The organism is Duganella sp. CY15W (assembly GCF_009857555.1).
GTDB classification, from domain to species: domain Bacteria; phylum Pseudomonadota; class Gammaproteobacteria; order Burkholderiales; family Burkholderiaceae_D; genus Rugamonas; species Rugamonas sacchari.
The window spans coordinates 509881-564560 of sequence record NZ_WWCQ01000001.1; the positions used below are offsets into that span (position 1 = coordinate 509881).

The 54680-nt window shown below is 59.8% G+C and carries 61 protein-coding genes and 1 tRNA gene (2 of these 62 only partly in view); 40 read left to right on the top strand and 22 right to left on the bottom strand.

Annotated elements, in window-relative coordinates:
* The 6 genes in view from hscA to GTP58_RS02380 are tightly spaced (at most 19 nt apart) and all read left to right on the top strand, a layout consistent with a single transcriptional unit that may run on beyond the window.
* On the top strand, positions 1 to 520 hold the end of the coding sequence (gene hscA, locus GTP58_RS02355) for a Fe-S protein assembly chaperone HscA (protein WP_161076115.1). Its footprint begins 1361 nt before the window's first position; the window shows 520 of its 1881 coding nt (coding positions 1362-1881); its start codon lies beyond the left edge, outside the window; its stop codon occupies positions 518 to 520.
* Positions 521 to 539: 19 nt separating this feature from the next.
* Positions 540 to 881, top strand: a complete 342-nt coding sequence (fdx, locus tag GTP58_RS02360; protein ID WP_072780724.1) for an ISC system 2Fe-2S type ferredoxin — start codon at positions 540 to 542, stop codon at positions 879 to 881.
* Between the two features lies 1 nt (position 882).
* Positions 883 to 1077 carry a Fe-S cluster assembly protein IscX gene (iscX, locus tag GTP58_RS02365; RefSeq protein WP_161076116.1) on the top strand — a complete coding sequence of 65 codons (195 nt, stop codon included), beginning with the start codon at positions 883 to 885 and terminating at the stop codon, positions 1075 to 1077.
* Positions 1064 to 1963 (top strand): SAM-dependent methyltransferase, encoded by a 900-nt coding sequence (locus tag GTP58_RS02370; protein ID WP_161076117.1) that lies wholly within the window; start codon positions 1064 to 1066, stop codon positions 1961 to 1963. The genes iscX and GTP58_RS02370 overlap by 14 nt, the downstream gene beginning before the upstream one ends.
* Positions 1963 to 2973: a low-specificity L-threonine aldolase gene (ltaE, locus tag GTP58_RS02375; protein ID WP_161076118.1), complete on the top strand. Its 1011-nt coding sequence runs from the start codon at positions 1963 to 1965 to the stop codon at positions 2971 to 2973. Before GTP58_RS02370 ends, ltaE begins: the two co-directional genes overlap by 1 nt.
* Positions 2966 to 3637, top strand: coding sequence for an RNA pseudouridine synthase (locus GTP58_RS02380; RefSeq protein WP_161076119.1), 672 nt, complete (start codon positions 2966 to 2968; stop codon positions 3635 to 3637). Before ltaE ends, GTP58_RS02380 begins: the two co-directional genes overlap by 8 nt.
* On the opposite strand, the gene GTP58_RS02385 is transcribed toward GTP58_RS02380, so the two are convergent.
* Genes GTP58_RS02385 through GTP58_RS02405 form a run of 5 tightly spaced genes read right to left on the bottom strand, consistent with a single transcriptional unit; the run spans position 3638 to position 8042 of the window.
* A complete protein-coding gene (locus GTP58_RS02385; protein WP_161076120.1) occupies positions 3638 to 5770 on the bottom strand; it encodes a prolyl oligopeptidase family serine peptidase in 2133 nt (710 codons plus the stop codon). It abuts the gene before it with no gap.
* A gap of 51 nt (positions 5771 to 5821) precedes the next feature.
* The gene (locus GTP58_RS02390; protein ID WP_161076121.1) at positions 5822 to 6334 is read right to left on the bottom strand and encodes an RDD family protein; all 513 of its coding nucleotides are present in this window, start codon (positions 6332 to 6334) and stop codon (positions 5822 to 5824) included.
* On the bottom strand, positions 6324 to 7019 hold the full coding sequence (locus GTP58_RS02395) for a DUF3106 domain-containing protein (protein ID WP_373924682.1): 696 nt from the start codon (positions 7017 to 7019) through the stop codon (positions 6324 to 6326). Before GTP58_RS02395 ends, GTP58_RS02390 begins: the two co-directional genes overlap by 11 nt.
* A gap of 49 nt (positions 7020 to 7068) precedes the next feature.
* Complete coding sequence (locus tag GTP58_RS02400) at positions 7069 to 7482, bottom strand: DUF3619 family protein (RefSeq protein WP_072780712.1); 414 nt, start codon at positions 7480 to 7482, stop codon at positions 7069 to 7071.
* Positions 7479 to 8042: an RNA polymerase sigma factor gene (locus tag GTP58_RS02405; protein WP_072780710.1), complete on the bottom strand. Its 564-nt coding sequence runs from the start codon at positions 8040 to 8042 to the stop codon at positions 7479 to 7481. Before GTP58_RS02405 ends, GTP58_RS02400 begins: the two co-directional genes overlap by 4 nt.
* A 461-nt stretch (positions 8043 to 8503) precedes the next feature.
* Between GTP58_RS02405 and GTP58_RS02410 the strand changes: the two genes are divergently transcribed.
* From GTP58_RS02410 to ilvC, 3 genes are read left to right on the top strand one after another with little or no spacing between them, the layout of a single operon-like run.
* Positions 8504 to 10231: an acetolactate synthase 3 catalytic subunit gene (locus tag GTP58_RS02410; RefSeq protein ID WP_072780709.1), complete on the top strand. Its 1728-nt coding sequence runs from the start codon at positions 8504 to 8506 to the stop codon at positions 10229 to 10231.
* A 1-nt stretch (position 10232) separates the two neighbouring features.
* Positions 10233 to 10724, top strand: a complete 492-nt coding sequence (gene ilvN, locus GTP58_RS02415) for an acetolactate synthase small subunit (protein ID WP_072780707.1) — start codon at positions 10233 to 10235, stop codon at positions 10722 to 10724.
* A 59-nt stretch (positions 10725 to 10783) separates the two neighbouring features.
* Positions 10784 to 11800 carry a ketol-acid reductoisomerase gene (gene ilvC / locus GTP58_RS02420; RefSeq protein ID WP_072780706.1) on the top strand — a complete coding sequence of 339 codons (1017 nt, stop codon included), beginning with the start codon at positions 10784 to 10786 and terminating at the stop codon, positions 11798 to 11800.
* A gap of 43 nt (positions 11801 to 11843) precedes the next feature.
* Here the strand turns inward: ilvC and GTP58_RS02425 are convergent, their stop codons facing one another.
* The 3 genes from GTP58_RS02425 to GTP58_RS02435 all read right to left on the bottom strand — a co-directional run bounded on the left by GTP58_RS02425 (position 11844) and on the right by GTP58_RS02435 (position 13781).
* On the bottom strand, positions 11844 to 12095 hold the full coding sequence (locus GTP58_RS02425) for a hypothetical protein (protein ID WP_161076123.1): 252 nt from the start codon (positions 12093 to 12095) through the stop codon (positions 11844 to 11846).
* 55 nt (positions 12096 to 12150) lie between these two features.
* On the bottom strand, positions 12151 to 12885 hold the full coding sequence (locus GTP58_RS02430; protein WP_161076124.1) for a LamG-like jellyroll fold domain-containing protein: 735 nt from the start codon (positions 12883 to 12885) through the stop codon (positions 12151 to 12153).
* 107 nt (positions 12886 to 12992) lie between these two features.
* The gene (locus tag GTP58_RS02435) at positions 12993 to 13781 is read right to left on the bottom strand and encodes a hypothetical protein (protein WP_161076125.1); all 789 of its coding nucleotides are present in this window, start codon (positions 13779 to 13781) and stop codon (positions 12993 to 12995) included.
* A gap of 135 nt (positions 13782 to 13916) precedes the next feature.
* On the opposite strand from GTP58_RS02435, the gene GTP58_RS02440 reads away from it, so the two are divergent.
* The 4 genes from GTP58_RS02440 (at position 13917) to GTP58_RS02455 (ending at position 16380) form a co-directional block, all read left to right on the top strand.
* Complete coding sequence (locus tag GTP58_RS02440; RefSeq protein WP_161076126.1) at positions 13917 to 14309, top strand: hypothetical protein; 393 nt, start codon at positions 13917 to 13919, stop codon at positions 14307 to 14309.
* Entirely contained in the window at positions 14302 to 14709 is a 408-nt protein-coding gene (locus GTP58_RS02445) for a hypothetical protein (protein WP_161076127.1), read from the top strand. Before GTP58_RS02440 ends, GTP58_RS02445 begins: the two co-directional genes overlap by 8 nt.
* 88 nt (positions 14710 to 14797) lie before the next feature.
* Entirely contained in the window at positions 14798 to 15565 is a 768-nt protein-coding gene (locus GTP58_RS02450) for an SIMPL domain-containing protein (RefSeq protein WP_161076128.1), read from the top strand.
* 53 nt (positions 15566 to 15618) lie between these two features.
* Positions 15619 to 16380, top strand: coding sequence for an SIMPL domain-containing protein (locus tag GTP58_RS02455; protein WP_161076129.1), 762 nt, complete (start codon positions 15619 to 15621; stop codon positions 16378 to 16380).
* Between the two features lies 1 nt (position 16381).
* On the opposite strand, the gene GTP58_RS02460 is transcribed toward GTP58_RS02455, so the two are convergent.
* The 3 genes from GTP58_RS02460 to GTP58_RS02470 are packed head-to-tail and all read right to left on the bottom strand — an operon-like array spanning position 16382 to position 18110.
* Entirely contained in the window at positions 16382 to 16576 is a 195-nt protein-coding gene (locus GTP58_RS02460) for a hypothetical protein (protein ID WP_161076130.1), read from the bottom strand.
* Positions 16573 to 17142 (bottom strand): sigma-70 family RNA polymerase sigma factor, encoded by a 570-nt coding sequence (locus GTP58_RS02465; protein WP_161076131.1) that lies wholly within the window; start codon positions 17140 to 17142, stop codon positions 16573 to 16575. The genes GTP58_RS02460 and GTP58_RS02465 overlap by 4 nt, the downstream gene beginning before the upstream one ends.
* Positions 17139 to 18110: a catalase family peroxidase gene (locus tag GTP58_RS02470; protein ID WP_161076132.1), complete on the bottom strand. Its 972-nt coding sequence runs from the start codon at positions 18108 to 18110 to the stop codon at positions 17139 to 17141. Before GTP58_RS02470 ends, GTP58_RS02465 begins: the two co-directional genes overlap by 4 nt.
* A gap of 151 nt (positions 18111 to 18261) precedes the next feature.
* Between GTP58_RS02470 and pssA the strand changes: the two genes are divergently transcribed.
* From pssA to GTP58_RS02495, 5 genes are all read left to right on the top strand, one after another.
* Positions 18262 to 19131, top strand: coding sequence for a CDP-diacylglycerol--serine O-phosphatidyltransferase (pssA, locus tag GTP58_RS02475; RefSeq protein WP_161076133.1), 870 nt, complete (start codon positions 18262 to 18264; stop codon positions 19129 to 19131).
* A 55-nt stretch (positions 19132 to 19186) separates the two neighbouring features.
* The gene (locus tag GTP58_RS02480) at positions 19187 to 20734 is read left to right on the top strand and encodes a 2-isopropylmalate synthase (RefSeq protein ID WP_072780691.1); all 1548 of its coding nucleotides are present in this window, start codon (positions 19187 to 19189) and stop codon (positions 20732 to 20734) included.
* Positions 20735 to 20804: 70 nt separating this feature from the next.
* Positions 20805 to 21110, top strand: a complete 306-nt coding sequence (locus GTP58_RS02485; RefSeq protein WP_161076134.1) for an NIPSNAP family protein — start codon at positions 20805 to 20807, stop codon at positions 21108 to 21110.
* Positions 21107 to 21433, top strand: coding sequence for an antibiotic biosynthesis monooxygenase (locus GTP58_RS02490; RefSeq protein WP_161076135.1), 327 nt, complete (start codon positions 21107 to 21109; stop codon positions 21431 to 21433). The genes GTP58_RS02485 and GTP58_RS02490 overlap by 4 nt, the downstream gene beginning before the upstream one ends.
* Positions 21430 to 22125 (top strand): winged helix-turn-helix domain-containing protein, encoded by a 696-nt coding sequence (locus tag GTP58_RS02495; protein WP_161076136.1) that lies wholly within the window; start codon positions 21430 to 21432, stop codon positions 22123 to 22125. The genes GTP58_RS02490 and GTP58_RS02495 overlap by 4 nt, the downstream gene beginning before the upstream one ends.
* On the opposite strand, the gene GTP58_RS02500 is transcribed toward GTP58_RS02495, so the two are convergent.
* Both GTP58_RS02500 and bamE read right to left on the bottom strand, forming a co-directional pair.
* A complete protein-coding gene (locus tag GTP58_RS02500) occupies positions 22122 to 22934 on the bottom strand; it encodes a hypothetical protein (RefSeq protein ID WP_161076137.1) in 813 nt (270 codons plus the stop codon). The genes GTP58_RS02495 and GTP58_RS02500 overlap by 4 nt on opposite strands.
* 109 nt (positions 22935 to 23043) lie before the next feature.
* Entirely contained in the window at positions 23044 to 23529 is a 486-nt protein-coding gene (gene bamE / locus GTP58_RS02505) for an outer membrane protein assembly factor BamE (protein WP_161076138.1), read from the bottom strand.
* A 147-nt stretch (positions 23530 to 23676) separates the two neighbouring features.
* Here bamE and rpsO point away from each other — a divergent pair, with 147 nt between their 5' ends.
* The 20 genes from rpsO to GTP58_RS02605 all read left to right on the top strand — a co-directional run bounded on the left by rpsO (position 23677) and on the right by GTP58_RS02605 (position 41182).
* Positions 23677 to 23946 carry a 30S ribosomal protein S15 gene (gene rpsO / locus GTP58_RS02510; RefSeq protein ID WP_026637007.1) on the top strand — a complete coding sequence of 90 codons (270 nt, stop codon included), beginning with the start codon at positions 23677 to 23679 and terminating at the stop codon, positions 23944 to 23946.
* A gap of 179 nt (positions 23947 to 24125) precedes the next feature.
* Positions 24126 to 26255 (top strand): polyribonucleotide nucleotidyltransferase, encoded by a 2130-nt coding sequence (pnp, locus tag GTP58_RS02515; RefSeq protein WP_161076139.1) that lies wholly within the window; start codon positions 24126 to 24128, stop codon positions 26253 to 26255.
* Between the two features lie 373 nt (positions 26256 to 26628).
* Complete coding sequence (locus tag GTP58_RS02520; protein WP_161076140.1) at positions 26629 to 27105, top strand: hypothetical protein; 477 nt, start codon at positions 26629 to 26631, stop codon at positions 27103 to 27105.
* Between the two features lie 55 nt (positions 27106 to 27160).
* Positions 27161 to 27517 (top strand): hypothetical protein, encoded by a 357-nt coding sequence (locus GTP58_RS02525; protein ID WP_161076141.1) that lies wholly within the window; start codon positions 27161 to 27163, stop codon positions 27515 to 27517.
* 197 nt (positions 27518 to 27714) lie between these two features.
* The gene (locus GTP58_RS02530) at positions 27715 to 28509 is read left to right on the top strand and encodes a hypothetical protein (protein ID WP_161076142.1); all 795 of its coding nucleotides are present in this window, start codon (positions 27715 to 27717) and stop codon (positions 28507 to 28509) included.
* Between the two features lie 92 nt (positions 28510 to 28601).
* On the top strand, positions 28602 to 28994 hold the full coding sequence (locus GTP58_RS02535; protein ID WP_161076143.1) for a DUF5071 domain-containing protein: 393 nt from the start codon (positions 28602 to 28604) through the stop codon (positions 28992 to 28994).
* 170 nt (positions 28995 to 29164) lie between these two features.
* Positions 29165 to 29689 (top strand): nuclear transport factor 2 family protein, encoded by a 525-nt coding sequence (locus tag GTP58_RS02540; protein WP_072780678.1) that lies wholly within the window; start codon positions 29165 to 29167, stop codon positions 29687 to 29689.
* A gap of 84 nt (positions 29690 to 29773) precedes the next feature.
* Complete coding sequence (locus GTP58_RS02545) at positions 29774 to 30124, top strand: lysozyme inhibitor LprI family protein (RefSeq protein ID WP_161076144.1); 351 nt, start codon at positions 29774 to 29776, stop codon at positions 30122 to 30124.
* Between the two features lie 43 nt (positions 30125 to 30167).
* Positions 30168 to 30431, top strand: coding sequence for a hypothetical protein (locus GTP58_RS02550; RefSeq protein ID WP_161076145.1), 264 nt, complete (start codon positions 30168 to 30170; stop codon positions 30429 to 30431).
* Between the two features lie 616 nt (positions 30432 to 31047).
* Positions 31048 to 31359 (top strand): ABC transporter, encoded by a 312-nt coding sequence (locus GTP58_RS02555; protein WP_161076146.1) that lies wholly within the window; start codon positions 31048 to 31050, stop codon positions 31357 to 31359.
* A 74-nt stretch (positions 31360 to 31433) separates the two neighbouring features.
* A complete protein-coding gene (locus tag GTP58_RS02560; protein ID WP_161076147.1) occupies positions 31434 to 32012 on the top strand; it encodes a hypothetical protein in 579 nt (192 codons plus the stop codon).
* A gap of 229 nt (positions 32013 to 32241) precedes the next feature.
* Complete coding sequence (locus GTP58_RS02565) at positions 32242 to 32769, top strand: hypothetical protein (protein ID WP_161076148.1); 528 nt, start codon at positions 32242 to 32244, stop codon at positions 32767 to 32769.
* 248 nt (positions 32770 to 33017) lie between these two features.
* The gene (locus tag GTP58_RS02570) at positions 33018 to 34601 is read left to right on the top strand and encodes an AAA family ATPase (protein ID WP_161076149.1); all 1584 of its coding nucleotides are present in this window, start codon (positions 33018 to 33020) and stop codon (positions 34599 to 34601) included.
* Positions 34598 to 35584, top strand: coding sequence for a hypothetical protein (locus GTP58_RS02575; RefSeq protein WP_161076150.1), 987 nt, complete (start codon positions 34598 to 34600; stop codon positions 35582 to 35584). Before GTP58_RS02570 ends, GTP58_RS02575 begins: the two co-directional genes overlap by 4 nt.
* A complete protein-coding gene (locus tag GTP58_RS02580; protein ID WP_161076151.1) occupies positions 35581 to 37347 on the top strand; it encodes a VWA domain-containing protein in 1767 nt (588 codons plus the stop codon). Before GTP58_RS02575 ends, GTP58_RS02580 begins: the two co-directional genes overlap by 4 nt.
* Entirely contained in the window at positions 37344 to 37931 is a 588-nt protein-coding gene (locus tag GTP58_RS02585) for a hypothetical protein (RefSeq protein ID WP_161076152.1), read from the top strand. The genes GTP58_RS02580 and GTP58_RS02585 overlap by 4 nt, the downstream gene beginning before the upstream one ends.
* Positions 37928 to 39283: a capsule biosynthesis protein CapK gene (locus GTP58_RS02590; RefSeq protein ID WP_161076153.1), complete on the top strand. Its 1356-nt coding sequence runs from the start codon at positions 37928 to 37930 to the stop codon at positions 39281 to 39283. The genes GTP58_RS02585 and GTP58_RS02590 overlap by 4 nt, the downstream gene beginning before the upstream one ends.
* A complete protein-coding gene (locus tag GTP58_RS02595) occupies positions 39280 to 40272 on the top strand; it encodes an AAA family ATPase (protein WP_161076154.1) in 993 nt (330 codons plus the stop codon). Before GTP58_RS02590 ends, GTP58_RS02595 begins: the two co-directional genes overlap by 4 nt.
* Before the next feature lie 43 nt (positions 40273 to 40315).
* Positions 40316 to 40747: a DUF29 domain-containing protein gene (locus GTP58_RS02600; RefSeq protein WP_161076155.1), complete on the top strand. Its 432-nt coding sequence runs from the start codon at positions 40316 to 40318 to the stop codon at positions 40745 to 40747.
* Between the two features lie 3 nt (positions 40748 to 40750).
* A complete protein-coding gene (locus tag GTP58_RS02605) occupies positions 40751 to 41182 on the top strand; it encodes a DUF29 domain-containing protein (protein ID WP_161076156.1) in 432 nt (143 codons plus the stop codon).
* Here the strand turns inward: GTP58_RS02605 and GTP58_RS02610 are convergent, their stop codons facing one another.
* Positions 41183 to 42595 carry a c-type cytochrome gene (locus tag GTP58_RS02610; protein WP_161076157.1) on the bottom strand — a complete coding sequence of 471 codons (1413 nt, stop codon included), beginning with the start codon at positions 42593 to 42595 and terminating at the stop codon, positions 41183 to 41185. It lies immediately after the preceding gene.
* 73 nt (positions 42596 to 42668) lie between these two features.
* On the opposite strand from GTP58_RS02610, the gene bla reads away from it, so the two are divergent.
* Complete coding sequence (gene bla, locus GTP58_RS02615; RefSeq protein WP_161076158.1) at positions 42669 to 43505, top strand: subclass B3 metallo-beta-lactamase; 837 nt, start codon at positions 42669 to 42671, stop codon at positions 43503 to 43505.
* Between the two features lie 7 nt (positions 43506 to 43512).
* Here bla and GTP58_RS31700 read toward each other — a convergent pair whose 3' ends face one another.
* On the bottom strand, positions 43513 to 45168 hold the full coding sequence (locus GTP58_RS31700) for a methyl-accepting chemotaxis protein (protein ID WP_161076159.1): 1656 nt from the start codon (positions 45166 to 45168) through the stop codon (positions 43513 to 43515).
* A 142-nt stretch (positions 45169 to 45310) separates the two neighbouring features.
* Here GTP58_RS31700 and GTP58_RS02625 point away from each other — a divergent pair, with 142 nt between their 5' ends.
* Entirely contained in the window at positions 45311 to 46024 is a 714-nt protein-coding gene (locus GTP58_RS02625) for an alpha/beta fold hydrolase (RefSeq protein WP_161076160.1), read from the top strand.
* Here GTP58_RS02625 and GTP58_RS02630 read toward each other — a convergent pair.
* From GTP58_RS02630 to fdnG, 7 genes are all read right to left on the bottom strand, one after another.
* Positions 46009 to 46104 (bottom strand) — tRNA-Sec (locus tag GTP58_RS02630). The two genes, GTP58_RS02625 and GTP58_RS02630, sit on opposite strands and share 16 nt — an antisense overlap.
* 11 nt (positions 46105 to 46115) lie before the next feature.
* Positions 46116 to 48011, bottom strand: coding sequence for a selenocysteine-specific translation elongation factor (gene selB / locus GTP58_RS02635; protein ID WP_161076161.1), 1896 nt, complete (start codon positions 48009 to 48011; stop codon positions 46116 to 46118).
* Positions 48008 to 49432: an L-seryl-tRNA(Sec) selenium transferase gene (gene selA, locus GTP58_RS02640; RefSeq protein WP_161076162.1), complete on the bottom strand. Its 1425-nt coding sequence runs from the start codon at positions 49430 to 49432 to the stop codon at positions 48008 to 48010. The genes selB and selA overlap by 4 nt, the downstream gene beginning before the upstream one ends.
* A complete protein-coding gene (fdhE, locus tag GTP58_RS02645) occupies positions 49429 to 50430 on the bottom strand; it encodes a formate dehydrogenase accessory protein FdhE (protein ID WP_161076163.1) in 1002 nt (333 codons plus the stop codon). Before fdhE ends, selA begins: the two co-directional genes overlap by 4 nt.
* A gap of 83 nt (positions 50431 to 50513) precedes the next feature.
* On the bottom strand, positions 50514 to 51167 hold the full coding sequence (locus tag GTP58_RS02650) for a formate dehydrogenase subunit gamma (RefSeq protein ID WP_072780649.1): 654 nt from the start codon (positions 51165 to 51167) through the stop codon (positions 50514 to 50516).
* Entirely contained in the window at positions 51164 to 52078 is a 915-nt protein-coding gene (gene fdxH, locus GTP58_RS02655; protein ID WP_072780647.1) for a formate dehydrogenase subunit beta, read from the bottom strand. The genes GTP58_RS02650 and fdxH overlap by 4 nt, the downstream gene beginning before the upstream one ends.
* Positions 52079 to 52096: 18 nt before the next feature.
* Positions 52097 to 54680, bottom strand: partial view of a formate dehydrogenase-N subunit alpha gene (fdnG, locus tag GTP58_RS02660; protein WP_161076164.1) — the 3' portion only. It continues 488 nt past the right edge of the window; 2584 of the gene's 3072 nt are visible here — the last part of the coding sequence; its start codon lies off the right edge, out of view — the gene reads right to left on this strand; the stop codon is at positions 52097 to 52099.

The following is a 54680-nucleotide window of genomic DNA, read 5'->3' on the forward strand; positions in this document are numbered from 1 at the left end:
GCTGGCGCGCTTTGAACTGCGCGGTATCCCGTCGATGGCGGCTGGCGCTGCGCGTATCCGCATCACGTATCAGGTGGACGCGGACGGCCTGCTGTCGGTGTCGGCACGTGAACTGCGCTCGGGCGTGGAAGCGTCGATCACCGTCAAGCCTTCGTATGGCCTGGGTGACGATGACGTCGCGCGCATGCTGCAGGATTCGCACGCATCGGCCGAAGGCGACATGAAGGCGCGTGCGCTGCGGGAAGAACAGGTCGAGGCGGAGCGCATCCTGCTGGCGACGCAATCGGCGCTGGATGAAGATGGCGCGCTGCTGTCCGATGATGAGCGCGTGGCGGTCGATGTGCTGATGGCGCGTACCCGCGAGATCGTCGCCCAGTCGCTGACCGGTGCGGCGGATCACCAGGCGGTGAAGGCGGCGGTTGAGGCGCTGGCCCACGGTACCGAAGAATTTGCATCGCGCCGCATGGACCGTAGCGTGCGCAGCGCGCTGGCCGGCAAAGCGCTGGATCAAGTAGTCTGATATTTAGAAAAGAGTTCTCATGCCACAAATCGTATTCCTGCCCCACGCAAAACTGTGCCCAGATGGCGCGGTTGTTGAAGCCCCAGCCGGCAAAACCCTGTGCGACGTCATGCTGGAAAATGACATCCACATCGAGCACGCCTGCGAGAAGTCCTGCGCATGCACCACCTGCCACGTGCTGGTGCGTGAAGGCTTCGACTCGCTCAACGAAGCCAGCGAAACCGAAGAAGACCTGCTGGACAAGGCCTGGGGCCTGGAGGCCGTGTCGCGCCTGTCGTGCCAGGCCGTGGTGGCGGACGAAGACCTGGTAGTTGAAATTCCGAAGTACACCATCAATCACGCAAGCGAAGGCGGGCACTGATATGAAGTGGACTGACATCACCGCGATTGCGGAAGCGCTGTACGACAAGTATCCGGACGTCGATCCGGCCGCCATCCGCTTCACCGATCTGCACAACAAAATCATCGCGCTCGACGAGTTTGATGATGACACATCGCGCGGTGGTGAAAAGGTCCTCGAAGCAGTTCAGCAGGCGTGGATCGATGAAGCAGCCTAAGAACACCGTGGCAAAGATCGGCGCCACCGTCACCAGCGCCGACAACATGCCGGAAATCCGTGAAGGCCAGACCGTGGCGCTGCTGCAGGAACTGCACATCCTCACGCGTGATGGCAAGATGAACCAGGACAGCCGCCGCAAGCTGAAGCAGGTCTATCACCTGTACCAGTTCATCGAGCCGCTGCTCAAGGAAGTGCTGGCCGAGAAGGACAGCGTGTCGCTGGTCGACCACGGTGCGGGCAAGTCCTACCTGGGCTTCATCATCTACGACCTGTTCTTCAAGGCGCTGCAGGGAGACGCACATCGCGGCTCGCACATCTACGGCATCGAGACGCGCGAAGAGCTGGTGGCGCGTTCGCAGGAACTGGCCAAACAATTCAACTTCCCCGGCATGTCGTTCCTGCCGCTGTCGGTGGCCGAGTCCACCGAGTCCAAGCTGCTGCCGGAACAGATCGACGTCATCACCGCGCTCCACGCCTGCAATACGGCGACCGATGACGCCATCCAGTTTGCGTTGAAGAAGAAGGCCAGGCACATCGTTCTGGTGCCGTGCTGCCAGGCCGAAGTGGCTTCGGTCCTCAAGAAGAACAAGGGCCAGTCGCTGGGCAAATCCGCGCTGACCGAAATCTGGCGCCACCCGATTCACACCCGTGAATTCGGCAGCCAGATCACCAACGTGCTGCGCTGCCTGCAACTGGAGGCGCACGGCTACAGCGTTACCGTGACGGAGCTGGTGGGTTGGGAGCACTCGATGAAGAATGAACTCATCATCGCGACCTACAAAAACCTGCCGCGCAAGCGCCCGGCGGAACGCCTGAAAGAAGTGCTGGAGACTGTCGGTCTTCAGGAAATGGGCAACCGGTTCTTTACCGAAGAGGCAGCGTAATGGAGCAATGGCTGGATCTGCGCAGCGACACTGTGACCCAACCAGGTGCCGCGATGCGCGCGGCCATGAACGTTGCGCCGGTTGGTGATGACGTCTACGGCGACGACCCGACCGTCAATCGCCTGCAGGAATATGCTGCCGATTTGTTCGGTTTTGAAGATGCGCTGTTTGCGCCATCCGGCACGCAGAGCAATCTGCTGGCGCTGCTGGCCCACTGCGGCCGTGGCGACGAATACCTGGTTGGCCAGGAAGCGCATACCTACCGCTACGAAGGCGGCGGCGCTGCGGTGCTGGGCAGCATCCAGCCGCAGCCCATCATCAATCAGCCTGACGGCAGCATCGCGCTGGCCGACATCGAGTCTTACATCAAGCCGGACGATTTCCATTTTGCGCGCACCAAACTGCTGGCGCTGGAAAACACCATCAACGGCCGCGTGCTGCCGATGGAATACGTGCAGCAGGCGACCGCGCTGGCGCATGGTAAAGGCCTGTCCACGCACCTCGACGGCGCGCGCGTGTGCAATGCAGCGGTCAAGCTGGGTGTGAGCCCGCGCGGCATCGCCCAAGGCTTCGACTCCGTCTCGGTGTGCCTGTCCAAAGGTCTGGGCGCGCCGGTCGGTTCGGTGCTGCTGGGCAGCCGTCCGTTCATCAAGGAAGCCAGGCGCTGGCGCAAGATGCTGGGCGGCGGCATGCGCCAGGCCGGCATCCTGGCGGCCGGCGGCCTGTACGCGCTGGAACACAACATCCAGCGCCTGGCCGAAGACCATGACAACGCCACCTACTTCGCTGCCGAACTGGCGAAGATGAAGAACATCAAGGTCAGCACGCCGCAGACCAATATTTTCTACGTCGATGTGCCGTCGTTTGTCTGCAAGGGCCTCAACGATGTACTTGAGCTGACGCGCATCCGTGTGTCGATGTCGCCGCGTTTGCGCATCGTCACTCACATGGACACCAGGCGCGAAGACATCGAGCGCGCCATCACCGTATTTGGAGACTTCTTTGGATAACAGCGTACGCCTCTCCAAACGTGTGGCGGAAGACCGCCCATGCTCACGCCGCGAAGCGGAAATTTATATCGAAGGCGGTTTCGTCAGCATTGATGGCGTCGTCGTCGAAGAACCGGGCGCGCGCGTCAGGCCCGAGCAGGAAGTCACCGTTGCCGAAGACGCGACGCTGCTGGAGATCGTGCCCGTCACACTGCTGCTGCATAAACCGGCGGACGCCGCGCAGCCGCAGCACCTGCTGCGTGCCGATACGTTGACCCGCACCGCGCCGGGCCAACGCTTCCTCAAGCGCCATGTGGCGAACCTGACCGAACACCTGCCGCTGGACGCCAAGGCCAGCGGCCTGACCGTGTTCACGCAAGACTTCCGCGTCAACCGCAAATTCAGCGACGACATGGTGGAGCAGGAGATCATCGTTGAAGTTGCAGGCACCATCATCGAGGGCGGTTTGCAGCAGCTGAACCAGATCAACGGCAAAGTGAGCTGGCAGAACGAGACGCGCATGCGCTGGGCCGTCAAAGGCCTCAAGCTCGGCACCATCGAAAAGCTGTGCAAGGAAGTCGGCCTGAAGGTCGTGGCCATGAAGCGCATCCGCATCGGACGCATCTCCATGGCCAGCCTGCCGGCAGGTGAGTGGCGCTACCTGCAGGAATACGAAAGGTTCTGATTACCGCGCGGCGGCGCCCACAGTCTGCGACAGGATGAAGGCGTAAGTATCTGCCGCCTCCGCATCCTGTTGCGCACGCGTCGAGCCCATGCCGTGGCCGGCGTCAAAATCCACACGCAACAGCACCGGCTTGCCGCTGGCGGTCGCGGTTTGCAGGCGCGCTGCCATCTTCGCCGGATGGAACGGCGCGACGCGCGGATCGGTGACGCCAGTGGTCAGCAGGATCGCAGGATACCTGGCGCCATCCACCACCTGCTGGTAGCTGTCGATGCTCTTCAATGCCTTGAAGCCGGCAGCATCGGCAATCGCACCCCATTCAGGTTCTTCACCATAGCCGTTTTGCTCCGCCACGTAGCGCAGTGGGTTGTGCCAGCCCACGCCGGACACCACGGCCGCAAAAAGGTCTGGACGTTCTTCCAGCGCGCGGCCCATGGTGATGCCACCCGCTGAACGTCCGCCGATCGCCTGATACGCTGGCGAAGTGTAGCCCTTGGCCTGCATGTCTTCGCACACGGCGATCAGGTCGCGCCAGGTGTTCGGCTTGTTTTCCAGTTGTCCTGCACGATGCCATTCGCGGCCAAACTCGCCGCCGCCGCGGACGTTGGCGTAGCCGACAACTGCTCCCTGATCGACCAAGGCCAGCGTGCGCCCAGCAAAGGCGGGCGAATACGCGGCCGCGCCGTAGCTGCCGTAAGCGGAGATGAAGGCAGGATTTTTACCGTCCAGCTTCAGGCCTTTTTTGTAGATCACACTGTACGGTATCTGCGTGCCGTCTTTGGCGGTCGCGAAACGGCGCTCGGTGGTATAGGCGCTGACGTCGATGGCTGGTTTGGGCGTGATGCCGGTATCGGCCAGTTTGCCATCCGCATTGACGGACCAGATGCCGGTCGGCTGCAACCAGCCGGACAGAATTGCCAGTGCGCCCGGTGCATCCTGATCGGCGTCGATGGCGCCCAGCGTGCCGTCGAAGGGCAGGGCGATGCTGGTGACTTTGCCGTCGTTGTTCAGGCGTTGCAGGCGTCCCAGGCCGCCATCGATGGAGCGGATGTACAAGCCTTCCCTGGCGCGCGCCATGCTTTGCAATACCAGCGTGGATTCCGGCACCACTTCGGTGGCGGAGGCAAATGATGGCGCTTTGGCGGACGTCTTCACGATGCGTCCGCGCGGATGGCTGCGCGTGGACAGCAGGTACAGATTGTCGCCAGTCAGATCGAACTCGCTGACTTCATCGGCAAAGTCGGCGGCCAGCTGCCATTTGGCCTTGCGGGCCAGGACGTCTTTCAGCGGTGCGGTGTAGATGCGCTTTTCCTGGCGTACGTCGGCCAGCATCAGGATCGCGGTGGCCGAGTGCGACGAGGCGAAGATCAGCGGCATCTGGATGTTTTCGTACTGGACGGCTGGATCCAGGCCGCGCTTCATCAGGATCGGATCTTTGCCCGCGTCGCTGCCGACTTTGTGGAAGCGTACTTGCGAGTCGAGGAAGCGTTCCGGCGTGTTGACCTTGCCGGTCAGCTGGTTGTAGAAGAAGCCTGAGCTGTCGGCCAGCCAGCTAGGGCTGGCGCCTTGCGTGTCGGCGATGCGCTCTTTCAGTATGGTGCCGCTGCGGACGTCCATGATGTGCAGCACCGAGTCTTCGCTGCCGTCTTTCGACAAGCCGTAAGCCAGCTTGCTGCCGTCCGGCGAGGCTTGCCACCAGTCCAGCGAGATGTGGCTGTCTTTGGTATCGAGCTTGGTTGGATCGACCAGCACACGGTCCTTGCCGTTCTCGCGCACGAACAGTTTGAAGTTGTTGGAGCCGGCCGGGCGCTGCTGGTAGAACAGGCGCGCGGCGGTCTTCTGCATATGCGCGGGCGCGGCGATGTCGCCGGACAGCTGCTGGATGCGCTTGAGCAGTTCATCGCGCCGGGGCAGCGTGTCGAGGATGGCGCGGGTGTGGGCGTTTTGCTGTTTGAGGAAGGGCAGCCACTCGGGATCTTTGTCGTTCTCCATCCAGCGGTAGCGGTCGACGATGGCTTCGCCGAAGTAGGTATCGCTGACGGGCTCCACGCGCGCGACGGGGGCGGGTGGAATGTCGGCGGCAGTGGCTGCGGATGCCGCCAGGGCGAGCAGCGCAGCGTAGATGGCAGGTTTCATTTCGGTCCTCAGTGGCAGAAAAGCTTATTCTGCCACGAAAGATTGCGAAAATTACACGGCGGCTGCGGTCTTCTTTTTCTTTTCCAGCGGCGGCAGCTGGACCAGGCGGGTGCCGGCCAGTTTATCGTGCAGGAATTGACGGTCTTTGTCGAGGAAGGCCGTGAGCGACCACAGCAGGATACCGGCCAGGACGGCGCCCAGGGCCTGCCAGCGATGCAGGTCCAGTGCCAACGCGGCGATCAGTGCGGGCAGTACCCACATCCAGCTCAGCAGGTAGCGCACGGCGGCCACGCGCGGCGACACGAGGCCGCCGTCGGCGCCGACCAGCTTCATGCGCCAGGTCTTCATGGCCAGCGTCTGGCCGTCGCGATGCCATTGGTGGATGAAGTAGAAACCCAGCACGATAAAGGCCAGGGCCTGGCGCATGTGTTCGATCAGCGGTGCGTGGCTGGCCTGGGTGATGACCTCAAAAATCAGGAAAGGCAGGAACAGCACGGCAAAGCCGAGCAGGGATTCGTACACCATCGAAATCAGACGGCGTTTGACGGTCGGATTATTTGACATCGGCAGGGGCAGGGGCAGGTTGGGGCGTGGGGGCGGCTGGCGCCGGGCCGGTCGGCACCGGTGTCACATTGGATGCGTTGGGCAACGGAGCGCTCGCGTCGGCTGGCGGCACCACAGGCGGCACCACAGGCGGCACCACTGGCGTGGCCACGCCCGGCGAAGCGCTCGGCGTGGCAGGCTTGATCGGCGCCACCGTGTGCGCCTTGGCTTGCGTTGGCGTTGGCAGGTTGGCGACCTGCTTCTTGGTCGCCGCTTTGGCCGCCAGTTCTTTCTTTTGTTCGTCCGTCAGCTGCTGATAGGATTCCCACGACGTCGATTTCTGCGTCGGGTTCAGCTTTTGCGCGCGCGCGTAATTCTGGCGCACCTGGCGCCGTTCTTCCGGCGTCATGCGAACCCACTCGCGCATGCGCTCCTGTACGCGCACCTGCTCGTCCGGCTTCATCTTGGCGTAGCGGTTGGCGATGCCCAGCCACTTCTGCTTGCGCACGGCGTCCATCTGGTCCCACTCGCCCGCGAGCGGCTCCAGCGCCTGCTGCTGGGCAGGCGAGAGATTTTTCCACAGGATTTTTTCCGGCGCATTGGCGGCGTTCTTGCCCTGGATGGCGGCCACTGGCGCCTTCACCAACTCCGGCGCGTCAGGCTGATTGCCGACCCAGACCGCGCCCGCTGCTGCTACCGCTAACACCGCTACTGTTCCTGCGCCCCATTTGGCGCGACCGCTCCATGCCATCCCGTTACTCGCTTTGCGATAGATAAGCGTTAAAGCCGTGGTCCAGGTAGGCGTTCAGCGGCAGCTCGTCCGACAGCACGGCCGCATCGATTTCCGCCAGGTCGGCGATGCGTTCCTGCTGCTCGTACTGGTAGATGCCCACCATGCCGATCACCAGAGCCAGCGCCGGCACCACCATGCTTACGCGGCCCAGCCAGCTGAATTGCGAGAAGAAACCGCTGATGCCGCCGCCGGCGGCAGCCAGTTCGGTTTTAGCAACACGCACGGAAAGCGGCACTTCCACGTGGGCTTTCTTGCGCGCGAGCGCCATCTTGCGCGCCTGCGCCAGGCGGTCTGTGGTCGAAGCAGGCAGCTCGTCCAGCTTGTCATTGAGCGCGTGGCGCACCTTGTAAGCGAAGTTCAGATCGTCGGTGTTCATAATTTAATTCCCTTGGCTGCCAGCGCCTCGGCGAGCGCGTGTGTTGCACGTGAGCAATGCGTTTTGACGCTGCCTTCCGAGCAGCCCATGGCTGCGGCGGTTTCGGCGACGTCCATATCCTGCCAATAACGCATCAGGAAGGCTTCGCGTTGACGTGCCGGAAGTTTTTGTACCTCGGCATCGATGATGGCCAGCGTTTGCTGGCGTTCGACCTGGTCGGCACTCGATTCGCCGCCGCCATCCTCGCCGGCATACGATTCGAGTATATCAAAGTCCTCATGCTCGTCGCCCGCGGGAGCCATGCCGGAAAACAGGCTGACCCACGAGTTGCGGACTTTCTCGCGCCGGAAGTAGTCGAGGATAGTTGTTTGTAAGATACGTTGAAACAGCATCGGCAGCTCGGCTGCCGGCTTGTCACCGTATTTTTCGGCAAGCTTGATCATCGCGTCCTGGACAATGTCCAGCGCGGATTCGTCCTTGCGTACTGCGTAGACGGCTTGCTTGAAGGCCCGGCGTTCGACGTTTTCGAGGAAGTCGGATAATTCTTTGTCTGTGGCCATGCGTCGGGAAAGGGGGCTGCCGGGTGTTTTGAACTGAGGCGCATGCTAGCAAAAAACGTCAGGTTTTGCATGGTTTTGCGTCAAATACAATCAATTTCCGAATTAGCTCTTGCTCAAAGCCGATATGCGGTGGTACCGTATGGGACGCTTTGAACAACCCCGAAGCTCTATGGTCTGGTCGCAGCAGGCACACAACGCCGCAAACGACACGACGCGCTTTCATTTAGTAGGCAGTTTGCTCTCGCCCACGCCACAAGCGTGAGAGGTACGCAACACCAACTACAGAAAACCCGGCCAAACGAGAGTTTGCGCTAGCACCGCTTTGCACGCCACTACGGTTGGCGGAAGAGGCAGTGCGACCGCATAAATAAAGGGAAGCAGGGCAGAGCTGTAGCGGTGGGCATACTTCGTTAGGACAGAGCATCCAATCAATCTCCTATGGACCTTGAAAGGAATGTTTCATGAATACCGAAGCATCATCACAATTCACAGGCGCAGAAATACTGGTGCGCTGTCTGGCAGAAGAAGGCGTTGAACACGTCTTTGGCTACCCAGGCGGAGCCGTACTGTATATCTACGACGCCATCTTCAAGCAAGACAAATTCCAACACGTTCTGGTACGCCATGAGCAGGCTGCGATCCACGCTGCCGATGCCTATTCGCGCTCGTCGAACAAGGTTGGCGTTGCGCTGGTGACGTCGGGTCCGGGTGTGACCAATGCCGTGACCGGCCTCTCTACCGCCTACATGGACTCCATCCCCATGGTCGTGATCTCGGGCCAGGTGCCCAGCCACGCCATCGGCCAGGATGCGTTCCAGGAATGCGACACCGTCGGGATTACCCGTCCGGTGGTCAAGCACAATTTCCTCGTCAAAGACGTCAAGGATTTGGCGGAAACCGTCAAGAAAGCCTTCTTCATCGCCCGCACCGGCCGTCCTGGCCCTGTGCTGGTCGATATTCCGAAGGATATCTCGATGCACAAAACCAGCTTCTCGTACCCGAAAGAGGTCGAGATGCGCTCGTACAAACCGGTGGACAAAGGCCACTCCGGCCAGATCCGCAAGGCAGTCCAGCTGCTGCTGCAAGCTGAACGCCCGATGATTTACACGGGCGGCGGCGTGATCCTGGCCAATGCCTCGCCGGAACTGAACAAGCTGGTCGACAAGCTCGGCTTCCCGGTCACCAACACGCTGATGGGCCTGGGCGCCTACCCGGCCAGCAACGAGAAATTCGTTGGCATGCCGGGCATGCACGGCACCTACGAAGCCAATATGGCGATGCAGAACTGCGACGTGCTGATCGCGATTGGCGCGCGCTTCGATGACCGCGTGATCGGCAATCCAAAGCACTTTGCTTCCAACCCGCGCAAGATCATCCACGTGGACATCGATCCATCGTCGATCTCCAAGCGCGTCAAGGTCGACATTCCGATCGTCGGCAACGTCAAGGACGTGCTGATCGAGTTCCTGGCCCAGCTCGATGCCAGCGATGCCAAGCCCAACCAGCCGGCACTCAAGGACTGGTGGAAGCAGATCACCGAATGGCGCGGCCGCGACTGCCTGAAATATCCAAGCTCGGACCTGGTCATCAAGCCGCAAGCCGTGGTGCAAAGCCTGTGGGAAGTGACCAAAGGCGACGCCTTCATCACCTCCGACGTCGGCCAGCACCAGATGTGGGCCGCGCAGTACTACGGCTTCGACAAGCCTAAGCGCTGGGTCAATTCCGGCGGCCTGGGCACCATGGGTGTGGGCCTGCCGTACGCCATGGGCGTGCAGATGGCCAATCCGGGCGCCACCGTGGCCTGCGTCACGGGCGAAGGCTCGATCCAGATGTGCATTCAGGAGCTGGCGACCTGCAAGCAGTACCACCTGACGCCCAAGATCATCATGCTGAACAACCGCTTCCTCGGCATGGTCCGTCAGTGGCAGCAGATTGATTACGGTTCGCGCTATTCCGAGTCCTACATGGATTCGCTGCCGAACTTCGAGAAGCTGGCAGAGGCCTATGGCCACGTCGGCATGCGCATTGAAAAACCGGGTGATGTGGATGGCGCGCTGCGTGACGCCTTCGCCATGAAGGACAAGCTGGTCTTCATGAACTTCATTACGGATCAAGGAGAAAACGTCTGGCCAATGGTGAAAGCCGGCAAAGGTCTCTCTGAAATGCTGCTGGGCTCGGAGGACCTCTAATATGCGACACATTATTTCTGTTTTGCTGGAAAACGAAGCCGGCGCGCTGTCCCGCGTGGTGGGCCTGTTCTCGGCACGCGGCTACAACATCGAAACGCTGACCGTGGCGCCGACCGAAGATCCAACCTTGTCGCGCATGACCATCGTGACCACCGGTTCGGATGACATCATCGAGCAGATCACCAAGCACCTGAACCGCCTGATCGAGGTGGTGAAGGTGGTGGACCTGACCGAAGGCCAGCACATCGAACGCGAACTGATGCTGATTAAAGTGCGCGCCGTGGGCAAGGAACGCGAAGAGATGAAACGCACGGCGGACATCTTCCGCGGCCGCATCATCGACGTCACCGAGAAGAGCTACACGATTGAACTGACCGGCGCCAAGACCAAGCTCGACGCGTTCATCGATTCGATCGACCGCGCTTCGATCCTGGAAACGGTACGTACCGGCGGCTCCGGCATCGGACGCGGCGAACGCATCCTCAAAGTTTAAGCACAGCCTACCCGGCTTCATGCACTAGCACCTCACACTCAAAATACATAGGAATGAACATGAAAGTTTTCTACGACAAAGACGCTGACCTCTCCCTGATCAAAGGCAAAAACGTCGCCATCATCGGCTACGGTTCGCAAGGCCATGCACACGCACAAAACCTGAGCGACTCCGGCGTCAACGTGACCGTTGGCCTGCGCAAAGGCGGCGCTTCGTGGCAGAAGGTGGAGAAGGCCGGCCTGAAGGTCGCTGAAGTGAACGAAGCAGTCAAAGCTGCCGACGTCATCATGATCCTGCTGCCGGACGAGAACATCGCCCAGGTCTACAACGAAAACGTCGCACCGAACGCCAAGCAAGGCGCGGTACTGGCCTTCGCCCACGGCTTCAACGTGCACTACGGCCAGGTTGTGCCACGTGCCGACCTGGACGTGATCATGGTGGCGCCGAAAGCCCCAGGCCACACCGTGCGCGCGACCTACACCCAGGGCGGCGGCGTGCCACACCTGATCGCTGTGTACCAGGACAAGTCCGGCGTCGCCCGTGACATCGCGCTGTCGTACGCATCGGCCAACGGCGGCGGCAAGGCCGGCATCATCGAAACCAACTTCCGCGAAGAGACCGAGACCGACCTGTTCGGCGAACAGGCCGTGCTGTGCGGTGGTGCGGTTGAACTGATCAAGGCTGGCTTTGAGACCCTGACCGAAGCGGGCTACGCGCCGGAAATGGCTTACTTCGAGTGCCTGCACGAACTGAAACTGATCGTTGACCTGATCTATGAAGGCGGCATCGCCAACATGAACTACTCGATCTCGAACAACGCGGAGTACGGCGAGTACGTGACCGGTCCTAAGGTCGTGACCTCGGCCACCAAGGACGCGATGCGCCAGTGCCTGAAAGACATCCAGACCGGTGAATACGCCAAGTCCTTCATCCTGGAAAACAAGGCCGGCGCACCAACCCTGATCTCGCGCCGCCGCCTGACTGCTGAGCACCAGATCGAAGAAGTCGGCGCCAAGCTGCGCGCCATGATGCCTTGGATCGCCAAGAACAAGATGGTTGACCAGTCGAAGAACTAAGCAGTTCCTCCTCACGCAAAAGCCGGCTTCGCGCCGGCTTTTTTTATTTGCTCATGTAGTGATAGAGGATGGCCAGTAGGATCAGAAAGGCCAGGCCGATGAGGGATGTGGCCGGTTCGGAAAAGCTGACTTTACCGTCACGACGCGAGTAAACAAACGTGCGGTCGTAGAATACTTCCCTGACGTTTTCTGCACGGGCGTGGCCCAGCGACAGCACGGGAATGATGACGCGCCCGATGCTATAAAGCACGACGTTGAATAGCAGCGATATCAGACACTCTGCGATGAAAGCCATGGCGATCCCCTTGATGAAATCGCATCATAGCAAACGTCATGCGGCGACCGATTAGTCAGGGCTTAAGCTGCATGCGCCGCCGCCACGCGCGGGCGCCGACCAGGACGAGTCCGGCGGCGAACATCGCATAGCTTGCCGGCTCCGGAACCGGGTTGGCCAGCAGTGCAACTTCGTTGCCACTCAGGGCGCCGCTGTAGATGCGGACATCGTCGATGGTGCCGTTGAAGTATTCGCCGTAGGGGGCGAACTGGGCGCCGAAGCGGGTGGCGGTGCCGCTTGTGCCGCTGCCATAGGCATAGCCAACCGAAGCGGCCAGCGTGCCGTTCACATACAGGCTGGAGGTGTTGCTGCCGGCATCAACTGTGAGTGCATAGTGCGTCATTACGCCAGGCGCGGCGAAGGCGACACCGGTCGACCCCCAGGCATCGCTGGCGCGCATATTGCCGCCCGGGTCGGTGCCGATGTAGAAACCGCCGCCGCTGTAGGCTTGTGAAATCACTTCGGTGTAACTGCCCTGGCTGACAGCGCGCGTGGCGAAAAAGCTGACGGAGTAGCTGCCGCTGGTCGGCACCAGGAACGAGGAAAACTGCACGTAGTCACCATCGCCATCGAGCGTCAGGACGCCGCCTGAAGTGCTGGCATCGCCGACCAGCGTACCGTTCGCGCTACCTGCGCTGTCGGTGACGCCCGAGCTGAAGTCATAGTGGTGAATCAAGGTTGCCGCCTGAGCGAGTGGTGCGCCAGTCAGCATACAGAATGCAACCACGGAAAGCGCTTTGTTAGCGTTCATTTTTTGTCTCCTCGCGGCGGGTGTGCATTTTATGATAGTACTCATCCCCGCAGCCTTCCAGCTACTTCTGCGAATTTGTTCGCGTTAAACCACACAAGTTTCTGAGATCAAACTTTGCTGGCCGCCAGCGTTTTGGACATGGACAGCATTTTCTTCATGCCCAGCTGGACCAGCAGTGCGCAGATGAAGGCGCAACTGAAGGCAACCACTGGCGGCTGCTGGCGCAGCAGCATGGACAGGCTGACACAGAATACCGCGAAGGCGTAATAACCCAGCATCATGCCACGCAGCAGCGCGACGGCGAACGCGCGGCCTGAGCGCACATGGGAAAATCCCACCAGTACCGTGCTCATCACCGGGAACATGGCAAAGAAGCCGCTCAGGCGCGGACCGATGGTGGCGGCGATCAGGCTGACGGTCAGCACCAGCACGGCGCCGGCCAGCATGCGCCATGGCAGGTCGCTCGCGCCGGTGGGCTTGCCAGTGGATACGGCTTCCGCAGCCGGAAACAGCCTGGGCGATATCCATAGCGCAGCGATCACGCAGACGAAGCTTAGGCCCAGCGGCAACTGCTTGGCCTGCAAGCCTGCTACTGCCAGCGCGTAGGCGGCCAGGGCGCAGAGCATGGCGCCGGCCATGGCATAGCGTTGCGCCGCCCATGCGTAGGCAACGCTGAATACGAGGATGGCAACCACCGCCAGCAAGGTGCCTTCCGCTGCGGTCGCTGCAAATGCCGGTCCTTGCTCCAGCGTGATGGTGAGCAGGATGGGACCGGAAACAATGGGAAATGCCGATAGCCAGCCCGCGACCCCCGGCCCCCATTTGCGGCCCACCAGCGTAACGGAGTAGATCAGACACGGCACCAGAAACAGTTTGAGCAGCAGTATGGAAAACATCGTTCGCACGTGGCCAGTGAAAGATGGCGCATCCTAGCAGAGTTTTCGGACGATTCCACAATGTGAGAATGTGCGTATATTGCAATGTTTCAACAAGGTATGATGGCCGGTCTCATCAACTTTCTGTTTGCGATCATGAAGCGACCTACCTCTGTCAGCGTTATTGCCTGGATTATCCTGGCCACCTCGGTGTTTTCGCTGGTGGTCAATTACAAGAATATGGACAATCCGTTGGTGGTGGAGTTGATGGCCAAGAGTCTGCTGCCGATGTCGCTGCAATACGCCATGATGTACCTGGGTCTGGTGATTGCCGGCGTGGCCGCAGTAGCGATGCTGAAAGGCCTGGACTGGGGCCGCAAGCTGTATTTCGGCTGGAGTATCTTTGGCATGATCGTCGCCCTGGCGACTTCGCCGCTGAAAGTGGCGTTGATCCCGGGCGCAGTGGTGCTGGCGATCATGGCTTATTTCCTGTATCGCCCGAAAGCCAATGCCTATTTCGTCCCGCAAGGCGCCACGGGCAATGCGTAAGGTCCTGAGCGTTATTTTCCTGAGTCTGTCCGGCCTGCAGTTTTTTATCGTGAACGTGCTGGCCTTCCTTTCTGGCTTGCCGCTTGTCGGCAAGCTGAGTTCCCTGGCGATCTTCACGGGCGCGGCGCTGGTTCCGCATCTGATTGGTCTGGCGTTTGGCGGCTTTCGTTACTGGAAGCGGGATACCGGCTTGGTGTTGTTGTCGGTGGCGGGCGTGACGGCGTTTATGATGCTGAGCATCGTCTGCCTGTTCAAGAGCGAGGAGTTTGTCCACTTGACGGGCGAGAATGCCTTCAACGCGTTCTCCAGCTTCTACGCGGGTGGCGCATTGCTGGCATTGAATGCAGGCCTGGGCTGGCTGCTGGTGAAGACCGGGCCAAGGCGCGTGGCAATTGAGTAAATGTTACAAACAGTCACTATGTCTTACAGGTTTCGTTTGTAAATTCATGTAAAGTGCGGCTTGTCGTAACCTTAACTATGGAGCCTGTATGACCATCATGAAAAACTTCTCCGCCGTCGCTGCAATCACTACCATCGCGCTGGCTGCGCATGCCGCTCCTACGGATTCCGTGCCAACCGCAGGCACGCTGGTCGTGGTGCCAGCCTTTGGTGAAGTCAAGCACGTCAACGACCAGGTGGTCGTGACGCTGGCGATTGAAGAGCAGGACAAGGACAAGGCTGCTGCCGCTTCGCGCGTCAATACCAAGATGAAGCAGGGCCTGGAGATCGTCAAGAAAGAAGATCCGCAAGCCAGCCTGAAAACGCAGGGCTATTACACCTACCCGGTGTATCCGGAAGAGCGCATGCTGCCGAACGGCCAGCCGGTCAAGCAGCGCATGCCGACCGCATGGCGCGTGGGCCAGTATCTGGAAGTGACCACCACCAATCTGGATAAACTGCCCAAGACGGTCGCCGCTGCGCAAAAAATCCTGACCCTGAACAGCATCAACTTCGGCCTGACGCCGGAGACCACCAAAAAGCTGGACGATCAGCGCATTGCCGCCACCTACAAGAACCTCAACGAGCGTATCACCTCGATCGCCAACGCCATGGGCCGCAAGGTCGGCGATGCTGTGCTGGATACCGTGGACTTCGAAGGCTCAGGCAATTACGCCCAGCGTGAGCAAGCCTACGCACCAGCACCGATGGCGATGCGTATGAAAGCTGCCGACGCGGTGGAAGTGGCCGAGCCGAGCTTCGAGCCAGGTGAAACCACGCTGCAGATGCAGCTGGTGGGCAAGGTCCGCTTCAAATAAGGCATAGACGGCGACAGCGTTCGCAGTACTTTTTTTAACACTGGGAGTTTGCAATGAAATATATCGCTGCCGCCGCCATGATGGCGTGCGCCTTGTCCGCGCATGCCGCGCCGCTGGAACCTTTGCCGACCAGCGGCGCGCTGATTGTCGTCCCCGCGTTTGGTGAAGTCAAACACGTCAATGATCAAGCCACCATCACGCTGTCGGTGGAGGAGGTGGACAAGGACAAGGCGCTGGCCGCCTCGCGCGTCAATCAGAAGATGAAGCAGGGGCTGGAGATCGTCAAGAAGGCTGACCCGCAGGCGAGCCTGAAGACGCAAGGCTATTACACCTATCCCGTTTATCCGGAAGAAGTGGCGCCGCCACCAGGCCAGCCGCGCAAGCCGCGCGTGCCGACCTCCTGGCGTGTTGGCCAGTCGCTGCAGGTGGTGACCGCGAATCTCGACTCGCTGCCGAAAACCGTCGCCGCAGCGCAGGGCATACTCAGTCTGAACAATCTGTATTTCAGCCTGAAGCCAGAAACCACGCGTGAGATGGAAGACCAGCGTATCGCCGCTACCTATCTGAATCTGAATGAGCGCGTCAACTCCATCGCCAAGGCCATGGGCCGCAAGGTCAGCGACGTGGTGGTCGACACGGTGGACTTTGAAGGTTCCGGCAATTACGGCGACCGCGTGGCAGCCGCCGGCTCGCGTGCGATGCCGATGATGGCAGCGCCCGCAATGGCGGCGGCGCCAGTGGTGGCCGAGCCTAGCTTTGAGCCGGGTGAAACCACGCTGACCATGCGCCTGGTCGGCAAGCTGCGCTTCAAATAATCTATGGCTGGACGCCGCGCGCGAGCAGGGCGTCCAGTTGCGCGTACAGCGCACCAAACTGCGCATTGGCGACCCGGCAGTAGCTGCAGGTTTGCAGGTGCGCGTTGAGTGCGTCCAGCTGCTCGCGTTTCAAAGCTTCGTCACGCGCGCTGATGACCAGGTAGGTCGTCTCGCGGCAAGTCAGTGGCTTGTTCATTCCAGTTCTCCCCAGCCTCGCACGGCGCATTCACGCAAGCGCATGCGCGCGCGGTACAGCACCACGCGCAGATTGCCCGCACTCACGGTGCAGCTGTCTTCAATTTCCTTGAGCTCCATGCCGAGGTATTCCCGCATCAGGAATAGCCGCGCAGTCTCCTGCGGCAAACGGTTCATGCAGATTTCGATGATGTCGAGCAGCTGCCTCTCCGCCGTCCTGGTGGCGCCGCAGACGGTATCGATAAACACTTCCGGATGCCAGGCATCGTCACTTGTGAACAGCGCGTCGAATTCGCGCAGGTCGGCATCGATGCCCTCCGGTGAAGGCGGGGCAAAGCGGCGCGCGCGGATCGCATCGATGATTTTGTGGCGCAGGATGGCGGTCAGCCAGCTGCGCAGACTGGCGCGTGCCTGGTAACTGTCCCAGGCCTTGATGGCGCCCAGCAGCGCTTCCTGCACCGCGTCTTCCGCGTCGGCGGACGAGGCAAGCTGCAGGCGCGCCAGGCGCAGCAGAAAGGGGCGCTCCAGTGCCAGCAGCTGCCACGGGTCTGTCAACTGCTTGCTCATTGGCTGCGGCGGCCCAGTGAAATCGCATACGCGGGCGCGCGGGCGCGCAGGATGGGATCATCCGACGGCGTGACGGCGGCAGGCAGCGTGACGGGCATGAAGACGATGCCATCGCAGGCGTCGGCGCCGGCCAGGCTGGTCACGCGCAGTGTGCCCAGTGTCACGCGGTCAGTGCCTTGCCAATGCTGGGACGAATCGTTCAGCGCGTCGCCTGGCGCCGGCAGCTGCGCGTAAAAAGTGAATTCCACCGGCTTGGCGGCGAGCCGCTGCGCCAGTTCCTGTTCGAGGAAAGTGTCGGACATGGTCTGCTCTTCTTCGTCGGTCAGATAGTGTGTGCCGGCGGCCGGTTCGGCCACGATGCGCGCGTGCTGTCTGGCGCCGCTGGCGTTTTCAAACACGAAAGCGTTGGTGGAGAAATAGGGCGTGGACGCGTAGGAAGCCGGAGCGGCGTGTGCTGCCAGCAGAGCTGGCTGGTTTTTGCCGTCCGGGTAGCGCGCATTGTGGGCGGCGATTTTGGCCGGATCGGGTTTTTTGGTGATGGGGTCGGACACACGCGCTTCCAGAAAACTTACAAAGGATGCGGGTGTGGCGGCAAAGAACACCGGCTCGGAAATCAGCAGCAGGTCGTAAGTCTCGCCGCCGCCCGTCAGGCGCATCGACAGTCCACGCACGGAGCGGCTTTTGTCGGAGACGCCGGGATTGCCGCCGCCGATGGAAAAGCGCAGCAGCGCGTCCACTTTGGACTGCGCGAAAAAGGGGCTGTGGGCGAATTGTGCAGCCTTGGCGGCCGGGATGAAATCGCCGCGTGCGCAGAAGCCTTTGGCGTGCGAGGCGCGCTTGCCCGCATGCTTGCCGAACGTGCCGTTGAGCGCATCGACCAGTGCGGCGGGGCCGGGGGCATCGGTCTGGGCGACGGCGGGCAGTTGGTTCAGCATCAGGGTGCAGGCGGCGAGGACGGCTGGTTTCACGTTGTTCTCCAAAAGGGTTCAGATAACGTTAAGTCGCAGCATCCGGCGGTTTGTTACAGCTATTTTCGATGACCCATGGTAACAGATCCATTTTTATGGTCGCCTCCTCTATAATGACGGAGCAACCTTAATAAAGAGAAAACGGACTCCTATGCCCAACTTCCCCCGCCGCCGCGCCAAATCCGCGGCCCAGGCCAAGCTGCCTAAAACGTCACGCTTCAGCCGTTTTGCGCGCCGCGCCCGCGGAGAGGATCTCGACCGGCCGCGCCACCGTGGCATCTATCTGTTGCCAAATGCATTCACGACGGCCGCGCTGTTCTGCGGTTTCTATGCCATCGTGATGGCGATGAACCAGAAGTTCGAGCATGCCGCGTGGGCCATTTTCATCGCCATGGTGCTTGACGGGCTGGATGGCCGCGTCGCGCGCCTGACCAATACGCAGAGCGAATTTGGCGCGCAGTATGACTCGCTGTCGGACATGGTGTCGTTTGGCGCGGCGCCGGCGCTGGTGGTGTACGAATGGTCGCTGCGTGGCCTGGGCAAGCTGGGTTGGATCGCGGCCTTTGTCTACTGCGCCGGCGCGGCGCTGCGGCTGGCGCGCTTCAATACCAATATCGAAGTGGTGGACAAGCGCTACTTCCAGGGCATGCCGTCGCCATCGGCGGCTGCGCTCATGGCCGGCATCGTGCTGATGATGGTAGAGCTGGAGGTGTCCGGCCTGGAAATGGCATGGGCCTCGTGGGGCATCGCGGTGTTTGCGGGCCTGACCATGGTCAGCAACGTGCCGTTCTACAGCTTCAAGGACATCAACTTCCGCAAGTCGGTGCCGTTTATTGCGGTGTTCCTGATTGCGCTGGCCCTGGCGCTGATCGCGATCAAGCCGGCGGTGACGCTGTTCCCGCTGTTTGCGGTGTACGGCCTGTCCGGCTACGTGGTAGCCGCCTGGCGCGCCGCCAAGGGCAAGAAGGTGAGCCTGATCCAGACCGATATGGACAGCGACGATCCGAGCGAACGGCGCTAAACCCGGGCGGTAGGCCCTGAGATTCAAGCAACGCAGCATCAGCCACGGAGCTATCATGAGCAACTCATCCAACCGCCTGATTATTTTCGACACCACGCTGCGCGACGGCGAGCAATCGCCGGGCGCGTCGATGACCCGCGACGAGAAGGTCCGCATCGCCAGGCAGCTCGAGCGCTTGCGCGTGGATGTCATCGAGGCTGGCTTTGCGGCGGCATCGCCCGGCGACTTCGAATCCATCAAGGCCATCGCCACGGCGGTGCGCGAATCCACCATCTGCTCGCTGTCGCGCGCCAATGACCGCGACATTGCCCGCGCCGCCGAAGCGCTGGCGCCCGCCGAGCGCAAACGCATCCACACATTCATCGCCACCTCCAAACTGCACATGGAGGCCAAGCTGCGCATGCTGCCGGAACAGGTGCTGGTACAGGCGCGCAATGCGGTGCGTTTCGCGCGCCAGCATACGGACGACGTTGAGTTCAGTCCGGAAGACGGCAGCCGTTCGGACGAGGACTTCCTGTGCCGCGTGCTGGAAGGCGTGATCGAGGAGGGCGCGACCACCATCAACTTCCCGGACACCGTGGGCTATGCCGTGCCGGAGCTGTTTGGCGAAACTATCCGCCGCCTGCGCGAGCGCATTCCCAATTCCGACAAGGCCGTATGGTCGGTGCACTGCCATAACGACCTGGGACTGGCGGTGGCCAATTCGCTGGCCGGCGTGATGATCGGCGGCGCGCGGCAGATCGAGTGCACCATCAATGGCCTCGGCGAGCGGGCCGGCAATACAGCGCTGGAAGAAGTGGTGATGGCGCTGCGTACGCGCGGCGGCTACTACAACCTGGAGTGCGGCATCGATACCACGCAGATCGTGGCGGCCTCCAAGATGGTGTCGCAGATTACCGGCTTTGCGGTGCAGCCGAATAAGGCGGTGGTGGGCGCGAACGCGTTTGCCCATGCTTCCGGCATCCACCAGGACGGCATGCTGAAATCGCGCGAGACCTACGAGATCATGCGCGCGGAAGATGTGGGCTGGACCGCGACCAAGATCGTGCTGGGCAAGCTGTCGGGCCGCAACGCCTTCAAGCAGCGCTTGCAGGAGCTGGGCATCGACCTGGCGTCCGAGGCCGAGGTCAATGCGGCGTTTGCGCGCTTCAAGGAGCTGGCGGACCGCAAGGCTGACATCTTTGACGAGGATATCCTGGCGCTGGTGTCGGACGAACAGCAATCGCAGGAGCGCGAGTTTTATCGCTTTGTCGCGCTGGAGCAGCGTTCTGCCAGCGGCGAGATGCCGACCGCCAAAGTAGTGTTCAGCATCGACGGCGAGGAGCATGTGAGCGAAGGCCGCGGCGACGGGCCGGTGGACGCGACGGTGAATGCCATCGAGGGCGAAGTGGGCAGCGGCGCTGAGCTGGTGCTGTTCTCGGTGAATGCGATCAGCACCGGCACCCAGTCGCAGGGCGAGGTGACGATGCGCCTGTCCAGGGATGGCCGCATCGTCAACGGCGTCGGCGCAGACCCGGACATTATCGTGGCGTCGGCCAAGGCCTACCTGTCGGCGCTGAACAAGCTGCATTCGAAGATAGAGCGTGTCAATCCGCAGCCATGAATACTTCGTTCCAGGCCTAAGCATTGGCGGTTTTCAAAAGCTATTCTGGTGTTTTCAACAGGAGGCTTAGATGGCTATCACTTGCTTTATCCGTTACGAAATCGATCCATTCCAGCGCGAGGCGTTCCGCCGCTATGCGGAGAATTGGGGCCGCATCATCCCGCGCCTGGGCGGCCAGTTGATCGGCTACTTCCTGCCGCACGAAGGCGCCAGCTACGAAGCGTGGGGGCTGGTGGGCTTTGCCTCGCTGGCTGACTACGAAGCCTATCGCGCGCGGCTGCGCGCCGATGCGGAGGCCAAGGATAATTTTGCGTTCGCCCAGCAGCAGCGCTTCATCCTGCGCGAAGAGCGTACTTTTACGGAGGCCGTGTCATGATTGCCGTGATCTTTGAGGTGCAGCCCAGCGGCGATGGACGGGCAGAATATCTGCAGCGCGCCGCGCAACTGGGGACTATGCTGGCCCATGTCGATGGCTTTATTTCGGTGGAGCGCTTCACCAGCATCATCACGCCAGGCAAGTTGCTGTCCCTGTCGTTCTGGCGCGATGAAGCATCGGTCAGATCCTGGCGTGAGATGGAGGAGCATCGCGCAGCGCAGCGGGCAGGGCGCGGCGGTTTGTTTGAAGACTACCGCCTGCGCGTGGCTTCGGTAACCCGCGACTACGGCATGAACGACCGCGTGCAGGTACCCGCATCGTGAGCACCACCGCGCAACCACGTTTTGCGCGGGTGGCCGCCGCCATCGGCGACCCGACGCGCGCGCTGATGCTATCGCGCCTGCTGGATGGCCGCTTCTACACCGCCACCGATCTTGCGCAGCATGCGGGCGTATCGGCGCCGACGGCGTCGCAGCATCTCAAGCTGCTGGTGGAAGAAGGGCTGGCGCGCGTACGGGCGCAGGGGCGGCATCGTTACTACATGCTTGCAGATGGCAATGTCGCGCATGCGCTGGAGGAGCTGCTGCGCGTGGCGGATGGCTCCCTGCCGGAGACCACGCGCTGGCAGGCGCCGGCCATGCGCAAGCTGCGGCATGCGCGCAGCTGTTACGGCCATCTGGCGGGCGTGCTCGGTGTGGACCTGTGCCGCTGTTTCATCGACAAGGGCTGGGTACACGCAGGCGAGGGCGACGGCCATGTTTATCCGCTGACGGCGGTGGGCGCGGCGCAATTGCGCGAGCTGGGCATCGTGGTCAACGAAGGCCCACGCCAGCTATACGGCTGCGTCGACTGGTCGGAGCGGCGCGACCACTTTGCCGGGCCATTGGCCGTGGCGCTGCTGGATAACTTCGTCGAACGCGGCTGGCTGCGGCGCAGCGACGATAGCCGCGCGCTCGACGTGACAGCGCCAGGCCGCAAGGCACTGGCGCACTGGCTGGACGTGCCGCTCGCTTAGAAGCGGAACTTGACGTAAGCTGCCGGGCCGTTCAGGCGGACATTGAGGTCGGCGCCGTCGCGGTTGCGGTTCAGGCTGATCTTGCTGGCGCTGTATTCCGCCACCACGCCAATCGCCTTGGTCGGATACCATTCAACGCCAAGGGCGCCGCCGTAGATGTGGCCGCGGATGTTGCCGCCGTTTTTCTTGATGCCGGAAGCGTCCGCGTACACGCGCACGTTTTCCGACACGGCGTGGCGCCAGCCCAGTTCCAGCAGCGGCGCGTAAGCGTGCTCGCTTTCTTCATACGAGGAGTTGCCGGATACGCCGTTCAGCACGCCGCTGGCCGTGCCTTTCAGGCTGGCGCTGTAGTAGGCCGCGCCCACGCCGATGCCAAACACGTCATTGCCGCTGCCCAGCCACCATTTGTAGGCGACGTTGGCCAGGTCCAGCTTGAGCTTGGCGTCGAGCTTGCCGTTGCCGTTCAGTGGCAGGCCGTTGTAGTTGGTGCTGCCGCTCAGGGTCGGGCTATAGGTTTTGTCGTAGCGGTAGTAATCGAAGTCCAGGCCCTGCGAGTCGCCCAGCAGCAGCTGCGCTTTTACGCGCGGCAGCGTGACGTGGTCGGTTTTGTAGGTGCCAGTGTCGATGCGGCCATAGTTGGTGTCGCCTTCGTAGTTGATGCGCGGCTCGGTGTAGAAAGCGCCGACCGACACGCTGGCGCGGTCCAGCGCCGGCGAAGGATCGGCCCAGGCGATGGCGCTGACAGTGCTGAGTGCCAGCAAGGTCGCGGTGTAGATGGCGTGGCGGGCTGGGGGCGTGCGTAAGGACATGAGAACTCCGTTTGGTTGCAATGTTAATGAAATAATCATAGCAACCGCGCGCGCCAATTTGCGTCGGCGCACGTCCATAGTGCACGTGGGAATCATCCTACCCGCAGAGCTAACGCCGCCGTACTTCGCGTTCCTCGTCGGGGCCGTTGACCATGGCTTGCACGATGCCGGCGCGGTTGAATTCCACCGACATCATGGAATTCCACACATCCTGCTCCTTGTAGCGGTATAGCCAGACGTCGCCGTCCACGCTGGCGTAGTGCGTCACCTGGGTTGGACGGCCCAGGATGCGCAGGATGGTGTCCTTGTTGTCCTTGCCCGGTTTGATGGTGGCGAATTTGGCGCTGGTCAGCACCTGTTCGTAGGAAACCAGGCGGCCGTCGGGGCCGAGGCGCGCCATCCAGGTGTACTGGCCCCACGGTCCCCAGGCGTATTCCAGCAAGGTGTCGGCGCCGTCGGCGTAGGTATTGGTGGGGCGGCCAAGGCGGGCACGCACGGCGTCGGCGCTGTCGCCGGGCTGGGGCGGCGGTGCGAATAAATGGGCGCAGCCCGCCAATGCGGTGGAAAAAATGGTTAAAACAATCAGTTTTTTCATGAAGCTCCCCTGAAAAGCGCGGAAAACAGATACACGCGCAGGTTTTTCCGCTATACTTCCGGGTCTGGTCTTTTCAGACCGGGTTTTATTGTAAATCACGGTGGGCAGGGTTACGACTCCGCGCACCGCATGTTAAAGGTAAATATCATGACCGTAGAAAACATCAACAAAGCAGCGATCATCGCTGACAACGCACGTGGCCAAAAAGACACCGGCTCGCCAGAAGTTCAAGTTGCTCTGCTGACCGCACGCATCAACGAACTGAACGGCCACTTCAAAGCCCACAGCAAAGATCACCACTCGCGTCGTGGTCTGATTATGATGGTTAACCGTCGTAAGAGCCTGCTGTCCTACCTGAAGAACAAGGATGCAACCCGTTACCGCGATCTGATCGCCAAACTGGGTCTGCGTAAGTAATTTTTGCGCCGTCCGGCTTAAAACGAAATGCCTGCGCCAGTTTGCTGTCGCGGGCATTTTGTCTTTATGCGCATTTAAAAAATGCTAAGTGGCATGTAGTAAAGGTGGCTTCCGGGCTGCCTGTGGTGAGGTGAACGACAGCCCCTGAAAATCTGTCGGCAAATAGAAAGGGATTACCCATGTTTAATAAAGTTACGAAAACCTTCCAGTACGGTCAACACACTGTCACCCTGGAAACTGGCGAAATCGCTCGCCAGGCCTCCGGCGCAGTGATGGTGTCGATTGAAGACACCGTCATTCTGGCCACCGTGGTCGCGCGCAAAGACGCCAAGCCAGGCCAGGACTTCTTCCCACTGACCGTGGACTACCTGGAGAAAACCTATGCTGCGGGTAAAATCCCTGGCGGTTTCTTCAAACGTGAAGGTCGCCCTTCGGAAAAAGAAACGCTGACTTCCCGCCTGATCGACCGTCCTATCCGTCCTCTGTTCCCAGAGGGCTACCTGAATGAAGTGCAAGTCGTCATTCACGTGCTGTCGGTCAACCCGGAAATCGATCCAGACATCGCTTCGATGATCGGTGCTTCGGCTGCGCTGTGCATCTCCGGCGTGCCATTCAACGGTCCGATCGGCGCCGCCCGCGTGGGTTACGCCAACGGCCAGTACATCCTGAATCCTACCGTTGAACAACTGAAAACCTCGCAGATGGATCTGGTGGTTGCCGGTACCGAAACCGCCGTGCTGATGGTGGAATCGGAAGCGCAGCAACTGTCGGAAGAAATCATGCTGGGCGCCGTGGTCTTCGGCCACACCGAAATGAAAGCCGTCATCGACGCCATCCACGATCTGGTACGCGACGGCGGCAAGCCTGAGCAAGTCTGGACCGCACCGGCCAAGGACGAAGCACTGATCGGCCGCGTGGCCCATTTCGCCGAAGCGAAAATCCGCGATGCCTACCAGACCCGCGACAAGCAAGCCCGTACCGACAAGCTGCGCGCAATGTCGGCTGAAGTTATCGCCGACCTGGGCGCCGAAGCTGCTGCCGCTGGCGCCGCTGCCCCGGACAGCGTTGACGTTGGCAACATCCTGTTCGAAATGGAATCGAAAGTCGTCCGTTCGCAGATCCTCGAAGGCGAGCCACGTATCGACGGCCGCGACACCCGCACCGTGCGTCCAATCTCGATCCGTACCTCGGTGCTGCCACGTACTCACGGCTCGGCACTGTTCACCCGTGGCGAAACCCAGGCACTGGTCGTTGCAACCCTGGGCACCGCCCGTGATTCGCAGAAGATCGACGCGCTGATGGGCGAGTTCACCGACCCGTTCATGCTGCACTACAACATGCCACCGTTCGCCACCGGCGAAACCGGCCGCGTTGGTACGCCTAAGCGCCGCGAAATCGGCCACGGCCGTCTGGCCAAGCGCGCGCTGATCGCTGCACTGCCTTCGCAGGAAGAGTTCAGCTACTCGGTGCGTCTGGTATCGGAAATCACCGAATCGAACGGTTCGTCGTCGATGGCTTCGGTCTGCGGCGGCTGCCTGGCGCTGATGGATGCCGGCGTGCCAATGAAAGAGCACGTGGCGGGTATCGCCATGGGCCTGATCAAGGAAGGCGGCAAGTTCGCCGTGCTGTCCGACATTCTGGGTGACGAAGACCACCTGGGCGACATGGACTTCAAAGTAGCCGGCACCCGCAACGGTATCACCGCGCTGCAGATGGACATCAAGATCCAGGGCATCACCAAGGAAATCATGCAAGTGGCGCTGGCGCAAGCCAAAGAAGGCCGCGAGCACATCCTGGGCGAAATGCAAAAGGCCGTGCCAACCGTGAAGACCGAACTGTCGGACTTCGCACCACGCCTGATCACCATCAAGATCAACCCAGAGAAGATCCGTGACGTGATCGGCAAGGGCGGCGCCGTGATCCGCGCGCTGACCGAAGAGACCGGCACTCAGATCGACATCAGCGACGAAGGCGTGGTCACCATCGCTTCGGTGGACGCTGCTGCGGGTCAGGAAGCCAAACGCCGCATCGAAGAGCTGACCGCATCGGTTGAAGTAGGCAAGTCCTACGACGGCGTTGTGCTGAAGCTGCTGGACTTCGGCGCCATCGTTCAGGTCATGCCAGGCAAAGACGGCCTGCTGCACATCTCGCAGATCGCCAACGAGCGTGTGAACGCCGTGGCCGACTATCTGAAAGAAGGCCAGCAGGTACGCGTCAAGGTTCTGGAAACCGACGACCGCGGCCGCCTGAAACTGTCGATGAAAGCTGCTGCAGAAGAAGCTGCCGCTGCTGCTGCCAACGCACAGTAATCGCTGAGTAGTCCGCAAGAAGCCGCCGGCGCGCAAGCCCGGCGGCTTTTTTTGGGTCATCGCGGAAGTCCGGGATGACCTGCAGTCAACGCAAGAGAGCAGTAAGGAAGAGTTATTGCGTTTGTGCGACCAAACATAGCATTCGGTAGAGTATCCGACCAATGGCGCCCTATTATGGATGAGTGGACGCTACATGGCGGTGAATGAAATCAGTAGCGAAGTTTCTGGTCTCTAGCAGTTGCCGTACAGTAGCATTGCCGAAATCTAGTCGTGACAATATGTGAGTTTTCTAAAAGAGCAAGATGCTATCTTGTCTCATTGGTCGAGATCGGCCAATACCAGTCATCCAACATGGCGCTCGAGAGGCGCGCTTTTGAATATGAATGTTGAACAATCGGACGCGACGCTATTCAGCTTCAAGGCAAGAGACGGAGTTGCCATGTTCTGGATTTTCTTTATCGTTTTTATCCCAGGGGGAGCGACGCTTGGACCTCCGTTTATGAGTGTCGACGCATTTTTGATCTGTACGGCTGCCTATGCAGTCTTGGCATATGGACTCGACTGCAAAATTACAGTAACGTCAGATAGAGTTCGATTTGTGCGGAGACTCTATTGGATACCCTTCTATGCTCGAAGCGGACGGGTAATTACCTCCATATCTTATGACAGCGATTGGGATGATGAGGAATCTGCGTCCGGCGTGGTCGTTGAAATTGATGGAAGAGAGACCCACATCGGCGCAGGAAAACGCAAGGCAGAGCTCTATATGGGCTTATTTCGAAACTCTGAGACCTACCGTAGTATGCAAGCTGAGCAGGGATTCAAGCCGACACCTGACGGCGCAACTTAAAGCGGGCAGAAACCGGCCAAGACCGGACATGCACATTTAGAATCGATAAAATTTAATGATGACGTCTGAAGAATCGCTATTACTTAAAAACCGACAAAATGAATTCTCTGCCTTCTATGCTGATCTCTTACCGAGTCTTGTTGACTTCATCGGTAGGATAGGAATTCAACCAGCGCACGAAGTATTGAAAACCGCCGTCCAGTTCAAAGCTTTGGTATCGCAGGCAACAGAGAGTTTTTCCATTGACAGCGAAGAAGACAGAATTTGGCTCGTGACGCGCCTGGGCTATTACATTGGCGAATATTTCGTGCAAAAGCACTCAGGTTGCTGGTATGTTAACGAAATCCTAATTCCCGCTACTTTGCTAGATTTGTTGTTGGACGATTCAATATTTCCAGTCAACGGGCGTTGATGCTGGATCCATTCGAAGTAGCAGCCGTATACGTTTCTCAGCCACAGCCCCGTTCTCTTGCGAGTTTGTTGGCAGAAGTAGAAACAGAAATCCTTGAGCTGCGATAGCATTCTGCTTCCGGCCAAGAGCGGACTCTGGAGTCGTTCTCCTGTATAACCGACGGCAATAGAATTAAATCTAGGTGAGGACTTAATCGAATGGAAGAACTCAACGATCTCATATCGATCCAACTTAAACGCGATTTGATTCGCGATAAAGCATTACCGTTCGAGAGGGAATTTTGCCGAACGACGAACCTGGAGCGATCGATTCTCGACCAGTTCGGTCGAGCTGGAGCCGAGTTTATTATTCGCCAACATAACCTTGTCCCGTCTTTCGATTCCACATGTCCGTGGCAGATTGAAGGACTGGAGGCCATCGATGCCGTAGAAAAGGTGCTATCACCACTTCGTAGGGTGCTTCCAGAGTTTATGGCCGTGCTTGCAGAACGAATTCGATGGGTCGTGCCGGTCCGCAGTGAGGGCGATTGGAAGCTTGTTTATCTTGTTGACCGGGCACTTTACGATGGCAGGCCATACTACGAGTTGATAGTAGGGGGCACCCCAAATTCTTCACCGCGACTCTCGGATCGAGCGCAGTCCTTGGGCTGGGGTGTACCGAAGTCAATGAATAAACTTTGCTTGGTGCATGACGGTTTCGGCGCGCTTGATAGCGGCATACTTACTAGCCGGTATTTAGTGGATCTGGGTGAGCTGATGGACCCGATTGCGAAGGAGCAGGGATTCGTTTCTGATGATTACGAATTTCAAGATCTGCTTGAGTTCAGTTCGGACGGGGCGGGGAATTGCCAAGCGTTCCACCGCCGGAGTCGCGATGATTTGGATCCTCTTACGGTTGACTGGGATCACGAGACTCGTGAGATCTCTGGCGAGACGCCTTTTTTTGAATTTGCCGATGAAATGCTGTTGACGCAAATCCTTGATGAAGAGTGACCCGCAGGTTCATTTTTAGCTATCGTGCACAATGAGGGCTGGCTGAAGACGGCCACAACCAGACCTTCGTTGCGAGCATTTTTAAGCAATAAATGACTGAAGATTTTGCTCTTTTACTGCCGCGTGATAAACACGATACTGAAAGCGCCGCGGCGCTAACAGCGCTCGGCTTGGAAAGAGTCTTGCCTGCAATACCTGAGATTTTGAAATGGATGCAGGACCTTAACTGGCCTGTGGCAATGGTTTTCCAACTATTCTTAGTTGACGCTGGTGCATCGCTGGCCGTCTTTGTAAAGCCTCTACTTTCGGAGGACAATGTGTGGAAGTACAACCTCCTGGTCAGCATTGTGAGCCGCTCCCCGGCACTCGCAGCGGCATTGCAGACTGAATTAATGCACCTGGCCAGTACTCCGACTCTGGAAGAGCAAGTCGAAGGTGTAACCGATGAAGCAAGGACAATTTTGTCAAATATGGGTAGGGGCTGACTTGAGCCTCGACGATGCGAGCAAGCAGATCACGGATAAGTACGGATCGAATGTAAAAAGTAGTATTTGGGAATGAAGAGGACGCTGCAAAGCCGCGTTGATTCAAGATGTTACCTTGACCGCTGCTGGCTGCGATCGGCCAAAAACCGATGCTTTTTTTAGGATAACTGATGAGAAAAATATTTTCACTTATTGTCCAATGTATTGGACTGTTCATTCTCACGCACCACATGGCTTTCGCAGAAGACATTTCAACTAGCAAGAAAATGGTTGAGAAAATTGTCGACCAGTTTCAAACTGCGATAAAAAATAAAGATGTCGACGGCTTCATGCAGCTTTTTGTTCATGAGGGCATTACATGGACTGCGGTGTACACGGATTCAAGCGTTGAGCGGTATAACGTTGAGCAAAGGGCTGCGCAGGAGCCTTTAGCAAAAAGAGTTCAAACGGGTGGAACTCCCCGGAAATTCATTGAGGGCATAGTAAAGGCTAAGACCCAGCAGTCTGAGTTGTTTTCTAATGTTCGTATTGATACTGACGGTGACATCGCACAGGTATGGTTTGACTACATCTTCATCGTTGGGGAATATAAAAGTGCTTGGGGAAAGGAGAGCTGGCAGCTCGCTCGAACCGAGAACGGATGGAAGATTGCATCGGTCGTTTGGTCAGCCGAGGAGAATACTTCGCAGCATTGACTATCTGACTTACTGTATGAATTTAGCGGGATTCGGCCAACAGCAGACTCTCGAAATCACCCCGCAATTATTTTATCGAAAAAAATGCTACGTATCGTTTCTTTTTTCGCCATCACAACTGCTGCTTTGATGACCACTTTTCCTGCGCAAGCAGTGTTTGGAGATACTCGCCCGGCTGAGCTAGCTACAGCAGACAAAGAACTAAATGCTACATATGCAGATCTAATGAAACAGCTGCGAAAGGAAGAACAGGAAAAGCTCAAAAAGGCTCAGCGGATTTGGATTTCGCTTCGCGAGGCGGACTGTAAATGGGCCAGCGCGGTGGAACCACTCGACTGCATGATAGATAGAACTTTACATCGAACAGAAGAGCTAAAGGGCAGCATGTTTTGGGCACCGAATGGCGAATACACTAGTCTTGACTTGCAAAAATGACAGACTCTAACCGGCAAATATCGGACATTGAAATTGAGATGACATGACGGCAAGTTTTAAAAAATCGGCGTATGTTCTCGCGATGCTCATCAGCTCCTCTGTACTATCGTTCTACGCTCTCACGCATGTGCTACAAACTCGATTACTATTCGGGATTCTGTTAATTGCTTTTGCCTTTGTTGGCGGCGGCGTATGGCTCTATTTACCTTGGTCCAGAGGCCCGGTAGCGCATGCATTTTCGACGGGCATTGGTATCGGCCTCTTTGCAGCAACGGCCGCGTTTTTTGTATCTATGCATGCGGGTTAGAGCGTACTAGCCTGCATCCGGCCACAAGCGGCCAGTTGCGGTCGTTCACTCATTAATAAAACTTTAGTTTGATATTGTAAGAACCGTGAAAATAATTTCGCACAAACAGGCAACTATCATCAAGTCGAGTTGGAGAAAGCTGCTATGGCTAAACTTACTTCTTGGGGCAATGTTGGCACTGGCGATCACGGCTATCCCTAGTGTTTGGGGCTGGATAGGCGCCATTCTGCTTGGGCCGCTCTTTCTTGTTGCTTTATATATTTACCGACCGAGTGCTACGTATCTTCGGCTGCATTCCAAAGGAGTCGATATTTCGACCGCTAGAAGGAAGCACACCATCAATTGGTCTGACGTGGTTGGATTCCATATCGGTGATATTCGGGGCGATAAGAGGATTGGCATCTTGTACACGCAGGAATATCTCTCGCGAATACGCAGCGACTCCTTGATCGAACCGGATGCAGATGGTGACTGGATTCGAGACCTTTACGTCCTGCCGCTGGGGAAACTGTGCGAAACTCTGAATAGCTGGGTTGCGAAAGTTGACTCCTAACGGCCAGATGCGGTCGTTCGAACTGGTATCCGCTATCACGATGTATCGTTTTCATGGGAAGTTATGAACTATCAGTTGGTCTTACAAGTACGCGGCGAGTCGCTGTCGGACTTTGATGCGATGATGGATTTGGAACAGGAACTGGCTGTTAAGCTGGGCGATATTGCCGAGGTTGATGGCCATGATATGGGCTGTGGTGAAATAAATATCTTCATATTGACTTCAAATCCAGAAGCAGCCTTCGAGAAAAGCAAACCGTGCTTGATTAAACATAAATTTTTGAACCGTATAAAATCCGGATTCAGGGCGCTTTCCGAGGATACCTTTACAACTATCTGGCCTGAGAATTTGGCCGATGAGTTTATAGTTGCATAGGTGGCCGAAGTCGGCCAGAAGGCGACGGTCACAAATCCAAAGAGGAATTTTCCTTTGACTGTAGGATTATCTATATGAGTTCGATTGATCAGCCCTCTGCGATCCTCAGCCCTGAGGCTCAGAAAACTGTTCTGGATCTATTTGCGCCAATAATGGACGAGTTGACCAAGGAGGCGCAGGCCGAGGTTGATCGCTTCAACGCAATATTTTCGGCTGATCACAATGCCATTGGTAGAGTGCTTAAAGTTCATCTCGTCATTGAGCAGTATCTAAATGAACACATTATTACCAAGTACAAAATCGAAAACTTAGCGGAGCTACGACTATCGTTCAGCCAGAAGACAAAGCTCTTGAAGGATGATCTATCACCAGCGGCGTGGGTGAAGAGCGCCATTCAGAACGTCAATAGTGTTCGAAATAAATTTAGTCATACCTTAACTCCAAAAATAGAATGGGGTGAGATAAACAATGTAGCAGAGGTTTTAAAGATTGCGCGCAACGGCGTATCCTATGCGGAACCAATTGATGCAATTGAGGCATTTGCACCTGTTGCATGTGCATTCCTGATTGATGCACCCAGCAGCAGACGGACTCAACTTGAGCAACTACTCAAAAGTGGAAAAATGAAGTTTGCCGTCGGCGAGATTTTTTGATGCTTTTCGTGAAAAGTGCCTATGCGCCGACGACGGCCGGCAGCAGACGGTGAGCTACTTAGGTTTTTAGACACGCGAAATGGACAGAATTCCTCGTGAGTGGTTGAAGCTCACTTATTACCGACCTCGACTAATACTTGACGGATTGCGACGCATCCAGCGTAGCGGCTTGTTAAATGATCTTCCATATAGGGTTGCAGCGCTTCGTACTCACAAACTGAAGCCATATTTGGAAGGCCGTCAAGCAGCTCTTTTTTGCCACGGCATTAGTACAAGGATCGGTCGCGAAGTGTCGTTCACTCTCTTCGATTCGGCTGACTACGACATTGTCGCTAAATTTGAAGAGGGCGGCGTCACTAGAATGGTGCCTGTTCAATTAAAAGAACTGCCTCCTTCAACGGTCAACCCAACGATTGAGCTACAAGACATATTGGACAAGCTTGGAGAAAAGCTTCCTGATTCTAAAAATCTCGTAGTGGCTATTCACATCAATAGAGCGGTACAGGGATTGCGACCAGCGGAGTTGCGAATTCCGACAGGGCTTGGTGAAATCTGGCTGTATGGCGCAAAAGATGATACGCAGCAAGGTTGGTTTTTAATCGGAGATATGCTGAAGGATGCCAACCTTGTTAGCGAATTTCAGTATCCTTCAAATGTGATCTATTCGGCGATTTGGCAGCAGAACATATTAGGAAATCGTAAAGGAAACATTACTTTATCTTTGGGATCACTTTCTATGTTCAATTGGAAACCATAAGTGACCGCAAATCTGAATGTCTGCAATGGGGCGGTAACGGACTGTCATGTAAAACACACTTTGCGATCTTAAAAAAGTGAAACCTGGTCTGTTGCGCTATGCTTGTTAGGGAACTGATTTTAGGCGTATCTACGATTAGATTAGTGGTGTTGATCGGTCCGCTAAAGAGCACTGAACAATCCGTGCGGAACGTTTTATTCCTGCTCCGTTATACTTGGCTATTGCCAATTTCTTAAGCGGATGTGCCGATGCCTCCCTTTAATCTGTTTCAGCGCATTTCCAAAGCGCCCACCAATCCCAAGGCGCCACCGAAGCCGCGCCAGTTTGATGTGGCGGATCTTTACCAAGGTCCGCTCAACGTCACGCAGCAGGGCGACGCCGGCGCGCAGCCGCTGGACGAGAAGCTGCGGCAGGCTTACTTCTGGATCGTCAATAACGCGATCATCAGCTCGCACTACGACATCGAGTACAACCACGGTCCGGCGCAATCGTATTCGGTTGGCGACAGCAAGCGGCCTTTGAATCTGCCGTCGGCGCAGAGCTATTCCAGCTTTGTACTGCTGCCGCTGCTGACCTTTGCCACGCGCCGCAAATGCCTGTTCGTTGGCGGCCCGGGACGCGGCAAAACGGCCAGCGCCATCTTGATGGGCGTGCTGTCCGGCGCGAGCGTCAAGCAGGTGAAGCGCGCGATGCAGCACGGCCACCCGCAAATGACCATTGCTGATTTACTCGGTAATCCTTTGCCCGCAGATCTGGTCAATGCGCAGAACATGGACGATATTCGTATCGCCTGGCGCACCTGGCTGGGCATGCGCGTCAAGATCATCGATGAATACAACCGCATCCCGCCACGCACGCAGAGTGCGCTGCTGACGCTGATGGGCGATAACTATGCAGAAGTCCTGAACCATATCTACGAATGCCCGGAGTCGGCGTGGTATCTGACGGCCAATGACGATCAGGGCGGCGGCACGTATGAGGTGATCGAAGCGCTGCGTGACCGCATCGATGTCATCGTGCAGGCGCTGGCTTTCAATCCGCGCTTCCTGGGCGAACTGCTGGTGCGCATCGAGGAAAACCTCAAGCCGGAGGAGCTGGTCCCGGCAGAAATTATCTTCACGCCGGAAGAGGTGGACCGCATGGGTGAAGAAGTCCGTGCGGTGGTCGTGCCGGAACCGATACGCCGCCGGCTGGAGTTCTTCACCAGCCAGTTCGAGCTGCTGGAGACGGCTGGCGGGCAGTTTGAGTACATGACCAAAGATACGGCGCGCCTGTCGGGCTTCGACTGGGGCCAAGTCATTGCTGCAGACAGCGGGCGGGATCGCTTGAAAGACCTGGGCTGCCAGACGCTGAATGGCATCTCGGTGCGTAATTTGATGACGCTGCTGATCTACTCGAAAGCGCTGGCTTACTTCCGCGGTAATGGCGAAATCGATCTGGATGACGTACGCCAGGTGCTGCCGTTCGTCCTGCACGACAAGCTGCAGCCGGATCTGGATGCGCCGTTCTTCGGCCTGCCGGAAAACGCCGCCTATCGGACCGACCGTATCAGCTGGCTGCGCCGCCTGTTCGATTTGTCGAACGCCGACTACGACCGTCTGGATCTGGACCAGCACGATCCTGTGGGCGAGCTGGCAGCGCAGTTTGCAGAAGGCCTGGATGGCTTGAGCGAACGCGATGTGCTGGCGCGCCTGAACAAGATCGAGCGCCATGTGAATGAGCAAATCAAAGGCCGCAAGCTGTATGGCCATCTGTACGATGATCTGCTCAAGCTGAAGTACCTGCACCAGCGCTACACCAACTATCTGGTCTGGGTGCGCTCGCAAGCATGATCTCCGCTCAATTCGCTCAATTGCTGATGGCGGGCCGCGCGGAATTCAACCGGCGCGTGGCCGAAGCGCGCCGCCGCCATCAGGGCTTTGATACTGACGCATTCAGCGCCTTCCTGTCGTCGGCGGCAGATGCTGTCGTCTGCGCGGTGTCAGAGCGTGCGCCTGATCGTGCTGGTGCGGCAGCCGTCGCTGTCTATGACCTGGCGCTGGAGCTGGCGGCGCACGGACACACCGGCGTACTGGTGCGGCGCGTCTGGAGCGAACTGGCACCTTGCTATGCGGGGCTGCTGGGGGAACGGCCGTCAGCAGTTCTGGGCATGCTGACTAACGCCGCGCTGCATCTGCAGAAGAGGCAGGGCGTACGCGTTGAGGAGTGGCTGGATTTGATGCAGCAACTGGCGCCGCAGGCCACTGACCTGCAGCAGCTTGGCGCCGTGGGCCAGATTTGCGCCTGGCGTGCCGGCATGGCGCATTACCGCGCTGGTGCGATTGCCGCTGCTGACAATTTGCCGGCAACGCTGGCGCTGGCCGCTTTTGGCGCTAACGGCGGCACCCATTGGTCAGCCTTGCGCGAGGTCTTGTTGCGTGACCCGTGGTGGACGCCGAATGAGGCTGCACGCCAGCGTCTTGCTGCGGGCATCGAGATCGGCAGCTTTGCCGGCTTTGGCGGCGAGTTCAGTGAACCACCCGAAGTGCGCCCGGCCGATCTGGGGTTCTGGGTGTGTAGCGGTGAGCGGTATTTTCTATTGATGGCCGATGCCTGCGGCGCGATACTGCATCCCGCCACCGAAGACGAATACGCCCATCCGCAGCCGCCAGCCACCGCATCGCACATCAGCATCTCTGGCCAGCGGCTGACGCTCAACGGCCGCCTGGTGGAGCTGGATCTGCCAGGAGCGCAAGTGAAGGTTGTGTGTAACGCTAGCGCCGCGGCCATCGTTTCCCCGTTCAGCCACGCCATCCGCGTGCTGCCGCTGCGATGAATACGCCGCTGCTGGAGCAATGGCGCGCAGGCTGGCAGCCAGCATTGGCGACCTGGAGCCGCTTCACGCGCCTGCGCGATGCGCGTTTGTGCCAGACCTCGATGGAAGCTGCGCAAGAAGGCTTGAGTGGCAGCTTTGCGATGATACGGCTAGTGGACCAGAGTGTGGTGGTGGACCTTGAAAGCGTCGAGCAGCTAGGTCTGCAAGATTACGCGGTTGAGATCCTGGCCCATGAAATCGGCCATCACGTTCTGGCGCCTGCCAGCGCTGCGGATCAATTCCGTTTGCTGGCCCGCCTGCGCCGCTCCTTGCCGACACTGGAGGCGCATGCGCCGCTGGTCGCCAATCTGTACACGGATCTTTACATCAACGACAGGCTGCAGCGCCAGGCGGGCTTGCGGATGGATGATATTTACCGCCGTCTGGAAGGACATCGTAAAGAGCCCGCCAGCAGCAAAATATGGCTGCTATACATGCGCATCTATGAGCAGCTGTGGAAGCTGCCGAAGGGCGATCTTGGTGGTGGCGCGGCGACGGAAGCGATGGATACCGATGCCTGGCTGGGCGCACGTCTGATCCGCGTCTATGCGAAGGACTGGATGGACGGCGCGACCCGCTTCGCTACGCTGCTGCTGCCGTATCTGGTGGAAGGGCAGGAGACATCGGCCGAGTTTCAGCGCATGTTCGATACGCGTGACGCTGCGGAGGGCTGTGAGCCATCCGGAGGGCAGCAGATCGAACCGGGAGAACTGGAGGAACCCATCCATCCTGTGCACGACCGGCGCATTTCAGGACTGGACGAAACACCGCCTGCGGAAAAGCCCGCAGACCAGCAGACCGGCCAGACACGCGAGCCTTATGAGTATGGCGAAATCCTCAAGGCCAGCGGTGTAAAACTGAGCGAAGAAGAAATCGCCATACGTTACTATCGCGAGCGCGCCTTGCCGCACCTGATCTCCTTTCCCAAAATGCCGCAGCCTGAGTCGGCCGAACTGCATCCGGAAGGATGGGAGCCCTGGCAGATTGGCGAGCCACTGGAGCAGATCGACTGGCTGCAAAGCGTGATCCAGAGCCCGCGTGTGATTCCGGGCCTGACCACCGTGCAGCGCAGCTACGGTCCCGGTGCTGGCCGTCCCGCCAAGCCGGTGCCGGTAGACCTGGACATGTATGTGGACAGTTCCGGTTCCATGCCCGACCCGCGCCAGCGCATTTCGTATCTTGCGCTGGCGGGCGCCATCATCGCCTTGTCTGCCTTGCGTGCTGGTTCCAGTGTCCAGGTTACGCTGTGGAGCGGCAAGGGCCACACGCTGGCAACCAAGGGCTTTGTGCGTAACGAGCATGAGGTGCTGGCCGTGCTGACTGGCTTCTTTGGCGGTGGCACCAGCTTTCCCATACATCTGTTGCGTGAGACGTTTAAAACCAGGCGCGCGCACAATACGCACATCCTGATGATTTCGGATGACGGCATCACCACCATGTTTGACCACGACGAACAAGGCAACGATGGCTGGGACATCTCCGCCAGAGCGTTGGACAACGGTGGTGCTGGCGGCACCATGGCGCTGAATATGCCGGCCGACTGGGATAACACCAAGGCTTCGAAATGGTACCAGGATGCGTATAAGGCCTTAAAGCGCGCACGCGACCAGCAAGGCTGGAACATCCACGCGATCGCCCGGTTTGAAGACTTGGTAGAATTCGCACAAGCCTTCAGCCGGCGCCACTATGGACCGCTCAAGACGCAAAAGAAAAAGCACGCATGATGGAAAAGTCCGGTCCTACCCTTGAAACGCTGATGCACCGCCTGGCCGAAACGCCCGCCGAGTTCCTCGACGAGCCGCGCGTCGGCACGTCCGGAAAAGTGCATGTGGCTGCGCTGGTGAACGACGTGCTGGCGCTGCATGGACAGCGTGCACCCTTGTCTGCGCTGGAGTACTTTGTGAGCAGTGATGCGCGGCGCGACCGTAATCGTCTGGCATTGGTGATGATCGCTTGCTGGCTGCTTGCGGACGAGTGGTTCGACAGTGTCACGCCGCCGCAGAATATGGTCCTGAATCTGTTGGGTGCAACAGTCGCCGAGATGGCGCAAGCCAACGCTGCCCACAAGTTTGTCCACGATCCTGACCGCCGGGAGGAACTGGTACGCGTGGTGCTGGCGCGGCTGGATTACCGGCCTGCCGGGGAATCGGTCGCCGAAGCGACGGACAGGCTGTCTGGCATCAGTGGCGTTGAGCGCAAGCGCTTGCTGGAAGCCAGCCGCGCAGCGGAACAGCGCGCAGCCGATATTCGCGCTGCCCTGGCACGCAAGGCAGCCGAAGAATCGGCAGACAAGTGGTCGCGCGAATGAATGGCACCAATGCCGATGAAGACCGCGAGCGCTTTCCTACACTGACTGCTGCTGGCCGCGCGATGCTGGCCTTCATGCGTGAACATCCTGCTGCACCGTTGTACCGCAATCACAGTGGCAACAAGCTGCTGGCGCATGAGGTGGAAGAGGTCCGCCAGTTCGAGAGGGATATCGCTACCGCCGCCGTAGGCTGGCCAGCCGATGCCAAGCCTGCGTGGCTGAATGAGTTTATCAGGACGGCTTTTGCCAGTGTGCCGTACTACCGCCAACTGGGTTCGCCATTCCGCGAGCTGGAGGAAATACCGGTGATCAGCCGTGCGGACTTTGCCGCCGACATCGCGGCCTTTGTGCCGGATAGTGCCGACGTCGCACGCATGATCAATTTCCGCACCACTGGCACCACGGGCCATCCGCTGCTGATCGCATCGCATCCTGTGGTGGCGGCACGCTACCTGGCGTTTCACAAGCGCGCACTGCGCCGTTTTGGCGTCGAGCTGACGCACGGACAAGGGCAGGTAGGCGTGGTGCTGCTCGGCTATCAGCAGCGCTGCTTTACCTATGTGTCGGTGACGCCGGCCATGGGTGAATCGGGGCTGGCCAAGATTAACCTGTATCCCGATGAGTGGCGTGTGCCGGAGGACCGCGCCGTGTATCTGGATGCGCTGGCGCCGGAAGTGCTGGCCGGTGATCCCATCTCGTTCTCTGAACTGTTAAAGCTGCCGCTGACGATGCGGCCACGCGCCTTGCTGTCGGTATCCATGCTGTTGCTGCCTGCTTTGCGCGCCCAGCTGGAGCAGCGCTTTGCCTGCCCGGTGCTGGACATCTATTCGCTCAACGAGGTTGGCCCGGTTGCCGTGTACGATGCGCGCGTGGGTGGCCACGTACCGCTGCAGCCGCAGCTCTACGTCGAGATACTGGATCCGGCGGGACAGCCGGTGGCAGCAGGGCAGCGCGGTGAAATTACGCTGACGGGTGGATTCAATTTCTGCCTGCCGCTGCTGCGCTACCGCACTGGCGATTTCGCCTCACTGGCGGTGAGCGGCGACGGCGAGCCTGTGCTGGTCGGACTGTCCGGGCGTTCACCGGTACGTTATCGCGCGCTTGGCGGCTGGATCAACAATATCGACGTGACGCACGCTTTACAGCATTTGCCGATACCGCATTTCAGCGTGCACCAGCATGCGGATGGCAGCGTGGTCTTGCGCCTGGCGCAGGCAATGACGCCATTGGGCGAACAGGCGCGCGCCGCACTGGAGCATGTGTTTGGCCCCGGCGCTGTGACACTGGAACAGTTGACCGCGGAAGACAAAACCGTGCAATACACGTCGGACATGGAAGGCGCGCGTGCATGAAGCAATTTCGCACCGGTTTAGTGGTGGGTAAATTCAGTCCCCTGCATCTTGGGCACGAGCTGTTGATACGCCGTGCCATGACGGCGTGCGAGGAAACCGTCATCATCAGCTACTCGGAACCTGAGCTGCCAGGTTGCGACTCGCGCAGGCGCGAGCAATGGCTGCGGGCGCGCTTTCCAGAGGCGATCCTGCTGGTGCTGCACAACGACGAACACACACTGCCGCATAACGACGCCGATGAACTGACCCATCGACGTTTGATGGGATGGGCGTGTACGCATTTCCTGAACCGTAGGGTCGATGTCGTGTTCACGAGCGAAGACTATGGCGACGGCTTTGCCGCTGAACTGACACGCTACTTTGGCGGGCATCCCGTGCAGCATGTGCAGGTGGACCAGGCGCGCAAGGCGGTACCGATCTCCGGCACGCGCATACGCAACGATCCGCACGCGCACCGGTCCTTCCTGTCGGCCGAGGTGTACGCAAGTTTTGTGCAGACCGTGTGCTTCCTGGGCGGCGAGTCAAGTGGCAAGTCCACGGTGGCGGAGGCGATTGCCGCGCGCATGGAAACGGCCTGGGTGGCCGAATACGGGCGTGAGCTGTGGGTGGAAAAAGACGGCCATCTGGAATATGAAGATATGCGTCAGATCGCCGTGGTGCAGCAGCAGCGCGAAGATGCATTGCACCTGAAGGCTTTCCGCTATTTGTTCTGCGATACTTCCGCGCTGACTACCTTGTTCTATTCGCTCGAGATGTTTGGCAAGGCTGACGCTGAACTAGAACAGCGCGCTGAGCGCCGCTATGACCATGTCTTCCTGTGCGCGCCGGACATCGACTTCATCCAGGACGGCACGCGCCGCGAAGCCAGTTTCCGACTGCAGCAGCACGCGTGGTATCTCGCCGAACTCCAGCGCCGCCACATCCCCTATATCCTGCTCTCCGGCTCGGTAGAGCAGCGCATCGCAACCCTATTGTCCCATCTAGGCTGAACTTATTTAACGCCCGGCTGTCCAAGTAACAGAGGAGGACGCCATGGACAATCTCTACGACGAAGACGTCATCGCCTGGGCTGAACAGCAAGCTCATCTACTGCGCACGGGCCAGTGGTCACAGCTTGATATTGGCAACATCGCAGAGGAGATCGATGATGTGGGCAAGAGCGAAAAACGCGAGCTGCAAAGCCGCTTGTGCGTGCTGATCTCCCATTTGCTGAAATGGTCACATCAGCCTTCTCGCCGTAGCCATAGCTGGCGAGGCACCATCAAAGAGCAACGGATTGCCATTCAGCGTGATCTTAAAATTTGCCCCAGTCTGAAACCGCTGTTATCCAATGCGGCCTGGCTTAATTCTACCTATGCTCATGCCCGAACCAGTACCTTCGTTGAAACCGGCTTGCCAGACTTGCCAACCTGTATGCCGTGGTCTATTGAGATGGTGCTATCTCAGGAATTTTTGCCGGGGTGAAAAATGACTAACCCATACGAGCGTGACGTTGTTGCATGGGCGCAGGAGCAGGCTTTCTGGTTGCGGTCAGGCGATTACACCTTGGTTGATGCGCAGCACGTCGCCGAAGAAATCGACGGCGTGAATACACGCTGGCAGCATATGCTGTGTGACCGGTGTGCCGAATTGCTGGCGCACCTCGCGCGATGGCGCGGGCAGGAGGGTAACCGCTGCCAACTCTGGCAACGTTTGATTGAATTGCAGCGTCAGCGCATTCATCGCATGCTGATACGCATGCCCAGTTTGCGAGAGTCGTTGTACGGCCGCGAACTGCTGGAAGATGCCTGGCTGGACGCGCTACTCAAGGTGGCCGGTGAACACAATTGCTTTGACTTGCCTGATGCCAGCCCCTGGCCGATGGCGCAGGTGCTGGATCAGGATTTCTTCCCTGACTAATTACTTGCCGTCGTAAGTCACTCGGAAGATGCGGCCGCCGTAGTCGTCGGAGACCAGCAGGGAGCCGTCCGCCAGCGTGACGACATCCACCGGGCGGCCAACCACTTCGTCGCCGCGCAGGAAGCCGTCGATGAAGGCGGTGTCGCTGACGACCTTGCTGTTATACAGCGTGATCAGATGGACCGTGTAACCGATCTTGTTCTCGCGGTTCCACGAGCCGTGCTCGGCGACGAAGATGTTGTTGCGGTAGATTTCAGGGAATTGCTTGCCGGTGTAGAAGCTCATGCCCAGTGGCGCGACGTGGGGTCCCAGCTTGGCCACTGGCGGTTCGAATTCCTCGCAGGTACGGCCCTTGCCAAACTGCGGATCCGGCACTACGCCACCGTGGCAGTACGGGAAGCCGAAGTGCTGATTGGGTTTGGTGACCACGTTCAGCTCGCAGGACGGCGTGTTGTCGCCCAGCTCATCGCGGCCATTGTCCGTGAACCACAGCTGTTTGGTGGCTGGATGGAAGTCAAAGCCCACCGTGTTGCGCACACCGCGCGCGACTTCCTCGAGCTGGCTGCCATCCGCATTCATCTTGTAGATCTTGGCGCTGCGGGTGCTGTCCGTATCGCAGATATTGCACGGTGCGCCCACCGGAATATACAGCTTGCCATCCGGCCCCGCGCGCATGACTTTCTCACCGTGCCATTTGTCATTGGGCAGGCTGACCTTGACGACTTCATACGAAGGCTTCTGCGCGTAGCGCTTATCGATATCGTCAAAGCGGATCACGCGGCTGATTTCACCCACGTACAACGCGCCATTGAGCAAGGTGACGCCGATGGGATTTTCCAGGCCCTCGGCGATGGTTACCACCTCGGCGCTCTGCCTGTCCGCGCGCGGCACCAGCGCATACACCTTGCCGGCCTTGCGCGAACCGACATACACGATGCCGCTGTCGGACACCGCCATGCTGCGCGCTGTCGCCGCACCATCCGCGTAGACGCTGATGCGGAAGCCTTTCGGCAGCTTGAATCCGCTCAGCAGATCAGTCGCCGCCGGCTTGGCTGCCGTCGTCGTCGTAGCCGTAGCAGCAGGCGCCGCCGCCAGTTTTTTGTTCGCATTGGCGGCAATGTAATCGGCCAGCATGCCGATCTGTGCAGCGTTGAGTGCAGGCGACCAGGCCGGCATATTCTTCTCCGGCACGCCCTTGCTGATAATCTTGATCAGATTGGCCCTGGTTGGTGCGCCGTGTAGCCAGGCGTGCTCGCCCAGCGTCGGACCCACCGCGCCTTCCAGTTTGCTGCCGTGGCAGGCGGCGCAATTGGCTTGATAGAGTTGTGCGGCGGTTTGTGCCGGCGCCGCAGTTGCGGCAAAGGAGGCGAACGCCATGCCGATAGCGGCGGCTTGCAGAGCGATCTTTTTCATTGCTTGTTTTCCCCGGATGAGTGATATGGCCATTGTACAATCTGCGTCCCCGACCAACTCATCAACTCGCTTCATGACGCTGTTACGCCGTATTGCTTTCCCCTTTGCCCTGACCGCCATCACGGCCGCCCATGCGGCGATGGAAACCCCCGTCGCGCCATTCCAGCTGTACGGCAACAGCTATTATGTTGGCATGGAGGGCGTAGCGTCCGTGCTGATTACTTCGCCGGAAGGCCATATCCTGATTGATGGCGACCTGGAGGAATCGGCCGCGCGCATCGCTGACCACATCCGCGCGCTGGGTTTCAAGGTGGAAGACATCAGGCTGATCCTTAACTCGCACGTGCACGGCGATCACGCCGGTGGCATTGCGGAGTTGCAGCGCCTGAGTGGTGCGATTGTGGTGGCCAGTCCGGCATCGGTGCAGGCTTTGCGCCAGGGAATGGCAGGGGAGGATGATCCGCAATTCAAGGACCTGTCGCCATTCCCGCAGATTGGCGCCGCCCAGGCGGTGGCGGATGGCGAAACGGTGCGGGTAGGGCCGCTGGCGGTGACGGCGGTCTACACGCCGGGCCACACCAGCAGCGGCGTCAGCTGGACATGGACCGCGTGCCAGCAAGGGCGCTGCGCGTCGATGGTGTTTGCCGACAGCCTCAATCCCCTGGCCAGCGAAGGCTACCGTTTCAGCGCCCACAACAGCATCGTGCAGAACTACGGCGCCAGCTATACCGCGCTAAGCCGTCTGTCCTGCGATGTGATGGTGGCGTCCCACCCGGACGCCGCTGCCCTGCGCGAGCAGGCCGCGCGCGGCACGCTGATTGGCGACGGCGGCGCCTGCAAGCGCTACGTTGCCGCCTCGCGCGACGGGCTCAAAGCCCGTCTCATCAGCGAACGCAACGCGGCGCAGTAAGCCCGCGCTAGCCGGCGCGCAGGCGTGGCAGGGCCGGTGCGGATGCCGCAGCTGCGCGGCCACGTGCTGTGGCAATGGGCGTCACGCTGGCGCTGCCCGGCCGCTGCGCGGCGTCCACCTTGAACACGCTGACCAGCTCGGCCAGATTGCCGGCCTGACCCTGCAGCGATTCGGCCGCTGCCGCCGCTTGTTCGACCAACGCGGCATTCTGCTGCGTCACGCCATCCATTTCCATGATGGCCTGGTTGATCTGCTCAATGCCGGCTTCCTGCTCACCGCTGGCGGCCGTGATCTGCTCCATGATCTCGCTGACATTGCGGATGCTGTGGACGATCTCTTCCATGGTCTTGCCCGCCTCGTCGACCAGCATGCCGCCGTTGGCGATCTTTTCCACCGATTCGCCGATGAGCTGTTTGATGTCCTTGGCCGCGCTGGCGGAGCGCTGCGCCAGGTTGCGCACCTCCGTTGCGACCACGGCAAAGCCACGGCCCTGTTCGCCAGCGCGCGCCGCTTCCACCGCCGCATTCAGTGCCAGAATATTGGTCTGGAACGCTATGCCGTCAATTACGCCAATGATGTCCACGATCTGGCGCGACGAGGCGCTGATGGCTTCCATGGTCGATACCACGCCGCCCACCACTTCACCGCCGCGCACTGCCACGCCCGATGCGCTGGCTGCCAGCTGATTGGCCTGGCGCGCAAACTCGGTATTCTGTTTGACGGTGGCCGTCAGTTCCTCCATCGAGGACGCGGTTTCCTCGAGCGAACCGGCCTGCTGCTCGGTGCGCGAAGACAGGTCCTGATTGCCGCTGGCGATTTCATCGGAAGCCGTCGCCACTGCATCCGTACTGTGGCGGACTTCGCTGACGATGGCCGCCAGGCGATCACGCATCGCTGCAATGCTGAACAGCAGGCTGGTGCGGTCGTTGGCCGCCAGGTCCACATGCACGGTCAGGTCGCCTGCTGCGATACGGTCCGTGATGCCGGCCGCATAGCCCGGCTCACCACCCAGCTGCCGCAGCAGCGAGCGGCTGATGAGCCAGCCCAGCAGCACGGCCAGCACGACCGAAGCCGTACTCAGAATAAAAATCATCCACGCCGAGCCCGCGCTGCGGTCATGGATGGTCACGCCGATTTCATCAATCACGGCCTTCTGGCGATCGACCAGCGCGCCCATGGCCGCCACGTAGGTGTCGCCGGCGGGGATGAACTGCTGCTCGATGATCTGGTTGGCCTGGTCCACATTGCCTGCCGCCTTCTCTGCAAAGGCTTGCTTGCGGACGGCCTGATAGGCCTTGCGTTTTTCCTGCGCGGTGGCGAACAGCGCCTTGGCTTGCGCGTCATCGAGCAGCTCGACGATCTGGCGCTGGTTGTCTTCGGCGCGCCGGGAACTGGTGGCGATGCCGTCTTCAAACATCTTCTGCGCAGCGGGATCGCTGGTTTTGGACGCCGCCAGCGCGCGCTGGACATTGGTTTCCACGATGCCGCGCCACGCAGTGACCAGGCGTTCGGTCCTGAGCTGCTGGGCGAGCAGGGCGTCGGTATCGGCGGCGGTCTGGCGTATGCTCATCCAGCTGGCGATGGCGACTGCCAGCAGCAGGCATAAAGTGGCGCCGAAGCCTATGGCCAGCCGGTTGCTGACCTTCATATCGGATAATCTCATGGCAGCTCCGCGTTAAGATGTTATATAAAAGAAATATTCATTTCTAAAATACATTTTATCACTGAAGAAAAAATGCTGCAAAGCAACGCGCGATTCCTTACCTGGATTTACAAAGCTGTCGCGTTTGGGTAGGCTGCGTGCCATGTCTACCATTGTTCAATTTGAAGTGCCGTTTGACGGCATGGCGCTGAAAGCCGACCATTATGTGGGCCGTGACAGCAATCGCATCCTCTATGTGCATGGCGCAGGCCAGAGCAGCCGCCACGGGCATCGCCTGGTGCGCGGCACGCTGCAGCAGCGTGGCTTGGGCAGCGTGTGTTTTGATTGCATCGGCCATGGTGAGACGGGCGGCACGCTGGCGCAGTCGTCGGTGGCCAGCCGTACGCGCCAGGCGGCGGCGGTCGCTGCGGCGCACGCGCTGCCGCAGCCGCTGGCCGTGTTTGGCGCCAGCATGGGCGCGTACAACGCCATCCGGCTGACGCAAAGCCAGCAGGTGGATGCGCTGGTGCTCATGGTCCCCGGCGTCTATACGCCATCTGCCTATGAAGTGCCGTTTGGCCCCGATTTTTCAGCCGTGATCCGCCGTGAGCGCAGCTGGTCCGACAGCGATGCCTGGGAGATCCTGTCGCACTTTGAAGGCCGCCTGCTGGTGATCGCCGCCGAGCACGACGCCACCATCCCGCTGGAGATTCCCGAGCGCCTGGTCGATGCCGCGCGCCGTGCCGAATCGCGGGTGCTGCATGTGGTGAAAGGCGCCGAACATAACCGCATGTGGTCCCTGCTGCAGGAAACCCCGGCGGACTTCGATGCGGCGATCGACATGGTCGTGGCCACGGTGAATGGCGGAAGGCAGTAGGAGTCGAACTTACGAGGGAGCGGCTGACGCCCCCCACCGGGTTTGAAGCCCGGCCCCATCACCGGATGAGTATGCCTTCCGTAGGTGCTGCTTAAACGCTGTACGACCACACGGCGTTGGGCCGTATCAGGTGCACATTGCCGACCCGCCGAGTATAGCCGACGCGGTCAAAGAACTCCAATATCTGTATGGCGCGCTTGCGTCCGAGGCCGGTCGCGTCGCGGAACGATGAGGCCTGCACTTCGTCCAGCGTGGCGACCAGCTGCGCCAGTTCATCCAGCCGCTGCGGATGATAAAACAGATCCGGCACCACCTGGTTCAGCTCTCCCGTCTTGGCGAGTTTGAGTAGCAGGCGCCGTACCTCCGCTTCTGGCATCGCATGCTCGCGCGTCAGATCGCGTACCCATGGCGGATCGAAGCCGCCCGCCAGCAAGGACGCCATCAGCGGTGCGGCCAGCGCCTGTTCTTCGGCGCTCAGTTCCACGCTATGGGTTGGCAGGTGCAAGCTGCGGCCGCGTTGTTTGATCTCGCCGCTGGCCAACAGGGTTTCAATCAGGCGGCTCCACAGACGGTCTTCCATGTCCGGTGCGACGATGCGCTTCAATCGCCAAAGCTCCGGCCCGGCATCGTCCGGTGCGCGTACGTGGAATTCGGCCAGTGCTGCCAGGATGCGCGTCTGCAGCGCCTGCACTTCGGCGGTAGCGATCAACAGTTTGTCGCCGCCTTGCAGCGCGACTTCCAGTGTGCCGGCGGGCGCGCTGATTTGCAGCGCCGGCAGTTGCGACAGGCGCACCAGCGTGGACATGCGCAAACCCAGCGGACCACGTGCGAGCAGGGCGCCGATGTCGCAATGGGCGACGTAGGCCGCCAGCGCATCCAGCCAAGCCATGCGCGCCGCACTGCGTCGTTTGCGCGCCGGTCCGAAGGGATCAAGCACCATGCCGCCACCGATGGTGGCAGTGGCTTGTGCATTGCGGATCACGAAGCGGTCTCCGGGCACGGCATGCACGGGCGCGTCCAGCACCAGCTGCACGCGGCTGGTATGGCCGGGCGCCAGTACGTCGCCTTCCAGCATCACCACATTGGCCGTGTGATGGGCCGCGCCCAAATGCACATGCACTGGCGACCATGGCTTGAGTGTGAGGCCGCAGTCTGGCGTCAAGGTCAGTTCGACATCGATGCGCTCCGAGCACTCGCCTAGCGCTGGCGCGACCACCCATGTGCCGCGTGCGATGTCTTCTTTTGCCGCACCGCTCAGATTCAGCGCCAGACGCTGGCCGGCCCGTCCCACCTCCGCTGCGCGGTTCTGCGCATGAATGCTGCGCACGCGCACTTGCTGGCCGCCAGGCGCCAGTTGCAGCGTGTCGCCCACGCGTACACTGCCGGCCAGCGCGGTGCCGGTGACGATGGTGCCCTGGCCGGCCAGGGTGAATACGCGGTCGACGCCAAGGCGGAACAGGCGGCGCTCATCGTTGGCCGGCAGTGTCGCGGCCATCTGCGCCAGATGGTGCAGCAGCGCCTTGACGCCGACGTCGCCTTCGGCCGTGGCGTTGGTGCGAAAGATGTGCGCGCCGGCGAAATCGGTTGGCGCCAGCAGCGCGTGGATCTCGGCTTCCAGCTGCTCCAGCCGGTCGGCATCCACGCGGTCGATCTTGGTCACGGCCACGGCGCCGCGCTTCACGCCCAGCAGGCGCAGGATGGCCAGGTGCTCCAGGGTCTGCGGCATGATGCCATCGTCAGCGGCAATCACCAGCAGGGCGGCGTCGATCCCGGTGACACCCGCTGCCATGGTGCGGATGAACTTTTCGTGGCCGGGCACGTCGATCACGCCCAGCACGTCGTCGCCGAGCGGCGTGTAGGCGTATCCCAGTTCAATCGATATGCCGCGTGCCTTCTCTTCTTTCAGGCGGTCGGTATCAACGCCGGTGAGGGCACGCGTCAGCGTGGTTTTGCCATGGTCGATATGGCCAGCGGTGCCGACGATCATGCTGCGAGCTGGCCCAGTTGTTCGATGAAGCGCTGCTGCTGGTGGTCCTGCAGGCAGCGCAGGTCGAGCCACAGTGCATCTTGCGCGACGCGGCCGATCACGGGCAGTGGCAGCGCGCGCAGGCGTTGTTCCAGCACGCCCAATGCGTTGCTGATGCGGCCCTCGGCGGTGGGCCGTACCACCAGGCCGTAGCTGGGTAACTGGTCGACGGGGAGGGCGCCGCTGCCGATCTGGCTCATCATCGCTTCATCAGTGACGACATAGCCCGCGCCCAGCGCGGTTTGCAGCAACGGCAGGATGGCCTGCGCCAGTGCGCGCATGTCGGCGGCGGGACGCGTCAGCAGCTTGAGTGTGGTCAGGCGTTCCGGTAGCAGGTCCGGTGCGCGATAGAGCGCAAGCACCGGTTCCAGTGCGGCCAGCGTCAGTTTGCCGACGCGCAGGGCGCGCTTGAGCGGATTCTTTTTGATCTGCGCGATCAGGTCTTTGCGGCCGACGATGATTCCGCATTGCGGCCCGCCCAGCAGCTTGTCGCCGCTGAAGGTGACCAGGTCGGCGCCGCCTTCGATGGCCTCGCGTACGGTGGTTTCGTGCGGCAGGCCGTATTGCTCCAGGTTGACCAGCGTGCCACTGCCGAGGTCCACGGCCAGCGGGATGTTGTGCTTCTTGGCCAGCGGGGCCAGTTCGTCCAGCTCGATGCTCTTGGTGAAACCGGTGATGGCGTAGTTGCTGGTGTGGACCTTCATCATCAGCGCGGTTTGCGGGCCGGCGGCTTCGTCGTAGTCCTTGAGGTGCGTGCGGTTGGTGGCGCCCACTTCGTGCAGCACGGCGCCGGCGCGGGTCATCACGTCGGGGATGCGGAAGGCGCCGCCGATTTCTACCAGCTCGCCGCGCGAGACGATGACTTCCTTGTTGAGCGCGACCGTGTTCAGCATGAGCAGCACGGCGGCGGCGTTGTTGTTGACGATGGTCGCGGCTTCGGCGCCCGTCAGTTCCAGCAGCAGGTCTTCAATCAGGTTGTCGCGGTCGCCGCGTTTACCGGTATCGATGTCCCATTCGAGGTTCATCGGCCAGCGCATTGCGTCAACCACGGCTTGCACTGCGCTGTCGGGCAGCAGCGCGCGGCCCAGATTGGTGTGCAGCACCGTGCCGGTCAGGTTGAAGACCGGGCGTAGCGGCGATGCATTTTGCTCGCGCAGGCGGGCAGACAGCATGGCGAGCAAGGCCGGAATGCTGGTGTCGCCGCCATCGCGGGCGGCCAGCAGCATGGCGCGTAGTTCGGCCAGCAGCGCGCGGGCGGCTTCCAGCGTCTGCACGCGGCCATATTCGGCGATCAGCGCCTCGCAGCCCTGGTCCGACAGGATCAGGTGGACGGCGGGGAGGCGGATTGCGCCTGCCGGCGCGGTGGCGGACGACGTGCTCATTCCGCGTTGAACCACAACAGCGGGTTGCCGCTGGCACGCGCGTAGCCGGCCTCGCCGACCAGCAGGTCCAGCGCCAGGCTGGCCAGATCGTCAGCCAGTGGATCGACGTAGAAGTCATGCTCCTGGTTGAATATCTTGCGATACGTATGACAGTCATCGCAGGTCTCGGCGCGCGCTACCTTGCTTGGATCGTTGGCCTTGTTGACCGGTTCCGTCGGCGCTGGCAGGCCGCCTTCCGGTTCGATGCTCTGGTAAGCGATGTTCGATGTGCTCTCGCAGCACGAGCACTTTACGCGCACCATATGCCACTCACTGGAGCAGCACGCGCATTGCAGGTAGCGATAGCCCTGCGACTGCCCGCCGATGCGGATTACGCTGGCCACCGGATGCGAACCGCACACGGGACACAAGGTGTTGGTCACCAGCGGCTGCACGCGCGGCGCCTCCAGCTGGCTGGCGCGCATGGTCCACATCACTTGCAGGGCAGCCGCCACAAACGGCGCATGCAGCGGATGCACGCCCTCCGTCAGCTCGGCCAGCACCGCATCCGCACAGCCTTCCAGCTGCGCTGTGTCGAGCGAGCGCAATTCCGCCAGCACCACCGCCAATTGCGGCTGGCTTGCTGCTGGCGAGTCCAGTTGATCGAGGATGGCGTCAAACACACGGCGCCACGTCGGCGGGCGCTGGCCGCTGACGGGCAGCGGCGGCATGTGATGATCAATCGCCATCTGGATGCCCGCCGCATCGGGCAGGGCAAACGTCTCCGGCGGCAGCGTACGGATCACGGCCGCCTGTGCATCCACCAGGGCTGCCATCATGTTCAGGTAGCCACTCAGCGTTTCGCCAACGGGAATGCCTTTGATTTGATTATTTGCCAACTGGCGCAGCCGTGTGGCGCGCGCTGTAAAGAGACTGCGTGCTTCCGGGAGCAGCAGACGAGGTATGGCGGTGTGATCGAGGGTTTCGATCTCGCCTGGTTCTAACAAGCGTTGTACCAAAAAAATCTCCCGTATTGCCGGTGGCGAGTGGCTGCCGGCTCAGGGAGTATTCTAATCCTAAAACGACAGCCACCACCGCAGGCTTAGTCCTGGCTCTTGCGAACCACTTCTTCAAACCAGCGCGGATGGTGCTTGCGCGCCCACCCGTAGGTGACCGTGCCGCGTACCATGGCGCCGATGGAACCTTTGACCCAGAAGGCCGCGTAGATGTGCACGATGATGGAGCAGATCAGCACAAACGCGCTGAATGCATGCAGCAGCGCTGCAAAGCGCACTACTTCGATGGGGAAGTAGAACGCAAAGTAGGCACGCCAGATCACGATGCCCGACAACAGCAGACCGCACATCGAAGCGATGAGCACAAAGAACAGCAGCTTCTGGCCGGCGTTGTACATGCCGATCTTGGGCAGCTTGTCTTCGCGGTTGTTGAGCACATCATCCATCTGCCTGAGCCACTGCTTGTCGGCTGCGTCGATGTGGTTGTGGTGCCAGAAGCGCACCACCAGCAACGCAAACGACACAAACATCACCAGTCCGATAAACGGATGCAGGATGCGCGTCCACTGGCCGCCGCCGAGGAATACCGCCAGCCACGACGTCGCCGGATGGAACATGGCGAGACCGGAGACCGCCAGCAGAACGAAGCAGATCGCCGTGACCCAGTGGTTGCTACGGTCATTCTTTGTGTAGCGCTGGATCAGCGGATTGCCGTCTTTATCACGGTTGGGCGAGCTCATTTTGCTTCCTCCCTGATACGTTGTGCTTCCTCGACTGCCTCGGCTTCCTCTTCCTTGCTGACTTCATTCGGACCAATGCGCGAGTAGTGGAACCAGCCCGCCAGTGCAGTGATGGCCATGCCGGCCAATGCCAACGGCTTGGTCAGGCCCTTCCACAAGCCCACGGTGGCGCTGATGCTCGGATTCTCGCGCAAGCCGTGGTACAAGGTCGGCTGGTCTGCGTGGTGCAGCACGTACATCACGTGCGTGCCGCCGACGCCGGCCGGGTCGTACAGGCCGGCGTTGGCGAAGCCGCGCGACTTCAGGTCCTCGATGCGTTCCTCCGCGTGTTCCTTCATGTCCTCCTTGGTGCCAAAGGTGATGGCGCCGGTAGGGCAGGTTTTTACACACGCAGGTTCCTGGCCGACGGCCACGCGGTCCGAGCACAGGGTGCACTTGTACGCGCGGCTATCGTGCTTGGAGATGCGCGGCACGTCGAACGGACAGCCGGCCACGCAGTAGCCGCAGCCGATGCAGTTCTCCTGATGGAAGTCGACAATGCCGTTGGTGTACTGGACGATCGCGCCCGGCGAAGGGCAGGCCTTGAGGCAGCCCGGATCTTCGCAGTGCATGCAGCCGTCCTTGCGGATCAGCCATTCCAGGTCGCCCTTGGTGTTCTCGTATTCCGAGAAGCGCATGACGGTCCAGGATTGCGGCGTCAGGTCCAGCGGATTGTCGTACACGCCGGTGGTTTCACCCACCTCGTCGCGCAGGTCGTTCCACTCCATGCAGGCCGTCTGGCAAGCCTTGCAGCCGATGCACTTGGAGACGTCGATCAGCTTGGCGACAGTGCCGGTCACCGGTGTACGGGCCATCGGTGTCTGCACCGTCGTTGCCGACATGCGTTTGATATCAAGTGATTGTAATGCCATGTTTATCTCCTCCGGCCGTTAAGCTTTTTCCACTTTCACCAGGAACGACTTCGATTCCGGTGTCTGTGAATTGCCGTCGCCCACAACAGGCGTTAGCGTGTTAACCAGGTAGCCCGGTTTAGTGAGCCCCTTGAAGCCAAAGTTGATCGGCAGGCCGACGTGGTGCATCGGTTTGCCATCGATGGTCAACTGCTTGATACGCTTGGTCACCACGGCTTTCGCGATGATGTAGCCGCGTCCCGACGTCACCTTGACACGGTCGCCATGCACCACGCCGACTTCCTTGGCCAGCGCTTCGCCGATCTCGACGAATTGCTCCGGCTGGATAATGGAATTCAAGCGCGCATGCTTGGTCCAGAAGTGGAAGTGCTCGGTGAGGCGATAGCTGGTCGCCGCATGCGGGAACTCTTCCTTCTTGCCCAGCTTCTTGCGGTCGTTCGGGAACATCCGGCCGGCCGGGTTGTTGAAGGCTTTCGGGTTGTTCGGGTGCAGCGGGTTATGGCCGATCGGTGATTCGAACGGTTCATAGTGCTCAGGGAACGGACCCTCCGCCATCGCATCACGCGCGAAGAAGCGCGCCACACCTTCAGCCAGCATGATAAATGGACCCATGCCGTTTTCCGGCGGCTCATCCACCTTGTAGTCCGGCACATCGACGCCACCCCACGCGGTGCCGTTCCACGCAATCAGCTTGCGGGTTGGGTCCCACGGTTTGCCTTTCGGGTCGCACGATGCGCGGTTGTACAGCACGCGGCGGTTGGCCGGCCAGGCCCATGCCCAGTTCAGCGTCTGGCCGATGCCGGACGGATCGCTGTTGTCGCGGCGGCCCATCTGGTTGCCGGCGGCAGTCCACGACCCGGCAAAGATCCAGCAACCGCAGGCAGTACTGCCGTCGTCCTTGAGTTGGGCGAAGCCTGCCAGCTGCTCGTTCTTCTTGAGGATAACCTTGGTCGCATCTTTCGGATCGGTGATCTCTTTCAGCGCCTTGCCGTTGTATTCCATCGCCAGTTCTTCCGGTGTCGGCGAGGCTGGGTTGGCATAGTTCCAGGTCAGGTTCAGGATCGGATCCGGGAACTTGCCGCCGTCGGTCTGGTAAGCCTTCTTCATGCGCAGGAAGATGCCTGACATGATTTCGAGATCGCTCTTCGACTGGCCAGGACCTTCAGCGCCTTGCCAGTGCCACTGCAGCACGCGCGAGGAGCTGACCAGCGAGCCGCGTTCTTCCGCGAAGCAGGTGGTCGGCAGGCTGAATACCTCGGTCTGGATCTGCGTCGGATCGACTTTGTGGAAGTCGCCATGCGGTTTCCAGAACTCGGACGTCTCGGTCTGCAGCGGGTCCATAATGGCCAGCCATTTCAGCTTGGACAAGGCATCGGTGGTCTTCTGCTTGTCCGGCGCCGACGCCAGGATGTTGAAGCCCTGGCAGATATAGCCGGTCATCTTCCCCTGGATCATGAGCTCGAAAGCCTGCATCATGTCGTACGGCTTATCCAGCTTGGGCAGATAGTCGAAGGCCCAGTTGTTTTCCTCGGTCGCCGCATCGCCCCACCAGGCCTTCATGAAGGAGACCAGGAATTTCTTGGAGTTGCTGTAGTAGCTGAGCTGATTTGGACGCAGCGGTTTCAACGCGCGCTTGGCCACATACGCATCCCAGTCCTGTTCCGCCTCGCCTGGCAAGGTCAGATAACCCGGCAGCATATTGGTCAGCAGGCCCAGGTCGGTCAGACCCTGGATGTTGGAGTGGCCACGCAGCGCATTCATGCCGCCGCCAGCAATGCCCATATTCCCCAGCAGGAGCTGGATCATGGCGCCGGTACGCAGGGTTTCCGCACCGGTGGAGTGCTGGGTCCAGCCCAGTGCATACAGGATGGTCGCGGCACGGCCCGGTACTGCGGTCGAAGCCAGCGCTTCCGCCACGTGATGGAATTTCTCCGGCGGCACGCCGCAGGCCCGCTCCACCATCTCCGGCGTGTAGCGTGCATAGTGCTTCTTCATCAGCTGGTACACGCAGCGCGGGTGCTCGAGCGTCGGATCGACCTTGGCATAGCCGTCGTCGCCCATCTCGTAGTTCCAGCTGCTCTTGTCGGTGTACTTGTTCTTGCTGTCGTCCCAGCCCGAATAGAGGCCGTCGTTAAAGGCGAAATCTTCGCGCACGATAAACGGCATGTCCGTGTAATTGCGGACGTAGTCGTGCTGGATTTTGTCGTTGGTGAGCAGGTAGTTGATGATACCGCCCAGGAAAACGATGTCCGCACCGGTACGGGTAGGGACGTAATAGTCCGCCACCGAAGCGGTTCGGGTAAAGCGCGGATCGACCACAATCAGCTTGGCGCCGCGATGCGCTTTCGCTTCCGTGACCCATTTAAACCCGCAAGGGTGTGCTTCTGCTGCGTTGCCGCCCATGACCAGGATGACATCGGCATTCTTGATGTCTACCCAGTGATTCGTCATCGCACCACGTCCAAATGTCGAGGCAAGACCTGCCACCGTTGGACCGTGTCATACGCGTGCTTGATTGTCGAATGGGAGCATGCCAGTGGCACGCATGGTTTTATGGGTCAGGTAGCCGACTTCATTAGTACTGGCCGATGCACACAGCATG

What these genes read in the sequence shown, in the direction of transcription:
- bla (WP_161076158.1), top strand. Translation starts at nt 42,669, where the DNA reads ATGACGCTGTTACGCCGTATTGCTTTCCCCTTTGCCCTGACCGCCATC.
- fdx (WP_072780724.1), top strand. Translation starts at nt 540, where the DNA reads ATGCCACAAATCGTATTCCTGCCCCACGCAAAACTGTGCCCAGATGGC.
- GTP58_RS02500 (WP_161076137.1), bottom strand. Translation starts at nt 22,934, where the DNA reads ATGTCCTTACGCACGCCCCCAGCCCGCCACGCCATCTACACCGCGACC.
- GTP58_RS02550 (WP_161076145.1), top strand. Translation starts at nt 30,168, where the DNA reads ATGACGGCAAGTTTTAAAAAATCGGCGTATGTTCTCGCGATGCTCATC.
- GTP58_RS02400 (WP_072780712.1), bottom strand. Translation starts at nt 7,482, where the DNA reads ATGAACACCGACGATCTGAACTTCGCTTACAAGGTGCGCCACGCGCTC.
- GTP58_RS02555 (WP_161076146.1), top strand. Translation starts at nt 31,048, where the DNA reads ATGAACTATCAGTTGGTCTTACAAGTACGCGGCGAGTCGCTGTCGGAC.
- GTP58_RS02480 (WP_072780691.1), top strand. Translation starts at nt 19,187, where the DNA reads ATGAGCAACTCATCCAACCGCCTGATTATTTTCGACACCACGCTGCGC.
- GTP58_RS02525 (WP_161076141.1), top strand. Translation starts at nt 27,161, where the DNA reads ATGATGACGTCTGAAGAATCGCTATTACTTAAAAACCGACAAAATGAA.
- GTP58_RS02485 (WP_161076134.1), top strand. Translation starts at nt 20,805, where the DNA reads ATGGCTATCACTTGCTTTATCCGTTACGAAATCGATCCATTCCAGCGC.
- fdxH (WP_072780647.1), bottom strand. Translation starts at nt 52,078, where the DNA reads ATGGCATTACAATCACTTGATATCAAACGCATGTCGGCAACGACGGTG.
- GTP58_RS02445 (WP_161076127.1), top strand. Translation starts at nt 14,302, where the DNA reads ATGCGTAAGGTCCTGAGCGTTATTTTCCTGAGTCTGTCCGGCCTGCAG.
- GTP58_RS02430 (WP_161076124.1), bottom strand. Translation starts at nt 12,885, where the DNA reads ATGAACGCTAACAAAGCGCTTTCCGTGGTTGCATTCTGTATGCTGACT.
- GTP58_RS31700 (WP_161076159.1), bottom strand. Translation starts at nt 45,168, where the DNA reads ATGAGATTATCCGATATGAAGGTCAGCAACCGGCTGGCCATAGGCTTC.
- pssA (WP_161076133.1), top strand. Translation starts at nt 18,262, where the DNA reads ATGCCCAACTTCCCCCGCCGCCGCGCCAAATCCGCGGCCCAGGCCAAG.
- GTP58_RS02535 (WP_161076143.1), top strand. Translation starts at nt 28,602, where the DNA reads ATGACTGAAGATTTTGCTCTTTTACTGCCGCGTGATAAACACGATACT.
- rpsO (WP_026637007.1), top strand. Translation starts at nt 23,677, where the DNA reads ATGACCGTAGAAAACATCAACAAAGCAGCGATCATCGCTGACAACGCA.
- GTP58_RS02490 (WP_161076135.1), top strand. Translation starts at nt 21,107, where the DNA reads ATGATTGCCGTGATCTTTGAGGTGCAGCCCAGCGGCGATGGACGGGCA.
- GTP58_RS02440 (WP_161076126.1), top strand. Translation starts at nt 13,917, where the DNA reads ATGAAGCGACCTACCTCTGTCAGCGTTATTGCCTGGATTATCCTGGCC.
- ilvN (WP_072780707.1), top strand. Translation starts at nt 10,233, where the DNA reads ATGCGACACATTATTTCTGTTTTGCTGGAAAACGAAGCCGGCGCGCTG.
- GTP58_RS02600 (WP_161076155.1), top strand. Translation starts at nt 40,316, where the DNA reads ATGGACAATCTCTACGACGAAGACGTCATCGCCTGGGCTGAACAGCAA.
- GTP58_RS02455 (WP_161076129.1), top strand. Translation starts at nt 15,619, where the DNA reads ATGAAATATATCGCTGCCGCCGCCATGATGGCGTGCGCCTTGTCCGCG.
- GTP58_RS02560 (WP_161076147.1), top strand. Translation starts at nt 31,434, where the DNA reads ATGAGTTCGATTGATCAGCCCTCTGCGATCCTCAGCCCTGAGGCTCAG.
- GTP58_RS02595 (WP_161076154.1), top strand. Translation starts at nt 39,280, where the DNA reads ATGAAGCAATTTCGCACCGGTTTAGTGGTGGGTAAATTCAGTCCCCTG.
- GTP58_RS02435 (WP_161076125.1), bottom strand. Translation starts at nt 13,781, where the DNA reads ATGTTTTCCATACTGCTGCTCAAACTGTTTCTGGTGCCGTGTCTGATC.
- selA (WP_161076162.1), bottom strand. Translation starts at nt 49,432, where the DNA reads ATGAGCACGTCGTCCGCCACCGCGCCGGCAGGCGCAATCCGCCTCCCC.
- bamE (WP_161076138.1), bottom strand. Translation starts at nt 23,529, where the DNA reads ATGAAAAAACTGATTGTTTTAACCATTTTTTCCACCGCATTGGCGGGC.
- GTP58_RS02390 (WP_161076121.1), bottom strand. Translation starts at nt 6,334, where the DNA reads ATGTCAAATAATCCGACCGTCAAACGCCGTCTGATTTCGATGGTGTAC.
- GTP58_RS02425 (WP_161076123.1), bottom strand. Translation starts at nt 12,095, where the DNA reads ATGGCTTTCATCGCAGAGTGTCTGATATCGCTGCTATTCAACGTCGTG.
- GTP58_RS02610 (WP_161076157.1), bottom strand. Translation starts at nt 42,595, where the DNA reads ATGAAAAAGATCGCTCTGCAAGCCGCCGCTATCGGCATGGCGTTCGCC.
- pnp (WP_161076139.1), top strand. Translation starts at nt 24,126, where the DNA reads ATGTTTAATAAAGTTACGAAAACCTTCCAGTACGGTCAACACACTGTC.
- GTP58_RS02570 (WP_161076149.1), top strand. Translation starts at nt 33,018, where the DNA reads ATGCCTCCCTTTAATCTGTTTCAGCGCATTTCCAAAGCGCCCACCAAT.
- GTP58_RS02585 (WP_161076152.1), top strand. Translation starts at nt 37,344, where the DNA reads ATGATGGAAAAGTCCGGTCCTACCCTTGAAACGCTGATGCACCGCCTG.
- selB (WP_161076161.1), bottom strand. Translation starts at nt 48,011, where the DNA reads ATGATCGTCGGCACCGCTGGCCATATCGACCATGGCAAAACCACGCTG.
- GTP58_RS02405 (WP_072780710.1), bottom strand. Translation starts at nt 8,042, where the DNA reads ATGGCCACAGACAAAGAATTATCCGACTTCCTCGAAAACGTCGAACGC.
- ltaE (WP_161076118.1), top strand. Translation starts at nt 1,963, where the DNA reads ATGGAGCAATGGCTGGATCTGCGCAGCGACACTGTGACCCAACCAGGT.
- GTP58_RS02545 (WP_161076144.1), top strand. Translation starts at nt 29,774, where the DNA reads ATGCTACGTATCGTTTCTTTTTTCGCCATCACAACTGCTGCTTTGATG.
- GTP58_RS02590 (WP_161076153.1), top strand. Translation starts at nt 37,928, where the DNA reads ATGAATGGCACCAATGCCGATGAAGACCGCGAGCGCTTTCCTACACTG.
- GTP58_RS02530 (WP_161076142.1), top strand. Translation starts at nt 27,715, where the DNA reads ATGGAAGAACTCAACGATCTCATATCGATCCAACTTAAACGCGATTTG.
- GTP58_RS02650 (WP_072780649.1), bottom strand. Translation starts at nt 51,167, where the DNA reads ATGAGCTCGCCCAACCGTGATAAAGACGGCAATCCGCTGATCCAGCGC.
- GTP58_RS02385 (WP_161076120.1), bottom strand. Translation starts at nt 5,770, where the DNA reads ATGAAACCTGCCATCTACGCTGCGCTGCTCGCCCTGGCGGCATCCGCA.
- GTP58_RS02580 (WP_161076151.1), top strand. Translation starts at nt 35,581, where the DNA reads ATGAATACGCCGCTGCTGGAGCAATGGCGCGCAGGCTGGCAGCCAGCA.
- GTP58_RS02625 (WP_161076160.1), top strand. Translation starts at nt 45,311, where the DNA reads ATGTCTACCATTGTTCAATTTGAAGTGCCGTTTGACGGCATGGCGCTG.
- GTP58_RS02410 (WP_072780709.1), top strand. Translation starts at nt 8,504, where the DNA reads ATGAATACCGAAGCATCATCACAATTCACAGGCGCAGAAATACTGGTG.
- GTP58_RS02575 (WP_161076150.1), top strand. Translation starts at nt 34,598, where the DNA reads ATGATCTCCGCTCAATTCGCTCAATTGCTGATGGCGGGCCGCGCGGAA.
- GTP58_RS02540 (WP_072780678.1), top strand. Translation starts at nt 29,165, where the DNA reads ATGAGAAAAATATTTTCACTTATTGTCCAATGTATTGGACTGTTCATT.
- GTP58_RS02605 (WP_161076156.1), top strand. Translation starts at nt 40,751, where the DNA reads ATGACTAACCCATACGAGCGTGACGTTGTTGCATGGGCGCAGGAGCAG.
- GTP58_RS02370 (WP_161076117.1), top strand. Translation starts at nt 1,064, where the DNA reads ATGAAGCAGCCTAAGAACACCGTGGCAAAGATCGGCGCCACCGTCACC.
- GTP58_RS02460 (WP_161076130.1), bottom strand. Translation starts at nt 16,576, where the DNA reads ATGAACAAGCCACTGACTTGCCGCGAGACGACCTACCTGGTCATCAGC.
- ilvC (WP_072780706.1), top strand. Translation starts at nt 10,784, where the DNA reads ATGAAAGTTTTCTACGACAAAGACGCTGACCTCTCCCTGATCAAAGGC.
- GTP58_RS02450 (WP_161076128.1), top strand. Translation starts at nt 14,798, where the DNA reads ATGACCATCATGAAAAACTTCTCCGCCGTCGCTGCAATCACTACCATC.
- GTP58_RS02465 (WP_161076131.1), bottom strand. Translation starts at nt 17,142, where the DNA reads ATGAGCAAGCAGTTGACAGACCCGTGGCAGCTGCTGGCACTGGAGCGC.
- iscX (WP_161076116.1), top strand. Translation starts at nt 883, where the DNA reads ATGAAGTGGACTGACATCACCGCGATTGCGGAAGCGCTGTACGACAAG.